Raw genomic sequence first — 46,176 nt, 5'->3', positions numbered from 1 at the left:
CGCTTTTGCTTGAGCTCATTTCAGCCGCTTCCCGAGTGTGTAGCAGTCGATCTGCCACCCCTGTTTCTGTAGTTTGCGCACCAGCCCCTTGCGGCGGGTGCACGTCGTGATGCGGTCGGCGCCGGCCGCCTGGTGCTCGACGTGCGGCAGCACGGCGGCCACCAGATCAACGCCGCGCAGGCCGCCGGCCGCCGCGACGATATGCAACTCGGCGCCGTTCGGGTGGTCGATCATCCGCAGGGCATAGCGCCCCACCACCTCGCCGCGCAGCACCACCTCGAACAGCTTGGCGCCGCGCATGCCCGCCTCCATGGAGCCCAGGCCGGCGCTGGTGTCGCGATCCGGCGTGTACGCGGCGGCGTAGGCCGCGCGGGCCTCCTCGTCCAGCACGCCCGGGCGCACTTGGGCCAGCATCAGCCGCGCTTCTTCAGCAGCACCACGGCCGCCAGGGCGGCCAGGGCGATAATCACCCAGGTGGTGCCCGTCATTTGGTTGCCTGCGAAGTTGACGGACCAGTCGCCGCTGCTGATGCCCGCGCTGCCGCCGCCGGCACTGCCGCCGGTCGCCGTGGCGCTGGACGACATTTGCATGGGTGGGAGGGACGGCATCATTTGGATTTCACCACGTAGAAGACGCCCGCGCCGATCAGCAGCCAGAACAGCAGGCGACTATCGGTCGCGCGCGCCTGGGCCGCCTGGGTCTGCACCGCGCGGATCGGCGCGGTGGCGACACCGGACATCTTTTGTTGATCGCGGACCATGGCGTAATTCATGGCCTTGTCGATGGTGCCGGCGAACCAGTTCGACAGCGCTGGGCTCACGTACTCGCCGCTGCCGGCGCCGGTCGGCGTGTACGTCGTCATCGGCGCCGCGCCCTGGCTGTTGTCGGCGTAGACGCCGCCGTAGGTTTCCGGCTCCCAGCCGGCCGCCGTAAAGAGTTCGCCCCATTCGTCCATGGTGCCCTCCTTAGGCCAGGCGCTTCATATCGTCCACGTAGTCGATATAGCACTTGAGCGTGTCGGCGGCGCTGGTGGTCAGGCGCAGCAGGCACTCGTTGACGCCGGCCGTGTTCAGCATGTTCATCATGTTGCCGTCCATAATGAAGTCCAGCACGACAATGCCGGCCTGCGGCACGAGCCGGTTGCGCTTCTGCGCGAATTCGATCGATGCTTTCTTGGCGCGGATACGCGGCGTGGCGTTGGTGCGCAACTCCACGGCGGTCACGTTGGGGGCGTGCAGCCAGATCCGCTTGATCAAGCCGCCATTGATCGCCACAGGCAGCATGATGTCGTTTTCGCCGACGTTGGGCAGCGGGACGTTGAAGTCCTTGCGGCGCAAGATGAACGGGTTTGGGGTCGGCTCGCGGTACTCCGCTTCGGCCTTCATGACGCTGCCGCCAGGCGCAGCCGCCTTGATCTCGATTTCGAAGACCAGGGACGCCAGCAGGTTGCGCGGCACGGCCGACAGGTATTGGGCAGCGGCGCCGCCGCGCGTGTTCGGCTCGGTGAAGTCGATGGTCAGCACGGAGTCATCCACGAACAGGCCGTGATAGGCATCGCGCACGCCAATCAACGAGCCGTCGTCCACGAAGAAGGTCACGCCGTTGGCCTTGCCTTCGATACGGCCGATGTGGGCCTTGGTCAGGCCGCCCGACAGATTCAGGTGAATTTTGTCGAAGGTGGCGAAGTAGGACAGCTTCAGCACCGCCGTGGCGCCTGGCACGACGTTTTGCAGGTCGATCTGTTGATCGTAATTGGAACTCATGTTCTCTTCCTTGGTGTGGATTTCGGGCGGCGCCGCTGCTTCGCATGTTGCAGCGTGCGGCTTGTCGGCCTGGCCGGCGCGGTCAGACGCTTACGCGCCTGGCAGGTAGGCGCCGACGACGGGAATCTTGTATTTCGACTGCACGAGTCCCACGACGGCGTAGGCGGCCAGCGCGATCAGTGCGGTATGGATCATGGCTTTGTTCATGATGGGGTCCTGTAATTGGGAGGGGTCTGTTTGTTCAACAGCCCCGATCCTGCCCGCGTGGCGGCGGCGAGGAAAGGGGCTGTAACCGTACCCGTTACCGTTACAGGGATTTGTTGATGCCGCGACGTACAGAAAGGTCGGGATTTTTGTGGAAAAAGTGGAAATTGGGCAGTTCGCGCAGTTGATCCATTCCCTTTTTCGCCACGGTTTTGCCGGTGTCGCCCGTCGCATACGCCGTTTGCAGCCGCAGCACGTCGGCCATCACCTTCGCGTCGTTGTCGTAGTTGACGCGGTAGCAGCGCACCTCGGTGCAGTTGCCCATGAAGTCCTTGTCGATGTTCGCCGGCCGCTGGGCCACGCCGATGATGGTCAGCCCCCGGTGCCGGCCTGCCGTGGACAGCTTGCGCCAGGCCGGAGGGGACCACGACGGCATGGTGACGCCCGACAGTTCCTCCACCAGCAGCTTGGTCGCTGGCTCCATTTCCCAGGCGATGCGGCAGAAGCGGTCGAACTGCAGCTTTACCGCCGCCGCGTCGCCGGTCGGCACGTACACGATGGCCTTGGTCCCGGCCTGGACCTGGGCCACCAGTTCGGAGATTTTGCCGCGCACCACCACGCCGCCCGAGAAGCCGGCGTAGTCGTCCGTCTCCTCCAGCGGGGACCACACCAGCAGGCGCGGGAACTTCTTCAGCAGTTCGCCCTTGATGTAGCTGCTCTTGCCGGTGCCGCTGGCGCCGATCACCGCCACGATGTCGGCCTTGTTGCGGGTGCCGGCCGTCTTAGGCGGGGACACTGAAGCCCCCGGGCGCCTGGTCCATCGGTCCCCGCGGCTGACTCGCCTCCGCCGGCTCGCGCGCGGGCTCGGCCTGCACCGGCCGCTCGCGCTCGACCTTGTCGCGGCGCGCCTTGATCGCGAAGTAGGTCGGCAAGACCAGCGGCACGGAGGCCGCCACCAAGGCCAGTTCCGGCCCGATGACGGTGGCCGCGTCCCAGCCGTATTTCTCGGCCACCATCGCCATGGCGCCGCCCCACTGGTAGCACGCCTTCGGGTTGTAGGCCTCGCGCAGTTCCGGCATGGCGATGGACAGCAGGCCGCCCAGCATCAGCGGCAGTTGCGCCCAGGCCTCGGCGGGGTCGATGCGCTCCAGCTCCGGGTGCAGATTGGCGTGGTCGGCCTTGGCCTGGGCCTGCTCCTCGAATCCGGCCTCCAGCGCGATGCGGTCCAGCGCACTCAGTTCTTCGGGCTGTCCGCCCTGGTTGTCGTTCTCGTTTTCCATGGTGGTCCTATTTCGCTAAAAGTGGTTGGAACCAGCCCGGCTTCGGGGCTGGCTTCGGGGGTGGCGTGGGCGCGGCGGTCGGTGCCGGTGGTGCTGGCCGCGCGGCCGGGGCCGCCGGCGGGGCTTCGGTCGGTAAGGGAACCGGCGGCGCTGTCGCTGCCGGTTCCCTTACCGTTACCGTTACAGGCCGCATCCGGTCGCGCAGCTTCTTGTCGCGGAACGCGTTGCGGGTGAAGACCTGGGCATTGCAGTCCACGCAATGGATGTAGGCTTGGTCGTTCTTGTCTTCCTTTACCTCGGCGTCGCCGAAGCCGCAGACAGGACATTCCACATGGCCGATTGCTGTTTTTTTCATGGTGTCGTCGTCCCGGGCGGCCGGCGCGGCGCCGCCCTGCTGGTTACTTTTTGCCGGCGGCGGCCTTGCGGCGGCCCGCTGGGGCCTTTTTCTTGGCCGGGATGGCCGCAGGCTTATCCGTGGCCTCGTTCGCGTCGTGGTGGCCCGCGTCGTCAGCCGGCGCGGCCCTCTCGATCACACCGATCACGTGGCAGGTTTGCGCCGTGCACTTGCCGCCGTCAGCGCCTTTCAGGTATTCCGCCATCATTTCCGGCGGCACGTAGGGGTTGCGGTTCATTTCAGGGCTCCTTTCAAGGTTTCCCAGTTCAGCTGCGCCGCCAGCTTCCGAAGGAACTCCTTCGCGGGCCCTGGCAGATATAGCCCGTACTGCTTCACGAGCGCGATGGCTTCGCGCTCAAGTTCGGTTGGTTCCATTGCTTTTCTTTCAATGAATTTTGGAGTTCGGGCACATTCCAGGGGCCGTGGAACTCCGGGTTATAGAGCCTGTCTAACGACTCCAGGACACTGATAGATTCGTTAAATCGCTTGCTCAGGTTCTCAAAATCGCCGCGCGTACAGTTATTGACACGAGTCCAAGCGGGGGCTGCGCCCCCTTTCGACTGGCCGCCGCCCCGGACGATGATTTCCCACTGGTGGCGCGCCGACTTCACCACCCAATTCAACAGGCGCGTGCCGAAGACGATGCCGTCGCGGTATTCCTGCTCCACCACCGTCACCAGCCCCACCGGCTTGGCGGGCAGCGGCTCGCCGTAGCGCCCCGTGCCGCCCTGGTCCTCCTTCAGCACCTTGATGCGGTAGTCGCGGCCGACGAAGACGCCGCCCTGCGCCTTGGTGTACAGGTCCCAGGCCACGGACTGCCCCTCCGGCCCGTCGCCCTCCATGGCGGCCACCTTGTTGCAGGCGCGGTGCGCCAGCGCGACGTGCGCGGGCGCATCGGCCGGCAACTCCTTCACGCGGCGCGCCTCGCGCCACGGCGTGACCGGGGCGCCGCCGATCTGCTGGAACTGGCGGATGCGCCAGGTCGCGGCCCAGGCCTCCACGCGCCGGCATGTCTCCAGCGCGGGATTGCCATACAGGTCCTCGCCCACGCGGTAGCCGTCGATGTTCTTGCTGATGTACTTCGCCAGGTAGGCGGCGGCGCTGCCCTTGCTCCAGTCGATCCGCTTGCTGTTGACGCGGTGCTGCTGGGCGCCCGGCTCGTTCGGCGAGTCGGCCAGCGCGTAGCGGCGCACCACGCGATGCAAGTGCGCGCGCGCCGATCCGCCCTTGAATACTGGATCGAAGAACAGGATCATGTGCCAGTGCGGCGTGCCGTCGTGGTTCGGCTCGGCGATGCGGAAGCCGTATCGCTGCAGCCCATCGCGATCCAGCTTGGAACGCAGAAGCCCCCACATCTTGGACAGGTAGCGCTGCGCCTCGTCGGGCTTGGTGCCGTCGTAGCGCGGGTTCTCCACCACCCGGCCGCCGGCCACCGTGCGCCACTTGTGCATGCGGCTCGGGCAGGTGATCGTCAGGAACAGGCCTTCGTGCCCGAACTCGCGGGCAATGCGCTCAAACCCGGCCAGGCGCGTCATCAACTCGCCGCGCTTGATGGCCGGATTGCTGACGCTGACGGCCACTAGCTGGGTCAGCGTCATTTCCTGGCCGATCTCGTTTCGGGCCTTCGTGGCGTCCAGCATGGCGGCGTTGCGGCGGTTCTGCTGCACGCGGCACGCCACGGACTCGTTGCTGACGTACACGTCGCGCGTGCGGTTCACGTAGCCAATGCTGATGGCCGCCGCCTCCACGGCGTTCGCCTGCGCGCGGCGCAGCCGGCGGCGCCACCACATGGGGCATGTCATGCGCGCGATGGCCGCGCTGTCCGTCATCCTCTTGTTGCGGATCGGGGGCTTCACGAAGCTGGCGCGACACGCGCCCTCCATGGCCGCGCGCAGCGTCTCCACCTGATGGAACGCGCTCGCCAGGTCGGTGCAGTTGCGGGCGCACTCGTCGGCCCGCGCGCAGATATCGGCGTCACTGGCGTCCAGCGGCAAGGACGTGGTGCGCAGGCTGTCCAGCGTTTCGGCCAGCCAGTAGGCGGCGCCGCGCGTGGCCTCGCCCTCGGCGCCCAGGTCGGCGGCGTTGTAGGCGTTGCGGCGCTTCTCCCAGCCCCGGAACAGGCGCCCCTGCCAGCGGCGCGGGAGCGGCGCGACTTTCGCAGCGGCCCATTCCGGGTTTGCCGGGTGCTGGTCGCGCGCGAGCATTACCTGGCGGCCTCGCAGGATTCGGCGATGCTCGAGCGCGGTCGACCATCGCCATTTTTGCCGGCGGCGGCCGCCTCCAAGGCCTGCATCGCCGAAAGCAGTGCGGCGCGCTCGAGCGCCGGTAGCTGCTGCAATCGCTGGACCCAGCGATGCACCTTGCGCTTGATGCGCTCGCGCTCGCGGAAGTTGGATCCGGCATAGCCATAATCGGCGAGGGCCGCCGGCGCCTCGTAGTTCATCCACACGGATTCGGTGCGCACGCCGCCGCGCGTCATGGCCTGGAAGTCGACGCGGCGCCAGCCTGCGGCCCGGGCCGCCTCGTCGTAGATGGCGTTGCGATACCCGGACAGCATGAAGCGCACGCCGCGATTGGACATCGCCACAAGTGCCGATATCAGATCCCGGTGATCCTCATCGGACATTTCGTGCGCGTAGATGGCCTTCTTCGTGCGCGTGCTGAGGACATACGGCGGGTCCAGATAGACGAACTCATCACCCACCCACGGATATGACGAGAGCCACGGTACCGCATCGACATTTAAGGTGGTGGTGCCGGCATGCTCGTCACGACCGGCGATGGCCTCAAACAGCGTCCGCGCCTGATCAAAGTCGCGCTCGACCAGAATTGACGATGCTGCAGGAGCCTTGCGGAAGTAGATGTTGGCGCCGCCGGCAAACGCCTCAATGTAGACGCGGTGCGGCGGAATCAGGTTGATGATGGTCTGGTAGACGCCCGCGCCACCCTTGCCGCCCGGGTACTTCACAGCGTCACCAGCGTGGCGAGCCAGGCGCGCATGTCGCTGACGGCGGATCGCAGCATCACCTTGTCACGCTCGGTCAGGTCGCGGTTCGCCGCGGTGACGACTTCCGGCGGCAGGCCGGCGGCGCGCACCAGCATGCGGCGATAGAGTTCGGGCAGCGCTGACCAACTCGCGGCGGGCGCGGCGGCGCGGCGCTCGGCCTCGCGGCGCTCCACGCACACGGAGGCGCGCAGCGCGGCCAGGGCGCGCAGGCCGGCCTCGGTCTTGGGGGCCGGCGCCGGCAGTTCGGCCGGCGCGTGGGATGGGTGGTAGACATCCGGCACGATGTACCGGGCCTCGGTGGGGCAGAAGTCGCCCAGGTCGCGGTCGGCGTCAATCATACCGCCGCCGCGATGGTTGGTACGCGCGGCATCCGCGTCAACTTGTCGGCCGCGACGTAGGCAACCAAGCCCAGAAAGCAGATGGCCGCCAACTGAGGATGGGACAGCACGGCGGCCATGGCTTCAACGGCCTCACGCTCTTCCTTGGTCATTTTCGCCGGTTGCGGCGCACTTTTGGAGAGGTCGATCATGCGGCCGCCCGGTCAAGAGCTTCCATAATCACGCCCCAGCGCTTGCTCAGCGCCGATAGCGCATCGGCCCCCTCGCCAAAGCCCACAGACGCAAACTCGCAACTCACGTCATCAAGGGAATCCACCTTTTGACGGACCAGGCACGCCAGGTTGCGCACGTCGCCCCGGTCCAGGCCCTGGACTGAAAAGGTGTCGCTCATGCGGGCCACCTTGCCGAGGGCGGCTTGCAGGTCGGCCAAGCTGCGGCGCAGGCCATTCGCGACGGCTACGTCTTCAGCAGCCTCCGCCTTATGTATCGCGTGCCTCAGACCGCACTCCTCGGACGTGATCGCGGCCAGCACAGCCAGGTGTTCGGCCCTCGTGAGGGCCGTCGCATTGGACGTGGCGCTCATTCTGTCACCTTGAGGAGCGCGGATTGCACGTCGGCCAGCAGCAAGGCGATGGGGCCGGCCGGGATTTCATCGGGCTTATCGAGCATCCGGCTAAGTCGCGTACGGCGATCCTCCAGCGCGAACTGCACGGCCAAGAACTCGCCGCGTGTAAGCGTGAGTATTTTGTAATCTTGTGTAACAGACATGGTGGCCTCCTCAGGCTTGTTTTCGGTCCTCAGGCGAAGGGTCGGGCGGACCGGACAGCGCCGGAATGCCTGAGGAGGGACGGAGATTTCCGCCCGACAAGCGGAGAATACGCTCAGTCCTGAACGTACGTCAAGACCAAAACGCGTTTGGACCTGAACGCTTGCACATGTTCAGCCCTTGAACTATTCTTCGGCCATACCGTCTTAACTGACGGCTTGCCCTGAGGAGAGCAAATGAACACCCTGGAATATTTGGACGCCGTTAAGGCGGCACGCGGCATTGCGTCTGATTACGCCCTTGCCAAGGCGCTGAACGTGCGCCACTCGACCATAAGCAGCTATCGCGCCGGCCGCAGCCGCATTGACGATGATGTGGCCCTGACCATCGCGCAAATCCTGAAATTGAACCCGCTGGAAGTGATTGCGGCGGCGAACGCTGAACGAGCAAAAACGCCTGAAATGCGCGCTCGGTGGATGGATGTTTTTGAGGGTTTTCGGGCGCTGTTGCTGCACGCTAAATCGGGCCGGGGCCACTCCCCCGCCTGGTAGCAACAGTCAAAAATTTAGCCTGATGACAAAAATAATTTATATTATGTCAAATCATATTCGTATGAACGCCCCTGCGGCGGACAGCATTGGCATGGCTGAAATGGATGTTTGGGGAAACTGCGCCGCGACCGGCAGCAAGCTAACAGATCGAGTACTTCACGCTTTGAGATGCCCTGCATCGGCATCGCCCGCCAAGCGAGCCATCAAACGCGCCCTGGATGCGGCAAAGGCAGCTCCATGAGGTTGCAAAGGAGTTGGCCGCAAGCCCCTTCTACTTCGGGCAGTAGCGGCATGCTTAAACGGCTGCTTGGTCCGACTGCACTGCAACCGGCAACAGGCCAGTATCTCGCGCTTCGGGACGCCCTCAAGCCACCGCCATCCGCGACTTCATTGCGGCTTCTTGGCCTTTGCGGGCTTGTGCGCAGTCTTCGCAATGGCCCTTAGCGTCGGCGGGCTGGCGAACAGCCAAGGTACGCATGAGCTCGACAGCTTGGGCCTCATCGCGATGGTCTGGCAGACAAGTCCCCCGGCTGGTTTTGTTTTCTTGGATAGGCGCCGCAGTTACTTCCAAAGCAATTACTGGAGGTTGCGGTGGACGTTATCTTTGCTTGCGTGACAGGTTCTCCATTGTAGATTCGGTAAAATCGCCATAATGATTGCATCTGTACTGTAGATTAAATATAGTCGACATTATATTCTGTAATATCGATTTAAATAAAAATAACAGTTGTTTCTCAATATGCCCCAAGAGGTTGGCGGGCATCGCCCGCTAATCCGCCTTGAAGGTGCGGCCGGTGGCCGCCCAATAAATCCCGCCATACAAGTGATGCAGGAAAACCGGATCGCCATAAGTGGCCGGCAGGTGGCCGAGCGCGGTATAGAACGAGCGCCCGTGATCGTAATGCTGGTACCAGCTGACCGGGTGAAAGCTGCCCATGCCCTTGCTTGACTGGTCGCCCGGCTTGTAGGTGCTTTCATCGACCGTCAGCAGGTATTTCAACTGGTCCGAGCGCGGCGGCCCGAACTGATACCATTCTTCAGTCGCGAGCGAGCGCGGCGCGAAGCGTTCCATGCCGGGGAAATTGCGCTCCTCCACCTTTAAGACCGCCGTCTGCACGGCCGGATGCCTTTCGAACATCCGGCCCACCAGCCTGGTGTACCACGGCCACCCATGCTCGGTATCGGCCGCGCTGTGCACACCGACAAAACCGCCGCCCGCCTGGATATAGCGCTCGAACACCGCTTGCTGGCGATCGTCCAGCACATCGCCCGTGGTCAGCAGAAAAATGACTGCCTGGTATTTGGCCAGTTCCTGGTCGTTAAAGACGCGGCCCGCATCTTCCGTCCAGAACACCTTGAAGTCGTGCAGCCGGCCCAGCTCCTGCACCGCTGTGACGCCGGCATGGATCGATTCGTGGTGCCAGCCGGCGGTCTTGGAAAACAGCAGCACATTGAACTGCTCGGCGTGGGCGCTGGGTATGGCTGCCATGCTGAAACAGGCGAGTATAGCGGCGAGGGATGATTTCATCGGTGTGATTGGCAAGACGAGGGGTTTAACTGATCGACCAGAGACGCACGACGCCGCTCAATCCATGCGCCTGCCCCGCTTTCACCGGGCACAGCACGCTAACGCGGAACTTGTCGAGCCCGGGCGGGAAGGCCATCTGCAGCGGCCCGGGGGCGTCGGTGGTCTTTTCGCCGATTTTCCTGCCGTCGATGAAGACCTGGCACGGGCCGGTCACCTCGACAAATTCCAGCCTGCCGCCGTGCTTGCGCACGCGCGAAAATAACCAGCCCTCGGCGGCGTACAGCACGTAGCCGGTCTGCTCGGCCGGCTTGGCTTTGGTGCCGGGGGTGATCCAGCCCCACGAATTCATGTCGGTGCCGCCGGCGCGCAGGTTGGGGTCGATCGGGGCCGGGTCAACCGGCGACGAGCGCCAGCCGCCGATGCTCTGCACCGGCTGGGAGGTGGCCTGGTAGGCCCACGGCTGGGCTTTGCGCACGTCGACATGGAGCACGCCGGTTTTGAGGCCCGGCGCGCTGGCGCTCAGTTTGAGGGTGCCGGCCGTGCCTTCGCGGGTCTGCACGATCACCTGGGCTAGGCCGTTGAACAACGCGCGGGTGTCGCCTTTCTCGCTGGTGATGTCGTTCGGATCGCCATTGCCCAGGCCGATGATGTCGCCGCCGTCGGCCTTGAACACGATCTGGTGCTGCGCCAGCGGCACATGGCGGCCCTTGGCGTCGAGCGCTTCGACCTTGAAGGGCTGGGCGTCGAGGCCGTCGCCGAGCATGAAGCCGCGGTCGGGGGTAAGCTTGAGCGCGACCGGTTCGCCGGTGGTCTCGATCTCGAAACGCTTGGCGACCTTGCCGCCGCGATAGCCCACCGCCGACAGCTTGCCGGGCGCATACGGCACCTGCCAGCGGTTCATCTCGTAAATGTCGCCCTTCTGGCGCCCGTACGAGCGCCCATTCAGGAACACTTCGACTTCATCCATATTGTGCAGCGCCATCACCATTATAGGCTGCCCTTCCCTGCCGGCCCAGTTCCAGTGCGGCGCCAACTGCAACACCGGTTCTTTGCGCCACTGTGCCTGGTGCAGCCAGAAGGCGTTCTTTTCGAAGCCGCACAAGTCCATGATGCCGAAGAATGAGGAATTGGACGGCCATTCGTACGGCGACGGTTCGCCGTGATAGTCGAAGCCGGTCCACACGAAGGCGCCGGCCACGTAGGGCTTCTCGGCTATGGCTTTCCAGCCGACCCGGTGGGTGGTGCCCCAGGAGGCGGCATCGTCGTCGTAGCTGGCGAAAATGTGCTTCTCGGGAACGGTCAGGTAGGCGCCGCGCGTCTGGTAGCCACAGACGTCTTCGGACGAGGTCATCGGCACATTCGGGAATTTCTGGTGGAACGCCTCATAGGAGGGGTACTGGTAGTTGAAGCCGGCCACGTCGACCGCCTGGGCCGCGTTGACGGGCTCGAACTGGCCGAAGTTCATGGCCGCGGTGGTCGGGCGCGAGGTGTCTAGCGCGCGCACGGCGGCGGTCATGCGGCGCACCATTTCATAACCCTGCTCGGTGCCCTGGGACGGTTCCTCGTTGAACACCGACCACAGGATGATGGACGGGTGGTTGCGGTGGCAGCGCACCAGCCAGATCAACTCTTCCATGTGTTCCGGCGCGGGGTTGAACATACGGTTCTCGTCCATCACCAGGAAGCCGAGCTCGTCGCACAGTTCGTAGAAGCGCTTGTCCTGGGCGTTGTGCGCGCAGCGGATAGCGTTGACGCCCAGTTCCTTGAGCCGGCGCAGGCGGTAGTCGAGCACGCCGTACGGCACGGCCACGCCGACGCCGGCGTGGTCCTGGTGGATGCACACGCCTTGCAGCTTGACATGCTGGTCATTGAGGAAAAAGCCGCGCTCGGGGTCGAAGCGCTGGGTGCGGAAACCGCAGCGGGTGGTGACTTCGTCGAGCAGCTTGCCGTCCTGCAGCACGCGGGTGCGCACACTGTACAGATTGCGTTCCTCCAGGCTCCACAGGTTTGGAGAGTCCACGCGCATGCTGCCGTTGACGACCTGGCGCGCCAGCACGCCGACCTCGGCCGGGGCGCTGAACCGGGCCACGGTCTTGCCGGCGGCATCGATCAGGACGCTCTCGACCTGGACCTGCTGGGCACGCTTGCGGATGTTGTACAGCGTTACTTCGAGCGGAATGCTCCACCGGCCGTCGGCGAAGACCGGGTGGGCGAAGACGCCGTCGGTGACGATGTGCACCTGCTCGCGCTTGACCAGCCAGGTGTTGCGGTAAATGCCGGCGCCTTCGTACCACCAGCCTTGCATGGCGACGGCGTCGGCGCGAATGACCAGGGAATTGAGCGCTTCGCCGTAGGTGGCGAACGGGGTCAGGTCGATGTAGACGGAGTTGTAGCCGCTCCAGACGTGCCCCACCTGCGAACCGTTGAACCACACCGTGGCCAGGGTCGAGATACCGTCGAGCTGCAGTTCGATGTGCTTGCCGTGGTCGGCCTCGTCGAGCCGGATCAGGCTGCGGTACCAGCCGATGCCGCGCTTGCGGTAGCCCTGCGACACGTTGGCGCTCTCCTCGGGCAACTGGAAGCTGGCGAAGTCGTGCGGCAACGTGACGCTACCCCATTCGGAATCGTCGAAGTCGGGGGCGGCCGCGCCACCGGCCATGCCGGCCTTGGCGTTGGCGTACGTGGAGCCGTGGCCGCGGACGGTCGGCATGGGAATGTCGCCTTCATGGAAACGCCAGCCCTTGTTGAGCGACACCACGGCGCGCCCGGGTGTGGAAGCAGACCGGGATTGGACTGTGGCCGCGTACGCGGCCGATTGGCCGAAGACCGAGGTGGTGGCAAGCGCGCCGGCGCTTTTGAGAAAGTCGCGTCTGTTAAGCATGGTTATCCAGGAAAATGAATGCGGCTTCCGGTTTCAAGCCGATTGTGGGGCGAACGGCAACTTGATAGGCCGGGTGCGCATACAGCTCTCCTTGTGCGTGGAAAAGTACCGCCGCCGGATACGCGGCCAATGGCACGCAATGCTACCTGCTCGCGTCATTGGCGCCATTACGAAATTCAACAGTTCAGCTTGCGAAATCGTTCAGGCGAAAAAAGGCGGTGCGCCCCCTGCCGGGATGCGCACCGCGCGGAACCGGCGCGTCAGTAGCTGAAGAAGAGATTACTGGCCCAGATTCACGATCGTCACGCGCCGGTTCTCGGGGGCGATCGGATCCGCCTTGTTCATCAATTCGGTGTCGCCTTTTCCGACCGCCTGCAGGCGCTGGTCTTCGACGCGCTCGTTCCGCACCAGGTAGTTGCGCACCGATTCGGCGCGCAACTGGGACAATCTCAGGTTCGCCGCCGGGCTTCCACGCGGATCGGCATGGCCCTGGATGGCGAAGCGGAACGCGCCCAGCTTGTCCGAACGCAGCGCCTCCCCCACCACGTTCAGCATGTGCTTCGCGCGCGCGGTCAAGGAGGCGGAGTTGGTCTCGAAAGTGATCAGCAGCGATGCGCTGGGCCGCGTCGCCCCTGCCCCCGCCCCCGACGGCGGCGCGTCCTCGGCGTCGACACGGATGCTGCGTGTGAGCACCGGCGCTTCCGCGGGCGACGCCGGCGTGAGGGCCTCGATCAGCGCCCCTTCCGTGAGGTCCTGCTCGTTCAGGACCTTGGCGGTCGTCTGCGCCGTGGCGGGAAGCGCCAGGGCCAGGGCGGCCAGCGCGGCCGCGTACCATATGGTTTTCATGGGTCACCTCGCGTAAGCATGTTTGACCGCGATGCCGGGCGAAAGTTCTCAGTTCCGGCCGGGTTGCGCGCCGTGATCCAGGCGATCAAGCTGGGCCTCGTAGGCGCGCACGAATTCCTTGCCGAACAGCGCATGGAAGTCGTCCTCGGCCTCCCGGGTCAGTTCCTTGTAGAGCTCGCCGAACAGGTCCCACAGCCGGGCCTTGCGGTTCATGGGCAGCAGCGCGTCGAGCACGCCGTTCGCGCTCAGGCGGCGTTCGAGCTGGGCCGGATCGAAGCGGTGCAGCAGGCCGTCGAGCGCGGTGCGCATGCCGGCCATGACGCCGAACTGGTGGGCGCGCAGGTCGGCGCAGGCGTCCTCGATCGCCGCCACTGGGTCCATGAAGCCCTGCCCGCGCGGCGCCAACAGATGGCTCAGGGCCGCTTCCACGCTGGGCGAGAACTTCAGCGGGTTGTTTTCGCGCGGGACGATCATCGTGACGGCCGCCTGCACCTCGCGCTTGATCAGCGCGCGCGCCAGCAGCAAGTCCAGCGTGCCCTGGGTGGAGGCGCGCAGCAACTGGCCGAGGGTGTGCATCATCGCGGGTGTGAGTGGCGTGCGGAGGTCCAGGTCGGGCACGCCGGCTCCCGCCAGGAAGGCGCGCAGCAGGTCCGCGTCCGGCGGAACGGCCGGCATGGGCGTCCGGTCCGCCGGCGGCGGTTCGCTGGCCGGGGATGGCGGCGGTGGCGCGAAGGCGGCGTGGATTTCCAGCGTGTCGTCGCGTTGCGGGCCGGGAACGGGGCGCGGCGCGGGATGGACGCCCATCGCCACCAGCGGATCGAGACTGGCCCCCTGCCCGTCCCCCATGCCGGCCGGTTCGCCGAGCGGGTGGCCGCCGCCGAAGGGATCGGCGGCCTTGGCGGGGTCGAGGCAGAACAGGTGGTCGATGCTTTGGGAGGACGGTGGCGCCGGGGCGCCTTCGTCGGCGGGCAGTCTGGATGGCGGCGGCTGGCGCGCCGGGGCGGCGCCGGTGAACGGGTCGGTGTCCGCCGGCCCGAAGATGCCGAGCGGATCGTCGAAGGCGGCGGGACGGGGGGCGTCAGCCTTGGCCGGATTGTCCGCCAGCACTTCCAGGACGTAGGAGCCGATCTCAAGGCGGTCGCCGCCGGCCAGGCGGGCGTCGCAGCCCTTGCCCAGCGGCAGGCCGTTCAGGATCAGCGGGGAGGATGTGCCGAGGTCGCGGATCACATAGCCGCCGTCGCGATACGCGATCGTCGCGTGGGTGCGGGAGATGTGCCGCTCCGGGTCCGGCAGCACCAGCGCGTTGCCGTCGGCGCGCCCGATCGTGCCGCCCGCCTGGTCGAAATCGGCCCGTAGCGTTTGCGCCGGCGGCGCCCCGTTTACGGAAATGGCCTGGATGGTGATCATGTGTCCTCCCCGGCCGCGCGGCGCGGCCTAGTAGCTTGGACCGCGCCCGGCCCGAAAAGGGTCACTGGGGGTGTAAAAAAAGACTGTTCACCGCAGCCAAAGCCACGCGCTGATCGCCGCGAACATGCAGCCCACCAGGAGCCAGGTGGCGCTCGGCGGGGCGATGCGGCCCTTGTCGCGGCGTATCCGCCACATCGCGGCGAGCAGGAAGGCGGCCGCCGCGACGGCGAGTATGGTCCGGGCGTGCACGCGCTCACCCCATCTGCCGTAGCCAGCGCCGCTGGCGCCAGGCGGGCGCGCCGGTGGGGAACAAGGGCGTGCCGGGCGCCAGCAGGCACAGGTGTTCGGCGGCGTCCGCGCGCTGCCGCTGGCAACCGTCGCGCAGCACTTTCGCGCAAAGCCCGATGGTGACGGGCTCCCCCATGAAGTGGCGCGCGCCGGGCGGGTAGCGCTGGCGGCCGGCCTCCCACCACGCGTGAAGCTTGGAGGGATCGGGCCAGGGCAATCCCTCGTCCTCGTCCATGGCGACGTTGTCGTCGGCGGGATCGTCGCCGGGGCCGGGTGTGGCGTCCCCGGGCCGGGGACGGTCGAAGCGCAGGTGGCTGAGGCCCAGGTCCAGGCCGGTGATCAAGGAGAAGGCCTCGCCGGCGGCGCGGTCCAGTTTTGGGTCATGCATTTGGCTCAGCAGCCATCGGACGTACGAGGGATCGCCAACCAGTCCGGCGCCGGCGATGAGCAGCCGCCGCTGCGCCGCCTGCTGCGCCAGCGTCTGCAGCAGGCGGTGCGCTTGCGCGGGCTCGACCGCTTTCAGCGCGAGGCGCAGCGCCCGCGCCTGCCATGGGCCGGCGCGCGTGGCGTGGCCGGCCAGCGCGCCCAAGGCCGGGCCCCGGTCGCCGCACAGCACGGCCGACCACGCGGCCCAGAAATGGGGGGCGGGACCGCCCTCCCCGGCCAATTCGGCAAGGCAGGCGGGCAGCAGGTCGCGCCGCCCGCATTCCCCGACGGCGCGCAGGGCGCGCGTGCGCAAGCCGGGATCGGCGTCGGCCAGTGCCGCGCCGAGCGCGGGCCCGGGGTCCACCCGGTGCATGACGCAGGCGCGGATCCCGACCGTGCGCTGGAAGGCGTTCGTGGCGGCCAGCATCAGGTTGATCGTGCCTTGCAGGTATTGCGCGGAGACCCAGCCGAAGGCGGCGATGAATCCGGGCAGCGTGGCCGGGCGGGCCTGGACCAGCAGTTCCAGCTTGTCCAGTCCGGGCCGGTCGCGCTCTTCCAGCGCGCGCACGGTGGCGAGGAACAGTTCGCCCGGGCCGGGATCGCGCAGCGCGGCCGCGCAGACCGTCGCGCCGAAGTCGCCGGCCTCGGCCATGCCGTCGAGGTGGGCGCGCAGGCGTTCGTCATGCCGGTCCAGGCCGTGCAGCTTCACGCCCGGCGCGGCTATCAGGGTGCGGCGGTTTTGCCACAGCGAGGCCGTTTCCTGCGCGTGTATATGCACGATGGAGGCGATGACGGCGTCGCGGTCCGGGTCCATGCTCACCCGATCTCGACCGAGACGATGGCTTGTGCGCGGACGTGGAAGGCGCAAAGCAGATTCAACAGGCCGTCGATGGCGGCTTCCGGATCGGCGCGCAGTTTGAACACCGCCCATTCGATGGTGGTGTCGTAGGTGTCGATGGCGCCGTCCGGTTCGATGTAACTGTCCGCCGGGTCGATGGGCGCCAGGCCGTAGCCGCCGCGCAGGATGGCCTCGACCCAGACCGCCAGCGAGCGGTTCAGCAGCGCCTCGTTGGCCGGCGACAGTGGCGCGGCCAGCGAGATCAGCAAACTGTAGCCGCCGCCCTCGGGCTCGAGGTCGTCGAGGGCGAACGGCAACGGCGCGTAGGCGCGGGGATAGCTGGATTCGGGCAGCGTGGACTGCGCCAGCGGAATCGGCGACGGATCGCCCGGGTGCAGCACGGCGACGCCGCGCACTGGGACGCTGTGGTGCGCGGCCAGCAGCAGGTGGCACAGCACCAGCCATGCCTCCTCGGCCAGGAGGCACGGGTGGACGTCGAAGCGGAAGTCGCTGTCGTCGTTCAGCGGCGTGGGCACGGGCGTGAACTTGGTCTCCCAGGGGGCGGCGCCGGCCCCGCCCAAGGCGCCGGTGGCGGCCAGTTGCGCGAACAGTTCCATCGTGCGCATCACCACGCCCGCCCGGTCCGGCGCCGCCGTCTGGATGTGGATCGCCACCGGCTGGCCGGACGGGCCGGCACCGGGGGAATGGGTGCCGCTGAACGGCAACCGGTAGGCGGTGGCGATCATGGCGGGCCCTTAGCGGCGCTGTCAATCCAGGAAACGGCGCTCCCAACGCCGCAGCAGGTCCTCGTCGAAGTCGGCGAAATAGGACAGCAAGTCGATTTCGCCGAATTTGGTCACCGGCTCGAGCAGCCGCGCCACTGCGCGCAGCAGCGGGGTGTCCTGCCGCCGGTTGGTGTCGCCCAGTTCCGGTATGGCGCCCGCCCGGATGACGACGACGCCCTCTTCGTCGCGCACATCGATCGGCGGCGGCAGCGCGGCGCGGATCGCGGCGATGCCGCGCAGGCGCCGCGTCAATTCGGGGCCAAGCAATGTTATCCACCGCGCGCCGCGCGTGAGGCCGCCAATATCCAGGCGGGACATCCGATTGATTTCGACGTCATAACCGGGATGGCGCAGCGCAATTCCTTTCGCCGACGCGTATCCGAAATCCAGGTCGGTGGCGCTGGTCACCAGCGCCGGAGCGCAATAGCCGTAGTCGGGCTGCAACAAGCGCGCCATGGCGAGGACCAGCTCGAATGTGCGTTCGGTCTGGCCATTCTCGGCCATGGCGGGCGGGAACGTCATCTGCACCCAGGTGCGCGCCTCTGGAAACCTCTCGTCCCTGGGGCCCCCCGCCACCGTGAAACTGTACCGTGGCGCCGCGTCGGCCGCGTCGTTGACCAGGATGGCGGTGCGCTTGCGCTTGCCGACGCCCGGCGGCTTGAGGGAGTCGCGCATGCGCTTCATGAGGGCGGGCGTGAGCTCGCGCCATTCCTCGGCGGTCGCGCTGACGACGGCCCATGCCAGGGTATCCGCCGGGATCGCCTCCACAAAGAGGTCCAGCGCCGCGATGAGCCCATCGCTTAGTTCGTCCAGCGCCCTGCCGGAGAAAAAGGCGAGTGTGAGACCGTCGCGCAACAGGACCAGGCCGGTGCTTCGATCCACTTTCTCGATATGGCCACTCATCGCGCTCGCTCCCTAGCAAGTGTCCCGCGTCTTGGCGCCGACACAATGCGCCTCTTTGCGCTCGGCAGGCCAGCGCCTGTATTTTCCGCGCGCGCCTATCACTTTGATCTTACGCCCAGGAAAGCGGTCCTTATACTTTTGCAGTTGGGTGTCCGACATGTACGGACGCCTGTCGCAGTTGAACTTGAAGTCGAGGATGTGCGTCACCCTCCCCTTGGAATTGGTAATCTGGACATCAAGGCGGCTGGCGTCGTGGCCGCGTTTCGCGGGGTAGAATTTCTCCGCTTGGACATTCTCCCATTTGCCCTTCGCCTTCCTCCGGTTGATGGCGTCCTCGCAGCATTTGTGCTTGTGGGTGCCGCGCTTGGTACAGTTCGCACCCTTATTCCTCGACTTGCAGTCGACGGCCTTGTTGCAGCAATTCGCGATCTTCTGCAAGGGCTTCGGCGCGACACCGACCGGCACCTGCAGATTGCCCGCCAGGTCCACGGTGTTTTCGTGGTTCTGGAATTTCTTGTCGGTGAGCCGGCAGGCGTTCTTGCCCTCCATTTTGACGTCGAAGGAATACAGGATCCAGGTCGATTCCTTCATGAACGTGCCGGACTTGACGCCGCCGGCGACGCCCGGATTGTCGCCGTTCGACAGCGCGTACTCCGAGCCCTTCACGGCGATCATCATGCCGCCGTCGGCCTTGACGGTGCTGGTGCCCTTGTCCAGCGTGGCGGATTGCGAGATGTTGGGATACGGTATCGGCACGGGGCCGCCCGGCGACGGGGTCTTGCACACGTCCGGAAGGGTCGCGATCGAGACGCCGTTGCTGCCCTTGTGGACCAGCGAATTGACGACGCCGTTCACTTTGATGGTGACTGGCATGGTCAGGCCCTTCCATCCGTGGCCAGCAGCGTGGCGCCGCGCTCGCCGCCGTCCGAGCTGGCCCAGGCGCAGGCGACATGGCCCCGGGCGTAGGCCTTGGCGCCGGCCACCGCCGCCAGCATCAGGTGCAGGGGCGCGCTGGCGGCCGCGACGTCGCCCCAGCAATCGGCCGGCGCCGTGAAGTCCGACGCGGATTCGACCCATGACCCGGCGCGCAGCGCGGCGAAGCCGTACTCGTCCGCCCGGTGCGGCTCGCCGTTCAAGTCGCAGTACACGTCGCTGACGCGGACGCCGCCGGGAAGATGGCGCAAGGCGTCCCGCAGGGCCCACGCCAGTCCCTCGCCGGTGTTGACCGCGCGCGCGGCCACGGTCCTGGTTTCGAACGCCGTCCCCACGCCCAGCAGGCGCGCGGCGGACCGCGAACGCGGCGAGCGGGGGACCGTTGCGCCGGCCACCAGCAAAGCCGCCGCGCCCTCCCCCGGGATGATTCCCCAGGCGTTGTTCAGCTCGCCGGCGCCGTGCAGCCGGTCGTTTTCCTCCAGCCATTCCAGCGTTTCGGGCGCGAGATAGGAGTCGACGCCCGCCACCACGCAGGCGTCGAGCTTGCCGCTGTCCAGCTCGCGCATGGCGGCGGCCAGCGCCAAGTGGCCGGCCGCATGGTCATGGGGAAACGCGGCCATGGCGGCGAACGCCTGCCCTTGATGCGCGCGCAGGGCCGCGAGCAGCGACGCCGGCGCATCGTCGGCCAGGCCGGGCCTGGGAGCGGGCAAGGCCAGCGACAGGCCGATCCGCAACGCGCCGCGCCGCGCCTTGTCGATCGCCTCCAGCGCCTGGGCGATCGCCGGCCACAGCAACGCCGCCAGCCGGTCCGCGCCCGCCAGGCCGATGTCCAGCCACGGCGCGGCGGCCACGCGCATGGGTTCGCCCTGGGTGTCGAGCATATAGGGGTGCTCGATGAAGCCGCTCACGCCGGCCCGCACGGCCGCCGCGCTGGACCAGGCGTTGCGCCCGACGGGGGTGCTGGCGCCGAGCCCGATGACGAACCAGGGGCCGGCGCTCATTGTTCGTCTCCCCCATCCCACTCATCCTCCGCCGCCGTTGCAGGGAGCGGACGGTCCGGGTTCAGGCTGGTCTTCAGCGTGACGATCGTGCGGTCCAGCTTTTGCACCTTGAAATGGCAGGGCAAGGCGGAATGCCACACCAGCGACACCCGCGGGAAGTCCGGCTCGAGGATCACGCCGTGCAGCTGGCGCTGCCGATGGAACTCGTGGCTGCCGTCGTAGAAACGCGTTTCGAAGCCCAGGCGCAGCCTCGGCAGCCGGAAACGCAGGCTGCCCCCGGGCGACAGGTTGACCAGGGCGGCGGCCTCGCCGCCGGTCAGGAAACCAGGCGCTTGCTGGTCGAGCGGAGCGTACTGGAAGAAGCGCTCGTCGAAGTCCTCCGGCGGCAAGGGATAGCGCTCCCGCAGCCAGCGTTCGTCGCAAGTGCCGGCGTGGGCGGCGCGCGGCTGCCAGTGGCTGGCGAGCGGACCGAAGCCGGCCGGTGGCGGACGGTCGCTCCAGGAGCCGATCAAATGGTCGGGCGCCTCCACGTTGGGCAGCGCCGTCCCGTCCAGGTGGTCCTTGCGCACCGCGTAGCCGCGGCCGACCGGGTTGCGCCAGTCCCAGTCCCGCCCGGGATCGGGGGAAAGCCGGTCGACGCCGCCGAACGCGCGCTCGTACACCAGCGGCATTTTCGTGAAGGACGCGGGAGCGCCCGGCCCCAGCGCGCCCCAGGCGCGGTCGCCGAACACGCGCAGGCGCTTGCTGACGCCGCCCACCCGGAAACCGACGTCGAGCGCCGTCACGGGCCGCCCTTCGGGCGCCCAGGCGTGGCCGAGCACGACGATGTCGGTGCGGCGCTTGGCGGGCACCAGGTCCGCCTCGTAGCGGATGCTGCTGGCGCCGGGTTCGCCGAGGTATTCCGGCGCGCGCAGCACTGGCGGCTGTTCCGCCGCCACGGAGGTCGAGCCGTCGGCATGGATGTCGAAGGTGGCCTTGACCGCCACCAGCCACACTTCCGCGCCGTCGCGGTCGCGCGCCCAGCCGCGCTCGGCGGCGAACGGCGTCTCGTTGTCGACCTCCCACATGGCCCCTCCTAGTTGATGTCGACGGCGGCGCCCTTGATCTTGTTGTAGCCGGACGAGCGGCTCAGGATGTAGCTGCCCCTGATCAGGACCTTGCCCGCGCGGGTGAGCGTGAGGCTGGCGTCGCCGCAGCGCAGCACGATTTCCCGCTCGGCGCTGATGAGCAGCCTGTCGTCGTCGACCTGGACCTGGACCTGGAGCGGCGGCCAGGCGTCGGCGTCGGCCGTTACGCCGGTTTCCCCGGCGTCCCGCCGCAGCACGCCGAGGATGATGGGCCGGGCCGGCGCGCCGCCCTCGAACACCACCACCACCTCCATGCCGATCTGCTCCCGCCGCAGCGGGACGGCGGACCGCGCGGCCACGATCTGCCCCGGCAGTCCGGGCACGCCGCAGACCACCGGATCGTCCTCGAGGCTGAAACCCACGAAGCGCACGACCGCCGCGCCCGCCTCCCGGGCCTGGGGCGGCGCCGGCGCGTCCTGGCCGCGCCGCCCGTCTATCACCAATTGTTCCATGCTTCCTCCCGCCGCCGGCGTCAGTTGATGCCGACCTTGCTGCCCTTGACCACCACGTCGCCGCCCGCCTTCACGCTGACGCCCCCCGAGCCGTTGATGGAAATGTCCTTGCCCTTGATCTGGATGGTGCCGTCCTTTTTCATGGTGATGCTCGCGGCGCCGGTCGTGATGGTGACCGAGTCGCCCGCGTCGATGACGAGCTTTTTACCCACGCGCAGCGCGTCGTCCTCGCCCACCGAGGCGCTGCGGCCCTTCGCCACGGAGCTGGACTGCGCCCCGCCGATGTCCTCGCTCATGTCGGCGCCCACGCTGACGCTCTGGGCGTCGCCGACGTTGACGGTCTGCGACGCGCCCACCGTCACCAGTTGCAGCGCGCCGATCGTCACCTCCTGCGCCGCGCCGACCGTGATGGTCTCGTTCACGCCCACGCTGTGGGTGCGCTGCAGCGCCACGGTGGCGGTCTCGCTGGCGCCCACGGTGACGCCGCGGTTGCCCCCAATGGCGATGGTTTCGTTCGCCCCCACCGTCTCCGAGCGGTTGGCGCCGATGGCGATCGTCTCGTTGGCGCCCACCCGTTCGGAACGGTGCGCGGCGATGGTGATGGTCTCGTTGTTGCCCACGGTCTCGCTGCGGTCGCGCCCCACGCCGGTGGCCTCGTCGCGGCCGATGGTCTTGCCGCGGTCGCGGCCCACGGCGTGCGCCTCGTCTTGTTCGACCGAGATGTCCTGGTTGCGTTCCGCGTGCAGGTAGACCTGCTCGGCGCCCGTCTTGTCCTCGAAGCGCAGCTCGTTGGCGTTGGCGCCGCCGCCGCCCTTGGACGAACGGCTCAGCATGCCGGTGCGCGTCATGTTGGCGGGCAGCGTCCAGGGCGGCATCTGGTCGGCGTTGTAGACGCGGCCGGTGACGATGGGCTGGTCCGGGTCGCCCTCGATGAAGTCGACGATCACCTCCTGGCCGATGCGCGGGGTGGCGATCATGCCCCAGTTCTTGCCGGCCCAGGGGTGCGACACGCGGATCCAGCAGGAGCTGTTTTCGTTCTTTTGGCCGTAGCGGTCCCAGTGGAACTGCACCTTCACGCGGCCATAGCGGTCGGTGTGGATTTCGTCGCCGGCCGGGCCGACCACCACGGCGGTCTGCGGTCCCCGCACCAGCGGCGCCGGGGTGAGGCGCGGCGGCCGGAATTGCTGGCCGGCGCCGAGCGCGGTGAATTCGCAGGCGCAGTCGGTGCCGGGCGGCTCGTCGCCGTCGCCGCCTTCCTGGCCGCTTTCGTAGCCATTCTGGACCAGCCGGTAGTCCACGGCGGTCAACAGGTATTCGCGGTTCTGGTCCCCGCGCGGCTGGCCGGTGAGCCGGAACAGCGCGCCGGCGGCCAGCCCGCGCGCGTTGCTGGCGCCTTGCGCGGTGTCGAAGCCGGCCTGCATCTCGTCCAGCCTGGTGTCGGCGTATTGCTCGCCGTCGGCGCTGTCCAGGTGCGGGCCCGGGTAGTCGTAGACCTCGTAGTCGTCCAGCGCGTGGCCGCGCGCCTGGGCGGCGCGCGCCGCCAGGCTGGCGCCGGGCCGTTCGAAGTCGTAGGCGGTGGTGGCGTAGCGGCCCGGCTGGATCTCGCAGGCGCGCAGCCAGCGGTTGATGTATTCCTGTCCGGGCCGCGCGGCGCGCGCCACGTCGATGAAGGGCAGGCTCTCGTAGCCCGGCGCGCCGCGGTGGGCGCCTGCGCCGTCGGCCAGCACCATGGTGTGGCGGCCATCGGCGTGCGTGAAGTAGTAATACATGCCCTCCTGTTCCATCAGCCGGCTGACGAAGTCGAAGTCGGTTTCGCGGTATTGCACGCAGTAGCCGCGCCGGCGGTAGCGGCCGCTCAGCTCGTCCTTGATGTCGGCGACGCTGTGCTCGCCGCACACGCGCTTGACGATGTCCGGCGCGCTCAGGTCCTGGAAGATGCGGCAGTCGGCGGTGCGGGTCAGGAACCACAGCCAGGGCCGCACCGTGGCCTGGTAGGCCTGGTAGCGGCCGTGCGTCCCCGCCTGGCGGAAGGCCGTGACGTAGCCGTTGAAGTGGCGCACCCGCCGTTCCGCCAGTTCCAGCTTGACGGTGACGTTGGCGCCGAGGATGGCGGTGGGGGCGATGTCCCCGCGCTCGCTGAGCAGGTCGATCTCGAATTCGCTGAGCCGGCCCAGTTCCTCGCGCGCGCGCATGCGGTGGAACAGCAGCGCCTCGTCGCCCAGCGGAGTCGTGATTTCGATCATCCTGCGCATACCGCAACCCTCTATGGTGAGGCCGTACTCCGATAAATCATAGGCCCCGATCGGCCGATTCGATTGATCTTTCGCAAACGCCGGGCGCCCCGCCGGGAGGGACGGACGGGCCATGGCGGGCGGGGTCGAGGATCAGGTCGGCCGCCGGCGCGCGCTCGCGGTAGGCACCCAGCCAGCAGCTCCAGCCCAGCCGCGCGCGCCGCTCGCCGGGCCGCGGCGGCGGCACCTCCTCGGGCTTGAGCAGCAGCCGCAGGTCCCAGTCCAGCTCGAAGCCGAGGTAGAGGCGCACCCAGGCCGCCAGTTCGGCCAGCGCCGGGCCGCCGGGCAGGAAGCGCTGGTAATCGGCCAGGGTCAGCGGGCCGATGTGGATGCGGAACTTGTGCTGGCGGTCCCACACGCGCCCGCCCAGCAGCGCGCCTTGGCCCAGCGCGGCGCGGGGCTGCGCGCCGCCAAGGCGGCTGCGTTCGCCCGGCGGCAGCGTCATCCAGTGGCCGACATGCTCCTCGATGCGGACCGGCAGGCGGAAGTAGCCGCCCAGCAGCGCCTCCAGTCCGTCGCGGTTGCGCACCTGGCGCGCCAGCAGGCCGGCGTAGAACAGCTTGGCGTCGTCGGCGACCTTGTCGCGCTCGCGCAGGGCCTCCTCGCCCAGGCCGAACAGGGAGCCGACGTACACCGCGAAACGGTCCTCGCGCGGTCGGTCGCGGCTGACGGTGGGCCTGGCCTGCGCCCAGGCGCGGTAGAACAAGGCCAGGAAGCGGTGGTTGATCAGGTCCAGGAAGCGCAGCAGCGCCGTGTCGCCCGCCCGCAGCGCGCGCTCGCGCGCGAACTCGGCCAAGTGCAGCGGCATCGGGCCGTTGGGTCCCAGCAACCCGAAAAAGCGCACCTGCAGCAGCGGCGGTCCGCCGCCGGGCGGCGGCAGCAAGGCGCTCAGCGTGGCCGGCGCGAAGGTCAGCGCCGGGTCCTGCCCCAGGCGGATCGGCTCGTCGGCCGGGCGCGGCGCCTGGCCGATGCGCGGCAATTCCGGAAACAGGCACTCGACGCGGCGCAGCGCGTGGAAGAAGTCGTGCCGGTATGGCCGCTCCGCCAGCGCGCGGAAGAAGCTCACAGGATCGGGCGGTGTCCGCATCGCGGCCCCCAGCGCATGATCTCGCCGCGCCCGCTGGCGCGCAGCACGGTCTCGGTGAAACCGTTGAGCGAGGCGTGGCGCGCGAAGAAGCGCTCGAGCACGCTGCCGAACAGGAAGGCGCTGCCGCCCTGAAAGCCGAGCTCGTCGACCTCCAGTTCGATGCGCACGCCGCGGCCGTAGCATAGCGGGCCGGGCGGCGGCAGGCGCCGCACCGAGGGCGTGGCGCGCACCGACAGCACGGCGTCGATCTGCCGGGCGAGCGCGGGCGCGTCGCCGGCCGCGTACAAGCCCAGGATCTGGCGCAGCGCCGCCGCGCCCTGGCGCGCGTCGGTGTCGAGCAGGGACAGGTGGTTGAGCGAAAGCTGGCTGATGAAGCGCCAGGCGCGCGCGCCCTCCGCCAGTGGCGAGCGCGGCGGCGACGGCCCCTTGACGCAGCGGATCGCGGCCAGCGGCGCGGCGGCGTCGAGCGTGAAGTCGGTCGGCCCCGCGCCCAGCGGCATCGACAGCGGCAAGTCGCGGTTGGTGCACACCGTCCGCACCGACAGCTGGCGCAGCTCGTCCCGGTATGGCGCCTCCTCCGGGTCGACCAGCGACAGGAACACCTCGCTGCCGAGATAGGCGGACCGCGGACCGTCGCGCGACGGGGACGGCAGGCGCGGCTCTCGCTCGACGCTGAAGTAGGCGGTGTGGCCGGCCGGCCCCGCGTGATACGCCGCGTACAGCGGCAGGAATTGCTGCTCGCCGTCGCCGCCATGCCCGTCCACCCCGCTCACCTCGGCCACCTCGTAGTCCATCGGCCGCGTGCGGTCCGGCACCACGTGGAGGGCCGCGCCGTCGTCGGCCAGGTGGATGCGGTCGGCCCGCTTGGGGAACAGGTTGACCGCCGGCGCGCAGAACAGCGCGAAGTTGGCGGCGTCCACCACGCCCTCGAGCGCCGGATCGCCGCGCGCGAACGGCAGCACCAGTTCCAGTTCGGCGCCGTCCATGCGGCGCAGCGCCGGTGCCAGGCCCAGCAGATCGAAAAACAGGAAGCGCTGCGGCAGGGCCGCGTATTCCTGCAGCAGGCGGCAGCCCTGGAACAGGCGCGGCGTGACCGGCAGCAGCGCCTGCTCGTCGGCGTAGCCGACCGGGACGACGTGGTCCGCGCCCAGCCAGGCGTGCCAGGACCGGGGCCGCGCCGCCGATGCCAGGGCCTGGCCGAGTCCAATGCCCAGGCCGGCGCCAACGATCAGCTCGTGCAGCTTGTAGGCGATCTCGTCGCTGCCGGACAGGTAGAATCGCAGCCGGTCCAGGTCCAGGTCGCGCCAGGCCAGGCCGGCGCCGCAGCGCAGCCGCAGCCGCACGCCGCCGCGCGCGCGCCGGGCCTCCGGCGGCAGGTCCGGCGCGTGGGAAAAGTACTCGGCCGCCACCAGTTCCAGCGGCCACAGGGTGACGTCGTGCGCGGTGCGGAACTCGCAGGCCGTGCCGTCGGGCCTTGCCGGGTGGCCGCGCAGCGCGCTGCCGCGGGCGATGGTCGCGCCGCGCGCCAGGTTGGGCTCGTCCGGCTGCGGGTGGAAGCGGGCCACCAGCATGCTGGGCGTGGGCGCCAGCATGTTGGGGTACAGGATTTCCAGCAGGCGCCGGGTGAAGCGGGGGAACTCGGCGTCCAGCTTGAGCTGCACGCGCGCGGCCAGGAAGCCGGCGCCCTCGAGCAGGCGCTCGACGTAGGGGTCGGCCACCTCGATGCCGTCGATGCCGAGCCGGCCCGCGATCTTGGGGAACTGGCGCGCGAACTCGGCGCCCATCTCGTGCAGGTGCTGCAGTTCCTGGTTGTAGTAGCGCAGCAGGCGCGGGTCCATGGCGGCGTCACCCTTCCTTGCCCAGGTCGCGGATCTCGACGCTGCCGGTCTCGAGGTCGACATCGGTGCGCAGCAGCAGCGCGATCGGCGCCGGCTGCGCCCACAACTGGCCGCTGATGCGGATGCTGACGATGTTGTGCCGCTCCAGCAGCGACCCGGCCGCCAGCGCCTCCACCCGCAGCGTGGCCGGTGCGACGCGCGGTTCGAAGTCGACGATGGCCTGGTGGATGGCCCGCTCCAGCGCGGCCGGATCGAGTCCGGAGGCGGTCTCGCCGGCCAGGGCCGGCAGGCCGAAATTGACGACCGAGCGGCGCGCGCGGGCGCAGGCGCCGAACTCGGCGTCGCCGCCCAGCCGGGTGGTGTTGAACAGCCAGGCCAGGTCGCGCAGCACCGCCTCGCGCAGCCGCTGGCGGGTGATCAGGCGCTCCGCGGGCGCCTCGCGCGGGTGGCCGGGCTCGGCGTCCACCAGGCGGTCCAGCAGCGCCGGCTGCAGCCGCCCTGCCGCGCCAGCCTGCGCGTTCGGCTCGGTTGCGGCCACGGCGCGCCCCCGCTAGCCCTTCTGGTTGGCGGCGATGTCCCAGGCCGCCTCGACCGCCGCGTCGCCACTGCCGTCCGCCTTCTGCGGCGTGTACTCGACCTTGAACCAGGAGAAGTTGAGGGTGATGTTCTCGGTCAGCCGCTCCTCGCCGCCGCTGCCGCCGGTGGCCACCTTGGACACCAGCACCTCCTTCATGGTGACCTTCAGGTATTCCAGCGGGTTGTCGCCCGCCTTGCGCACCGTCAGCAGCGCCTCCTTGAAGTGCTTGCCGCTGCAGGTGGCCATGATCAGGTTGGGCGAGGCCTTGTCGACCCACTTGGTGATCGACAGGTCTTGCACGCTGACCTTGCCGGCGCCGCCGCCGCCGCCGGTGTGGGTGGTGCCGGCGTTGGCGGCGCCGAAGCTCCAGGCCAGCACGTCGACCTCGTCCTTGTGCTTGCCGTCGCGGGACTCGCCCTTCACATCGTCTAATTTCAGAAACATATCGACTGCCATGACATTCTCCTGGTTGGCGGCTGGCGTGGCCGCGATTGTGCTATGCCGCCTTCGCCGAAGGCAGCTTCGATACCAGCCGCAGCGACACGGTCAGCCCCTCGAGCTGATAGTGCGGGCGCAGGTGGAAGGTCGCGTTGTAGTAGCCGGGGTTGCCCTCGACCTCCTCGACCTCCACCTCGGCCGCCGCCAGCGGCTTGCGCGCCTTGGTGTCCTCGGCCGAATGGGCCGGGTCGCCGTCGACATAGTTCATGATCCAGTGCTGCAGCCAGCCCTGCATGTCGGCGCGCTCCTTGAACGTGCCGATCTTGTCACGCACGATGCACTTCAGGTAGTGGGCGAAGCGGCAGCAGGCGAACAGGTACGGCAGGCGCGCCGCCAGTTTGGCGTTGGCGGTGGCGTCCGGGTCGTCGTACTCGAAGGGCTGTTGCAGCGATTGCGCGCCGATGAAGGCGGCGAAGTCCGAATTCTTGCGGTGCACCAGCGGCATGAAGCCGTTCTTGGCCAGTTCGGCCTCGCGCCGGTCGCTGATGGCGATCTCGGTCGGGCATTTCATGTCCACCCCGCCGTCGTCGGTGGGGAAGGTGTGGGTCGGCAGGCCCTCGACCGCGCCGCCGGCCTCGACGCCGCGGATGCGCGAGCACCAGCCGTACAGCTTGAACGAGCGGTTGATGTTGACGGCCATCGCGTAGGCGGCGTTGCACCAGGTGTAGCGGCTGTGGTCGGCCGCGCCGGTGTCCTCCTCGAAATCGAACTCGGCCACCGGCGCGGTGCGCGCGCCGTAGGGCAGGCGCGCCAGGTAGCGCGGCATGGCCAGGCCGATGTAGCGCGCGTCGTCCGATTCGCGCAGCGCGCGCCAGCCCGCGTACTCGGCGGTCGTGAAGATCTTGCTCAGGTCGCGCGGGTTGGCCAGCTCCTGCCAGCTCTCCATCTGCATCACGGCCGGCGCGGCGCCTGCGATGAAGGGGCTGTGGGCGGCGGCCGACACCTTGGCGACCTCGCCCAGCAGTTCAACGTCCGGCGGGCTGTGGTCGAAGCTGTAGTCGCCCACCAGGCAGCCGAAGGGCTCGCCGCCGAAGGCGCCGTATTCCTCCTCGTAGATGCGCTTGAACAGCGGGCTCTGGTCCCAGGTGGTGCCCTTGTAGCGTTTCAGCGTGGCGGCGAACTCGCCCTTGGAGATGTTCATGAAGCGGATCTTCAACATCTCGTCGGTCTCGGTGTTGTTGACCAGGTAGTGCAGGCCGCGCCAGGCGCCCTCGATGCGCTGGAAGTCGGGATGGTGCAGGATCAGGTTGACCTGGGCGGTCATTTGCTTGTCGAGCTCGCCGATGAAGGCCTCGATCGACTTGATCGCGTCGTCGCTGACCAGGGTGGTCTGTTCCAGGGCCTGCTCGGCCAGCGAGCGCACCGCCCGCGCGACGGCGGTCCTGGCCTCCTCGCTCCGCGGGCGGAATTCCTTTTGCAGCAGCCTGGAGAAGTCGTCGCCCTCCGTCGCCGCTGGCGCGGCCTGGGGAGCGGCTGGGTCCATGTCGGGCATGGCGGTCTCCTTTCATCGATGTGTGGTGTGCGGGGCTCAGGGCGCGGCGCCGCCCGGCTCCGTCGGCTCCGCGGGCGCCGTCGGCTCGGCCGGTTTGGGCTCGGCCGCCAAGGTCCGCAGCAGGGCCGGCTTCCTCAGCACCTCGTTGATGAGTTTCTCGGCGCCGGCTTTGCCGTCCATCCAGGTCAGCAGGTTGGACAGGTTGCGGCGCGTCTCCAGCAACTGTTTGAGGCCGTCGACCTTGCGCGCCACCGCCGCCGGCGAGAAGTCGTCCATGTTCTCGAACGTCAGTTCGACGGGGAGGTTGTCCTTGCCGGACAACAGGTTCGGCACGTGGAAGGCGACGCGCGGCTTGACGGCCTTCATGCGGCTGTCGAAATTGTCGACGTCGATGTCGAGGAATTTGCGCTCCTCGACCGGCGGCGGGGCGCTGGCCGGCTTGCCGGACAGGTCGGCCAGCACACCCATCACGAAGGGCAGCTGGATTTTCTTCTCGGCGCCGTACAGTTCGACCTCGTATTCGATCTGCACCCGCGGTGCGCGGTTGCGGGCGATGAACTTCTGACTGCTATCCTTGGCCATGACACGCTCCTATTCATTCTCGATGCCGACGATCGCCCGAACTTGCGCCAGGCTGTCCGGCGCCAGGTCTTGCAGGATTTCGACGAAGGACTTGCCGATCAGGCGCTGCGCGCGCCGGATCAGCAGGGGCGCCGGATTGCCCGGCTCGGCGCGCTCGTAGTACAGGCACACGGAGTCGAGGGCCTGCATGGCGTCGGCGCGGTTGCGGATGGGGCCGGACGGGACGGGGTCGCCGGGGGCTGCCGCCGGCGCGGCGTTGGCGGTGTTCGGGGCGGCTTCGGCGACTGCGCCGCCGCCGGCGCCTGGCATTCCAGCTGCGCCGGCCCGTCCGGTGTCGGCGCCTCCTGGCGCTCCAGCGTGCCCGGCGACTCGCCAGGCCTCCGCGGCGCGGTCAGCCGTCGCCGCGGGGGCCGCAGCCGAGGCTCCGGGCACTCCGGCCGGGGTGCCGGGCGCCGCAGCCGAGACTTCGGGCATTCCGGCCGGGGAGCCGGGTGCCGCAGTCGGGGCGCCGGGCATTCCGGCCGGGGTTCCGGGCGCGGCGGTCGAGGTTCCCGGCGCCGCGGTGGGCAGGGCCGCCGTCCAAGCGGCCGCCACCGGCTTGAGCACGTCGAACAACGGCGCCAGCTCGGGCGCGGCGATGTCGCCGGCGGCTTTTTCGCCCAGCAGCGTTTCCAGCGCCGCGAGCGACGCCAGGCAGGCCGCCGCGTCGTCCGGGGCGCCCTCCCGCGCGGCGGCGGCGATGGCGTCGTCGATGCGCGCCTGGCTGGGCACCGCTTCGCCGGGCGCCGGCTGCTGCCGGCCGGTCGCCAACAGGATGTCGCGCACCGTCACGCGGCCGTGCGGTCCAGCCGCCACCACCTGCGCGCCGCGCACGTCCGCCAGCAGGCCCGTGCGGTCGGCCAGCCTGGCCAGCACGTTCATGCGGGTGACGAGGTCGCGCGGATCGGCCGGATTGGGCACCGGATGCACCTGCTCCCAATAGCGCTCGATCAGCCCGCGCAGCAGCGCCAGGCCGTCGCGCAGGCCGGCCAGCTGGTCGAGCCGGACCAGGGCGCGCGTCAGCAGCAGCGCCACCCGCAGGTCCTTGCTGTGCTCCAGCAAGGCCTCGGCCTGCCAGCGCACCGAACTCCAGTCCGGCTGCTCGGCCGGCACGATGTGCGCGCCCATGCGCCGTTCCGGCTTGCCGGCGGCGTCCAGGGACAGCGCGATGAAGCGCCGGTCGTATTCGAGGTCGGGGCCGCACGGCGGCGGGTCCGTCGCGGGGCTCAGCAGGGATGCGATGTCGCTCATGGCCGGTTCCCTTCAGAAGTCGCCGCAGCCATGGCGCAGCACCAGCCCGATGCAGTTGCTCAGGTTGGGCTTGTCGCGCACGCGCGCCCAGTCGGCCGCCAGCGGATCGGCGGGGTCGGCCGCGCCCGCCGCCCGCGCCAGCGGCCCGGTGCCGGGGCACAGGCGCTGGAGCACGATGTTCCCGCCATACGGCGCGCTGCTGTCGAAGCTCACGTCGCGCGTGAAGCTCGGCGCGCTGAACGGGACCGGCACGACGCGCAGCGTGCCGGGCGCGGCCGCCACCCGGTAGCCGGCCGGCGACGCGAAGCCGCCGGTGACCGGGTAGGTCCGCGCGGGCGACGCGGCCGTGGCGGTCGTCGCGTAGGCGCCGCTCACCGCGGCGGCCGGTGTGTCGCCCTTGACCAGGCCGCTCACCGTGAAGTCGAACGGCGGATTCTCGCCGCCGACGAAGCGCGATTGCCGGGGCGCGACCAGGGCGATGTCCAGCAGCGGCTGCTGGCGGTAGACGAAAAGGTTGTCGCCGGCGGGCAACGCGGCCACGCACGCCGCCCCGTAGGCGCAGTTGTAGCGGTTCGGCCGCGGGCCGGACCCGGCCAGCGGGCCCGCCTGTTCGCCGATCCAGGTGTCGGCGTACACCCGCCAATGGCCGCCGGCCGGCAGCAGCGCGGCGTTCGCCGGGTTGCCGAACACGCGTCCGGCCACCAGGGCGATGTCGCCGTTCAGCGTGCGCGCGTCGGCGCGCAGGATCAGGTCGCGGCCGGCGCGCGCGGTGAGCTTGCCCCCCGCCACGACGGCCGGGGCGTCGATCGCGAACGCCCGGTTGGTGGCGGCGTCGAAGCCGGCGCCGCTCAGCGCGCCGAGTTCGAGGTCGCCGCTGTTGGCGTAGTCGACGGCGCCGGAACGCGCATCGCCACCCGCCGCGGCCCGCGTGAAGTGGACGCCGAGGCGCCCAACGGCGTTGCGCGTATGGGTCAGCTGGAAGCTGGACTCCGGCTGGGTGCCGTGCAGCAGCAGGGCGCCGGCGGCGACCGGGCCGCCCTGCCCGACCGCGCCGCCACTGGACAGCACCAGCGTGCGGCCGGGGTTGGCGATGCCGCCCGGCAGCGCGATGCCGGCGCTGCCGGCGCCGCCGTTTTGCAGCGTCACATCGTAGCTGCCGGGCAGCGTCCCGCCCGCGTGGACCGTGATGGGCCCGGTGTGGCCGGCGCCGCCGATGACGACGGTCGCGACGCGGGGGCCGATTGCCTGGTTCAGTTCGGTCTGATCGAGCGCGAAGCCTGTTCCGTCGCCGAACAGCGCGATGGGCGTGGCCGGCGCGGCGGTCAGCGCGCCGTCCGGCGAGACGCCCCCGGGCAGCAGGGCCAGCGCGCCGCCGCCGTCGATCGCGCCGCCCAGCTGGATCATGTCGCCACCGGCGCCAGCCGAGGCGGCGCTGACGGCCCGGATCGTGATGTCGCCCAGGCTGGTCGGGCCGCCGATCACGCTGGCCGGGTCCAGCCGCACGCCCGGCGTGGCCGCCCCCGTCTCGCCGCTGATGGAGACCGGCCCCGCGCCGTCCGCGCTGGCGATCACGGCGGGCGGCACCGGTTCGCCGTAAAAGCTCACGCCGATCAGCACCCCGGCCGGCGCGGTTTCGCCGGGCGGGCCGGCGCGGCCGCGGATGTCGATCGCGCCATTCCGGCTGTTGAGCACCCGCGACTCGCTCACCACGACGCCATAGGTGTCGCCGACGCCGGTCAGCTTGACCGGCCCGGCGGTGTTGGCGATGGTGGAGTCGTACAGCACGGTCACGCCCGCGTAGCCGCCGTGGCCGGTGATCTCGACGGGCGCGGACGAATCGCCCGTGCCGTTGACGCGGCCCAGCACGGCGGCGCCGTCGAACGCGACGCCGCTGCCGCCGCCGGCGCCCCGGATGGCGACGGGCCCCGCCTCCGACCACACCGCGTACGTGGCCGCGCCCTGCCCGGACGGCAGCCCGCCCAGCATCGCCACGCCGTCGCCGAACGCGCCGGCGGCGCCGTCGATGGTCACGCCGCCGCCGCCCGCCCTGATTCCGGAACCCTCGAGCCGGACGCCCGCGCCGTGGATGGCCACGCCGCCGTCGGCGGAGGTGGCGCCCTGGCCCCGTATCAGCACCGAGCCGCCGGCGCCGGCGCCGGCCGACGAGGCGGGCGTGGTGTCGATGGCGGCTCCGCTCAGGCGCACGCCCTCGGGGCGGCGCAACGAGTGGCCGGTGGCGCGGCCGGCCACCGGGTCGCCCTGGCCGTACAGGCGCAGGTCGCCGCCGTTGGTGGCGATGGACGCGCCGCTGTCCAGGAAGATGGCGCCGCCGTTCACGCCGTCCAGGTCGGCGTTCAGGTCCACGTGCAGCTTGCCGCCGGGCGCGCCGGCGCCGACGCGCACGCCGGCGGCCAGGACGATGTCGCGCGCGGCGTTGAGCGTCAGCCTGGCGTCGCCGCCGGCGCTCTTGAGGATGGAGGCGTTGACGGCGATGTCGCCCGCGCCCTCGCCGCCGGCGCCGGTGGTCACGCTCACGCTGGTGCCGGCGTTGAGGGCGTTGACGATGGACTGGCGCCAGATATGGGCCGACGCGCCGCCGCTGACATAGTCGGGGCTCGCCGAGACGCCGGCGTCCGCCCGCCTGTCGTCGATGGCGATGCTGTACGGGTCGAGCAGCCATTGCCCTGCCCTGCCGAGCGTGGCCGGGGCGCCGATGCGGGCGCCGTCCACGCTGAGGAACTTGCCGGAGGTTTCGATATTGCCGCCGTCGCCGCCGCCGGGGCCGCCGCCCGCGCTGACGGCGCCGAACACGCGGGTGGCGTCCCGGCTCCAGACCACCACCGTGCCGCCGTCGCCGCGGCCGGTGGCGTCGGCGCGCAGCGCGGTCGCGGGACCGGCGTATACGGCCTCGGCCTGGCGCGCTTGCGGCCCGGAGCCGCGCGCGTCGCCGCCCACCAGGATGACGCCGCCGCCCGCGTCGCCGCGGGCGTCGATCAGCGCGTCGCCGTCCAGGCCGACATGGTGGCCCAGCACGGTGGCGGCGCCGCCGCCCAGGCCCGCCGCGGCGCCGGACACGTCGAGCGTGCCGCGCACCAGGGTTTCGCCATGGGTCCCGCCGTCGAGCAGGATGCGGCCGTCGCGTTCCTGCAAGGAGCGCGCGCGCACCACGCCTTGCTGGTTGAGCACGGTCCCGGCCAGGGCTTGCGCCGCCCGCGCCGTCAGGATGGCCTGGCCGCCGTCGGCGATCAGCGCGCCGCCGTTGGCGACCAGCGCGGCGAGCGCGCCCCGGTCCACGCGCAACTTGGTCAGGCCGTCGCCGCCGAAGTCGAGCGCGATCTTGTCGCCGGCCGCCAGCGCCACCGTGCCCAGCCGCGCGGTGATGGTGCCGTCGTTGTTCACCTTGCCGCCCAGCAGCGCGACCGTGCCGCGCGGGGCCGCTTGCAGCCGGCCGGCGTTGGCGACCAGGCCCGCCGCGCCGCCGGCGCCGGAAAAGTGGTAGCGGCCGGCGCTGAAGTCGGCGTCGGCGAGGTCCAGCGTGGAGGCCACCAGGCCGCCCACGTCGACCCGCGCCGTGCGGCCGAATAGCACGCCGGCCGGGTTCACCAGGAACACGTGGCCGTTGGCCGTGAGGCTGCCGTGGATTTCGCTGGCCGCGCCGCCGGTGACGCGGTTAAGCATCACGCTTTGCGCGCCGGGCTGGCGGATGTCGACGCGCTCACCGCCGGCGATCGAGAATTGGCGCCAGTTGACGATGGCGCTGGCCGAGCCTTGCGTGAGCACCGTCGTCCGCGCGTCCGGGCGGGTGACGGCGACCTGCCCGGCGGCCACGTCGGCGCCGGCGGGGCCGGCCTGCGCCGCCCCGTGCCGGGCCATGGCCAGCGCGGCGGGCAGGCAGGCCAGCGCGCAAGCCAGCTTGCGGCGCGGTGGAGTGGAGGTGGCTGGGGTGCGCATGGTGCGGTGCTCCATTCAGAAGGCCTGGACGATTTGGGCGAACAGGCGCGGCGAGCGGCTGTCCCCGCCGGGCTCGCGCCGGCTGGCGCGCCAGGCCAGGCTGGCCTGCAGCGTCAGGCCGGGGCGCGGGTTCCAGTACAGGCTCGCGCCGAGGCCGCGCAGGGTGAGGCGGTTGGGGACGCCCGGTTGCGGGTCGCGGTGGATGGCGCGCACCCAGCCGATGTCGTGGAACAGGCTGGCCACGGCCTCGGGCCGGAAGTTCCAGCGGTACTCCACGTTCAGCACGTGCACCTCGTCGCCCAGCCCGGCGGACGAGGGGTAGGCCCGCACCGCGCGCGGACCGCCGGCGGCCAGCTGCTCCGCGCTGTCGAGGTTGCGGCTGGCCCACTGGCCCGCCAGCGCCACCAGCACGCTGGTGGCGGCCGACACCGGTTGCAATCGCGTGGCGTGGTACACCAGCCGCAGCGCGCGGCCGCTGGCGGGGGCGCCGTCGGCGGCCTGGTCCGAGGAGAGGTCGGACGCGAGGCCCGGCGCGGTGGCGCGCTTCAGGCGACCGATATACGCGCTCAGGCCCGCGCCGGTGTAGCCGCCCCCTGCGCCGTCGTCCCTGCCCTCGTACACCAGGCCGGCCCCGACGCTGCGGATGGTCTTGCCGCTGGTCTGCGCCACCACGCCGATATGGTCGTCCAGCTCCTTGCGCTCGGCGCTGAGCCTGGCGAACAGATTGCGCTGGCGCGAACGCAGCAAGGGATAAGCGAGCGAGAGTTCGAGCACCTCGGCGCGTCCGCTGGCGTCCAGCGGGGCCAGTTCGTGGCCCAGCGCGTAGTCGAGGCGCGCGTAGGCGACGCCGGCGCGCAGGCCGGCGGGGCCGATCGGCGCCTCGTAGCCCGCGCGGCCGAAGGTCAGTCCCTTGCCGGACGAGGTCAGCAGGCGCAGGTCGAGGTTGTCGCCGATGCCGAACGGGCTATTCACGCGCAACTGGCCACCCAGGCGGTGGGCGCCAGTGGCGCGCGTGCCGTGGTTGTCCGCGTCGACGCTGAAGTTCAGGCGCGGCGCGGGCCTGAGCTCGACCACCAGGTCGAAGCTGCCCGGCTCGTCGCCGGCCTCCAGCGACGATTGGGGGGCCAGACCCGGCAAGTCGCCCAGCAGCAGCATGGCCCGCTCCAGCGCGGCGCGGCGCAGCGCTTGGCCGGGCTCGAGGCCCGCGACGGTGCGCCGGACCGTGTCCTCCGGTACGGGAATCGCGCCGGCGGTCTCGATCCGCATACGGCCCAGCCTGCCCTCGACCACCGAGTAGTCGACCACCCCGTCCCGCACCTCCTGCTGCGGCAGAACGGCCTGGGCCAGCACGTAGCCGGCGGCCTGGTAATGCTCCGTGACGCGGCCGGCCAGCGCCTGCAACTCGGCGAAGCCGACCGGCCGCCCGATCCGGTCGGCCATCAGCGCTGCCAGCGTGGGCCCGTCGAACACGCTGTTGCCGCTGAAACGGACCTGGCGCAGGATGAAGACAGGGCCGGCGGGCGCCGGTTCCCCGGGGGCCGTGGGTTCGGCCCCGGGGCTGGATGCCGAGGCGGACGGCCCGGCGCATGGCGACATGGACGGGCAAGCGGATGGCCGGGCGGGTGGCGTTTGCGCCCACAGCGCCGGCGTGGCCAACACCAGCGCCGCCAGCCAGAGCGGATCGCGCCGCGCGGCGCGGTCCAAGGTCCCGCCGCCGCGCGCCCGGGGGCTGCGGCATGCCCGGCTTGCCCGGATGTGGTCTGCTGGTTGCACTGCGCTCTCCCGGTGGCTTGCTTGGATTCAGACGCGGATCCGCAGGCGCCAGTCGCCCACCAGGTCGAAGGGCGCCCAGAAAAACGGATCGGCGAATCGCGGCTGGCGCAATACGGCGATCTGCGCCGCCTGCAACGCCAGCGCGGCCTCCGTGCCGGCCGCCATCTCGCTGTACAGGGCCGTCATCAGCGGCTCCGTCGATTGGTCCGCCACCGGCCACAGCGACACGAACAGCGTGCCCGCGCCGGCGCTCAGGAAGGCGCGTGTGAAGCCGAGGATCTCGTCGCCGCGGGCAATGCGGCCCAGCCCGCTCTCGCAGGCGCTCAGCGTCACCAGCGCTACCCGGTCGAGATCGACCTGGTAGACCTCGCGCGCGCTCAGGAAGCCGCTGCCGGTGCCCGGGCTCTGTTCCGGCTCCGGCTCCGGCGCCAGCAGGATGCGCGACTGCAGCGGATCGATCACGTCGACCTGGGCGTGCGCCGCCACATGCAGCACGCCGGCTCCGGCGGCGCTGGCGCGGAACTGGCGCGGCGAGGCCGCCTCCCGCACGAACACCCGCTTGTCGCTGAACAGGCCGGCGATCCGCTCGACCTCGCGCTGCGCGGCCGGCAGCGCGTATTTGGCGTCGGTGCCGGGATTGCCGAAGGCGGCCAGGCTGACATGGCCGGGTTCGCCGCGCCGCGCCAGCTGCAGCGCCACCCCGGCCGACGGCGCGTAGGCCAGCGCGTGCGATTCGATCAGGTAGCCGGCCCCGTCGCGCAGGGCCTGGAACGGCAGGTAATGCAAGGCGCCATGCGGCACCAGCAGCAGGCGCTCGCCCGGCCGCAGGCCCAGCGGTTCGAGCAGCAGCGCGTGCAGGGCCCGGGCGGGCGCCGCCACGGTCTTGCTGCGCGTGAGGATGGCGTCGCGGAACGCCCCCACCCGCTCGCCCAGGGCCGCCTGCCCCACGGCCAGCGTGTGGCCCTTGACGCCGGAGCGGCGCACCACCCATGCCAGCAACCGGTCGTCCAGGGTGTGGAATTCGACCAGGGCCTCGCCGTCGCGCAGCGTGGCGCGCAGTCCGGCCAGGTCCGGCGCCGCCTCGCGCAGGGGCGCCGTGGCGCCCGGCCGGCTCAGCGCCGCGCGCTCGCGCACCACGTCGAGCAGCGCCCGGGAGCGGCTCGCCTCGCTCAGATTCCAGGCCCCGGCCGTGTCGCCGGCCTCCATCGACAGGCCGATGGCCTGGTCGAAGATGCGCTGCACGTCGCCGAACAGGCCGGTCTTGAACTCCTCGCTGCGGAAGCGCGCGCGGATCGCCTCGGACGCGCGCGCCGCCGCCACGTACGCGGCGCGCGCGCCGGCCCGGTCGCGCAGCGCGAGCAGCGCGGCGGCGCGCCCTTCCAGCGCCCACAGCCGGTGATAGGCGGCGTCGGCGCCGTCCGCCTGGGCGGCGGCGCCGTCGAACAGCCGGATCGCGGCGGGCGCGTCGCCCTCGGCCAGCGCGAGCTTGCCCAGTCCGCGCAGATAGGCCTGGCGCAAGACGGTGGAATCGAATGACGCCGCACCGGACGGCGCCAGACGCCCGAACAAGGCGCGCGCCTGCGCCAACTGGCCATCGGCCACGTAGGCGTTCGCCAGCGAGATGTCGACCAGCGGCCGGAAGCGGGCGCTGGCGGCCTCCCGCGCGCGCTGGTAGCCGGCGACGGCCTCGGCCAGCCGCCCGCGCCGCACGGCCACGTCGGCCAGGGTTTTGTGCGCGGGGCCGGCGACGGCCGGGTTGGTCCGCCCCGCACCGGCCAGCGCCTCGCCGGCGTATTGCGCGGCGCGCTCGAGGTCGCCGGCGTAGCTGTAGGCGATGGCCAGGTCGCGCTTGGCCGACGCGGCCAGGACCTGGTCGCCGCCCTGCCCGCTCAGCACCAGCGCCTTGCTGGCCGCCTCGATGGCGAGCCGGAATTCGCCCCGTTCGGCCAGCGCCACCGATTGCGCGCAATACATGGCGCCGGCGAGCTTGACGCGGTCCTTCTGGTACAGCAGTTGTCCCTCGGCGCTGAGCGCCTTGATGGTCTCCGCGTCGCGCAGGCGGGCCTGGGCGCGTTCGAAGGCGCTATCCGCGCCGTTCGCCTGCGCGGCCACCACGCCCGGCGCCAGGGCAGGCAACGCCAGCAACGCCAGCAAGCTCGCCGCGATGGCGCGCCGGACGGCGGCGGCGGCCCGCATCGGCCGCGTCAGCCCAGGCTGCATGCTTACACGCCAGCGCGGCATAGCTCTCTCCCGGATTCCATCGAGCCCGGCGTTACGCAGCCGGCTTGAATTGCGGGCCAAGTTTGCGGCAACCGACATGTGCCGGTTTGATTTAGATCAATCGCGCGCGGGTGTCCGGCTGGGGCCCTGGCCCCGCCCGCAGCGGCCGGGCGCGCATACTCCGCTCCAGCGTTGACGGCGACGATGACCCCATCGGCGCGCGGCGCGCCGCGCCGTGAACCAGGAAAGCCGCGCATGACGAACCAGCACAAGGTCATCTGGTCCGAGGGCATGTTCCTCGAACCCCAGCATTTCCAGCAGCAGGACCGTTACCTCGAGCATCTGATCGAGGCGCGGGTGGGCCCGGCCGCGCCGCACGGCTGGGGCTTCGCGCGGCTCGCGCTGGACGAGCCGGCGCTGGCGCTGGGCAAGGTCGCGCTGGCCTCGGCCACCGGCATCTTCCCGGACGGCACCCCTTTCGATTTTCCCGCCACCCAGCCGGGGCCGCCGCCGCTGGACGTGCCGCCCGACACGGCCGACCAGCTGGTGCTGCTGGCGCTGCCCTTGCGCCGCGCCGGCGTGCGGGAGGCCGAGCCGGAGGACGCCGCCGAACCCGGGCTGGCGCGCTACGCGGTGGAGCGGATCGAGGTGGACGACAGCGGCGCGGACCGCTCGGCGCTGGTCGAGGTCGGCCGCCCGCGGCTGAGGCTGTTGCTGGAGAATGAAGCCAGCGACGCCTATGTCTGCCTCGGCGCGCTGCGCCTGCGCGAGCGGCGCGCCGACCGCCAGGTGGTACCCGACCCGCGCTACATTCCGCCCACGCTGCGGGTCGGCGGCAACGCGCTGCTGGCCGGCTACGCGCGCGAGATCGCCGGACTGCTGCACCTGCGCGGCGAGGAGTTGGCCGGGCTGGTCGGCCAGCCGGGTCGCGGCGGGGTCGCCGAGGTGGCCGATTTCCTGCTGCTGCATACGGTCAACCGCCACGAGCCGGCCTTCCTGGCTTATAGCCGCGCGACGCTGCTGCACCCGGCGCGCCTGTTCGCCGCCTGCCTGGAGCTGGCGGGGGAACTGTCGACTTTCAGCCGCGAGGGGCGGCGTGCTCCCGCGTATCCGGACTATCTGCACGACAACCCGGAGCGCTCGTTCACGCCGCTGATGGACGACCTGCGCCGCTCCTTTGGCATGGTGCTGCGGCGCGGCGCCGTGCGCATCGAGTTGCAGGACCGCCAGGCAGGCGTGCGGGTGGCGCAGCCCACCGACCGCGCCCTGCTCAAGAGCGCCAGCCTGGTGCTGGCGGTGGGGGCCCAGGCGCCGCCCGAGCTGCTGCGCGCGCGCTTTCCGGCCCAGGCCAAGGCCGGGCCGCTGGAGCGGATCGGCGACCTGATCAACCTGGCCCTGCCCGGCATTCCGCTGCGGCCGATGCCGGTGGCGCCGCGGCAGGTGCCGTTCCACGCCGGCTACAACTATTTCGAGCTCGAGCGCGGCGGCGAGCTGTGGGGCCAACTCGAGCACTCGGCCGGCCTGGCGCTGCACATCGCCGGGGACTTCCCCGGCCTCGAGCTCGAATTGTGGGCCATCAAGGGGGCGCCATGAGCGGCGACGATCCCTTCGCCCTGCCCGACAACGAGCGCACCGTCATCATGCCGGCGCCGGGCGGCCGCCGCCCCCCGGCCGCCGCGCCGCCGGCCGGGGACGGCGCGCTCCAGGCGCCGTCCGACGCGGGCGGCCTGAACCCGCTGGTGGCCGCCGCCAATCCCTTGCTCGACCTCGTTCCACAACTGCGCGCGACGCTGCACCATCCCGATCCGGCGCGCCTGCGCGAGGCGCTGGCCGAGGCGGTGCGGGCCTTCGAGACGCGGGCGCGGGAGGGCGGCGCGCGTGCCGAGCACATCGTCGGTGCCCGCTACGCCTTGTGCAGCCTGCTCGACGAGGCGGCGGCGGGAACGCCGTGGGGCGGCGCCGGCACCTGGGCCAGCCAAAGCCTGCTGGTGCTGTTCCACAACGAGGCCTGGGGCGGCGAGAAGTTCTTCCTGCTGCTGTCGACCCTGGCGCGCGACCCGCGCGCCAACCTCGACCTGCTGGAGCTGATGTATGTCTGCCTCGCGCTCGGCTTCAAGGGGCGCTACCAGGTGCAGGACAATGGCATGGCCGCGCTCGACGCGCTGCGCGAACGGCTCGCCGGCATGCTGCGCCGGCAGCGGGGGGAGTACGAGCGGGCGCTGTCGCCGCACTGGCAAGGGGCCGGCGCGGCGCGCCGCACGCTGTCCACCGCGCTGCCGTTGTGGATAGCCCTGGCCGTCCTCAGCCTGCTGGCGGCGCTCGCCTACCTCGCCTTCTCGCTGGCCCTGAACCGGCACTCGGACCCGGTGTACGCGCGCATCGCGGCGCTCGGCCGTCCGGAGTTCGCCGCCGCCGGGCCCGCGGCGAATCCGGCCGCGGGTCCGGCCTCGAATCCGGCGGCGGCGCCTCTATCCGCCGAAACCCGCCTGGCGCCGCTGCTGGCGCCGGACGTCGCGGCAGGAACGCTGTCCGTGCGCGACGAGGCCGGCCGCAGCGTGGTGACGCTGCGCGGCGACGGCCTGTTCACGCCCGGCGGCGCCCGTGTGGCGGACGGGTACGGCGCCGCCCTGCAGCACGTGGGGCGGGCGCTGCGCGCGGTGCCCGGGCCGGTGCGGGTGCTGGGCCACACGGACGCGCAACCGATACGCTCGGCGCGCTTCCCTTCCAACTGGCATTTGTCGCAGGCGCGCGCCGAGGCGGTGGCGGCGCTGCTCGCCGCGCAGGCCCCGCCGCCGCAACGCTACAGCGCCGAGGGCCTCGCCGACACCGAGCCGCTGGGACCGAACACCACCGCCCAGGACCGCGCGCGCAATCGCCGGGTGGACATCGTCCTGACCCCGAAGGCGGCGGAGGCGCGATGAGCAAGCTGCTCGCGCCGCTGGGGCTGGTCGCGGCCGGCCTGCTGGTGTGGCTGGTGGGGCCGCTGGTGGCCGTCGCCGACTACCGCCCGCTCGAATCGGCGCGCGCGCGCCTGGCGGCGATCGGGCTGGTGGCCGCGCTGTGCGTGGGAAGGATGGCCTGGGGACTGTTCAAGGCGCGGCGCGCGAACGCGCGGATGATGGCGGGCCTGCTGGAACAGCCCGAGCCGCCCGGGCCCGCGACACCGGCGCCCGGCACCGAGGAGGTCGCCCTGCTGCGGCGGCGTTTCGAACAGGCGCTGGCGGTGCTCAAGCGGGCCCGCGTGGGCGGCGCCGGCGGAACGCTGGCCAGGATGGCGCGGCCCTGGGTGTACGAGCTGCCGTGGTATGTCTTCATCGGCGCGCCGGGCAGCGGCAAGACCACCGCGCTGCTCAACGCCGGGCTGCGCTTCCCGCTGGCCGAACGGTTCGGCCAGGGACCGCTGGCCGGCGTCGGCGGCACCCGCAACTGCGACTGGTGGTTCACCGACGAGGCCGTGCTGCTGGACACCGCTGGCCGCTACGCCACCCAGGACAGCGAGCCGCCGGCCGACAGCGCCGCCTGGAACGGCTTCCTGCAACTGCTGGTCCAGTTCCGGCCGCGCCGTCCCGTCAACGGCGTGCTGCTGACCCTGAGCGCGACCGAGCTGCTGGAACCGGACCCCGGCCGGCGCGCCGCCCACTGCGCGGCGCTGCGCCTGCGCATCGAGGAGCTGCACCGGCGGCTCGCCATCCGCTTCCCCGTGTATGTGCTGGTGACCAAGACCGACCTGCTGGCCGGCTTCGCGGAGTTCTTCAGCGAGTTCGGCCAGGACGAGCGCGAGCAGGTCTGGGGCGCCACGCTGGCGCTCGACACCAGCGCGCCGCCGCGGGCCGCCTTCCAGGAAGAGCTGGAGGCGCTCGGGCGGCGCATCGACGCCGGCCTGCTGGACCGGCTGCAGCGCGAACGCGATCCGCAAAACCGCGCCCGCCTGTATGTCTTCCCGCAGCAGTTCGCCGTGCTGCGGCACGCGCTGGACGGGTTCCTCGAGGCCCTGTTCGCCCCGTCGGCCTTCACCGAGGCGGCGCAGGTGCGCGGCGTGTACTTCACCAGCGCCACGCAGGAAGGCAGTCCGATCGACCGGGTCATGGCCGCCTTGGGGCGGGCGTTGCAGCTGGAGCGCCAGGTGCTGCCGCCGCAGCGTCCCGCCGGCAAGAGCTTCTTCCTGACCCGGCTGCTCAGGGACGTGGTGTTCCGGGAAGCGGGTCTGGCCTGCGTCAACCCGCGCCGCGAGCGCCGCCGCCAGCTGGGCCAGGCCGCCGCGCTCGCCGCCGCGCTGCTGCTGGCGTGCGGCGCGATCGGCGCCTGGAGCGTGAGCTATCTGCGCAACCGCGCCTATGTGGAAGAGGTGGACGAGCGGCGCGCGATGCTGGCCGCGCGGCTGCAGCCTGACCCGGGATCGCCGGCATCGCGGACGCTGCCGGCATTGCTGCCGCTGCTGGACGCGGCGCGCGGCCTGGCGGACATGCCGGGCCACGACACTCCCCCGCTGTCGATGGGCTTCGGGCTGTACCAGGGCGACAAGCTCGGCGCGGCGGCGCGCGACGCCTATTCCAGGTTGTTGCGCGAGTTGCTGTTGCCACGCCTGGCGCTGCGCCTGGAACAGCAATTGCGCGGCGAGGTGCGCGGAACGGCCGGCGACCCCGAATCGCTGTACGCGCTGCTGAAGGCCTACCTGATGCTGCACGACCCGCGTCATTTCGACGGCGCCGCGTTGAAGTCCTTCATCGCCGCCGGCCTGGAGGACGACCTGGCGCGCGAGCTGGAGGGAGAATCGGGGGAAGAGCCGGGTGCCGAGCGGCGCGGCGCGCTCGACCAGCATCTGGACGCGCTGCTGGCGCGCGGCGACATGGCCGCCACCGCGCACCAGCCCGATCCGCGCCTGGTCGCCGAGGCGCGCGCGGCGGTCGCCGCCACGCCGCTGGCCGAACGCATCTACCGCCGGCTTGCGCGCGATGGCCTGGGCGCAGGCCTGCCCGAATTCACCATCGCGCGCGCGGGCGGCCCCTCGGCCGCGCTGGTGTTCACGCGCGCCAGCGGCAAACCGCTGTCGGCCGGCGTGCCGGGGCTGTACAGCCATGACGGCTACCACACCGCCTTCGCCGCCGCGTCCGAGCGCGCGACCGCGCAACTGGCCGGCGAGGAGGCCTGGGTGCTGGGCAACGCCGGCGGTCCGGACGCGGCCGACCCGGCCGACCCGGCCACGCGAGCGCGCCTGCTGGAGCAGGTGCGCCGGCTGTATTTGCAGGATTACGCGCGGGTCTGGGAAGGCTACATCGGCGACATCCGGCTGGTACGGGCGGGCAGCCTGCGGCAAAGCGTGGAACTGGCGCGCATCCTGTCCGGGCCGGAAACGCCGCTGCCGCCGCTGCTGCGCGCGATCGTCAGGGAGGTGACGCTGCGGCCGGCGGAAGCCGCCGGCAAGACGGCGCTCGAGCAAGCCGGCGAAACGGCGGACAGCGCGCGCCGGCGGCTGCGCCAGCTGTTCGGCCGGCCGTCTCCACCGGTCGCGGCGGCGGCACCCGACCGGCCGGAGGACATCGTCGACCGGCGCTTCGAGGACCTGCGGCGGATGGTGCGGGCCGATCCCCCGGGGACGCCGCCGCCCGTCGACGCCGCCATCGGCCTGGTCAAGGAGCTGTACACGCTGCTGACCGCGACCGAGGCCGCCCTCCGCGGCGGCACGACGCCGCCGCCCAGCGAGGTGCCGGTGAAGATCCGGGCCGAGGCCGGCCACCTGCCGGAGCCGGTGCGCTCGCTGCTGCTGAACCTGGCCGGCGCCGGCGCCACCCAGACCATGGGTCTGACCCGCGCCCAGCTCGGGCGCGAACTCCGCTCGGCCGTTTTCGAGTTTTGCCGCCAGGCCATCGCGGGGCGCTATCCCTTCACCCGGAACAGCCAGCGCGACGTCACCCCGGAGGACTTCCGGCGCCTGTTCGCGGCAGGCGGCGTGCTCGACGACTTCTTCCAGAAGCGCCTGGCGCCCTACGTCGACACCAGCGCCCGGCCCTGGCGCTTGCGCGACCTGGGCGAGGCCGGCCTGGGCGCCGGGGACTCTCCGGCGCTGGTCCAGTTCCAGCGCGCGCAGGCGATCCGGGCCGCCTTCTTCCCGGGGACGTCGCAGGACGCGGCCCTGCGGCTGGAATTCAAGCCGCTGGCGATGGACGCCGCCATCAGCCAGTTTCTGCTCGATGTCGACGGCCAGCCGGTCAAGTTCAGCCAGGGGCAGGCGCCGGCGCCGGTGCCGGTCCAGTGGCCGGGGCCGCGCGGCGGCGGCCAGGTGCGGGTCCAGCTGACCCCGCCGGGGGCGCAGGCCGCCGGGCTGCTCTACGAGGGGCCGTGGGCGCTGTTCCGCATGTTCGACCAGCTCCGTATCGATGGCGGCGCCCAGGCCGAGAAGTTCGTCGCCACCTTCGACATCGACGGCCGCAAGGCGCGTCTCGAGGTGCGCGCGGCCAGTGTGCGCAACCCTTTCCGGCTGCGCGAACTGGAGCAGTTCGAATGTCCGGGCCAGCTGTGATCGCTCCGGGCAACGGCGCGGTGCCGGAGCCGCCGTCGGACGCCGGCAACGCCCTGCCGCCCGGCACCCGGCTGGGCGAATTCGAACTCGCCGGGGTGATCGGGGCCGGCGGCTTCGGCATCGTCTACCGCGCCTACGACCACTCGCTGCAACGCCACGTCGCCATCAAGGAATACATGCCTGCCAGCCTGGCGGCGCGGCCGGGGCGCTCGCGCGTGGAAGTCAAGTCCGCGCGCCACGCCGAGACTTTCCATGCCGGCATGCGCAGTTTCATCAACGAGGCGCGGTTGCTGGCACGCTTCGACCATCCCGCGCTGCTCAAGGTCTACCGCTTTTGGGAAG

At 70.6% G+C, this 46,176-nt stretch carries 43 protein-coding genes (1 of these 43 cut by a window edge); 6 read left to right on the top strand and 37 right to left on the bottom strand.

The features are described 5' to 3' along the window. Positions 1 to 15 precede the first annotated feature (15 nt). The 14 genes from BM436_RS19470 to BM436_RS19415 all read right to left on the bottom strand — a co-directional run bounded on the left by BM436_RS19470 (position 16) and on the right by BM436_RS19415 (position 7,754). A complete protein-coding gene (locus BM436_RS19470; RefSeq protein ID WP_093557185.1) occupies positions 16 to 414 on the bottom strand; it encodes a hypothetical protein in 399 nt (132 codons plus the stop codon). Continuing rightward, positions 414 to 611, bottom strand: a complete 198-nt coding sequence (locus tag BM436_RS36295; RefSeq protein ID WP_143133230.1) for a hypothetical protein — start codon at positions 609 to 611, stop codon at positions 414 to 416. The genes BM436_RS19470 and BM436_RS36295 overlap by 1 nt, the downstream gene beginning before the upstream one ends. Beyond that, entirely contained in the window at positions 608 to 955 is a 348-nt protein-coding gene (locus BM436_RS19465; RefSeq protein ID WP_093557184.1) for a hypothetical protein, read from the bottom strand. Before BM436_RS19465 ends, BM436_RS36295 begins: the two co-directional genes overlap by 4 nt. A gap of 10 nt (positions 956 to 965) precedes the next feature. Beyond that, on the bottom strand, positions 966 to 1,763 hold the full coding sequence (locus BM436_RS19460) for a major capsid protein P2 (protein WP_093557183.1): 798 nt from the start codon (positions 1,761 to 1,763) through the stop codon (positions 966 to 968). Positions 1,764 to 2,070: 307 nt separating this feature from the next. After that, entirely contained in the window at positions 2,071 to 2,763 is a 693-nt protein-coding gene (locus BM436_RS19455; RefSeq protein WP_093557182.1) for a type IV secretory system conjugative DNA transfer family protein, read from the bottom strand. Beyond that, positions 2,750 to 3,247 carry a hypothetical protein gene (locus BM436_RS19450; RefSeq protein ID WP_093557181.1) on the bottom strand — a complete coding sequence of 166 codons (498 nt, stop codon included), beginning with the start codon at positions 3,245 to 3,247 and terminating at the stop codon, positions 2,750 to 2,752. The genes BM436_RS19455 and BM436_RS19450 overlap by 14 nt, the downstream gene beginning before the upstream one ends. Positions 3,248 to 3,254: 7 nt before the next feature. After that, on the bottom strand, positions 3,255 to 3,602 hold the full coding sequence (locus tag BM436_RS36290) for a hypothetical protein (protein WP_143133229.1): 348 nt from the start codon (positions 3,600 to 3,602) through the stop codon (positions 3,255 to 3,257). 43 nt (positions 3,603 to 3,645) lie between these two features. Beyond that, complete coding sequence (locus BM436_RS19445; RefSeq protein ID WP_093557180.1) at positions 3,646 to 3,879, bottom strand: hypothetical protein; 234 nt, start codon at positions 3,877 to 3,879, stop codon at positions 3,646 to 3,648. 94 nt (positions 3,880 to 3,973) lie between these two features. Then, entirely contained in the window at positions 3,974 to 5,845 is a 1,872-nt protein-coding gene (locus tag BM436_RS19440) for a replication endonuclease (protein WP_093557179.1), read from the bottom strand. Further along, complete coding sequence (locus BM436_RS19435; protein WP_093557178.1) at positions 5,845 to 6,609, bottom strand: DNA adenine methylase; 765 nt, start codon at positions 6,607 to 6,609, stop codon at positions 5,845 to 5,847. Before BM436_RS19435 ends, BM436_RS19440 begins: the two co-directional genes overlap by 1 nt. Then, positions 6,606 to 6,986 (bottom strand): hypothetical protein, encoded by a 381-nt coding sequence (locus BM436_RS37130; protein WP_093557177.1) that lies wholly within the window; start codon positions 6,984 to 6,986, stop codon positions 6,606 to 6,608. The genes BM436_RS19435 and BM436_RS37130 overlap by 4 nt, the downstream gene beginning before the upstream one ends. Beyond that, positions 6,983 to 7,177, bottom strand: coding sequence for a hypothetical protein (locus tag BM436_RS19425; RefSeq protein ID WP_093557176.1), 195 nt, complete (start codon positions 7,175 to 7,177; stop codon positions 6,983 to 6,985). The genes BM436_RS37130 and BM436_RS19425 overlap by 4 nt, the downstream gene beginning before the upstream one ends. Beyond that, the gene (locus BM436_RS19420) at positions 7,174 to 7,569 is read right to left on the bottom strand and encodes a hypothetical protein (RefSeq protein WP_093557175.1); all 396 of its coding nucleotides are present in this window, start codon (positions 7,567 to 7,569) and stop codon (positions 7,174 to 7,176) included. The genes BM436_RS19425 and BM436_RS19420 overlap by 4 nt, the downstream gene beginning before the upstream one ends. Then, the gene (locus BM436_RS19415) at positions 7,566 to 7,754 is read right to left on the bottom strand and encodes a hypothetical protein (RefSeq protein WP_093557174.1); all 189 of its coding nucleotides are present in this window, start codon (positions 7,752 to 7,754) and stop codon (positions 7,566 to 7,568) included. The genes BM436_RS19420 and BM436_RS19415 overlap by 4 nt, the downstream gene beginning before the upstream one ends. Before the next feature lie 234 nt (positions 7,755 to 7,988). Here BM436_RS19415 and BM436_RS19410 point away from each other — a divergent pair, with 234 nt between their 5' ends. Next, positions 7,989 to 8,303 carry a helix-turn-helix domain-containing protein gene (locus BM436_RS19410; protein WP_093557173.1) on the top strand — a complete coding sequence of 105 codons (315 nt, stop codon included), beginning with the start codon at positions 7,989 to 7,991 and terminating at the stop codon, positions 8,301 to 8,303. Positions 8,304 to 9,072: 769 nt separating this feature from the next. Here BM436_RS19410 and BM436_RS19400 read toward each other — a convergent pair. After that, positions 9,073 to 9,792: a ThuA domain-containing protein gene (locus BM436_RS19400; protein WP_218164887.1), complete on the bottom strand. Its 720-nt coding sequence runs from the start codon at positions 9,790 to 9,792 to the stop codon at positions 9,073 to 9,075. 64 nt (positions 9,793 to 9,856) lie between these two features. Then, complete coding sequence (gene galA, locus BM436_RS19395; protein WP_229490496.1) at positions 9,857 to 12,541, bottom strand: beta-galactosidase GalA; 2,685 nt, start codon at positions 12,539 to 12,541, stop codon at positions 9,857 to 9,859. Between the two features lie 34 nt (positions 12,542 to 12,575). Here galA and BM436_RS37960 point away from each other — a divergent pair, with 34 nt between their 5' ends. Further along, positions 12,576 to 12,983 carry a hypothetical protein gene (locus tag BM436_RS37960; protein ID WP_229490494.1) on the top strand — a complete coding sequence of 136 codons (408 nt, stop codon included), beginning with the start codon at positions 12,576 to 12,578 and terminating at the stop codon, positions 12,981 to 12,983. A gap of 8 nt (positions 12,984 to 12,991) precedes the next feature. Here the strand turns inward: BM436_RS37960 and BM436_RS19390 are convergent, their stop codons facing one another. The 21 genes from BM436_RS19390 to BM436_RS19295 form a co-directional block, all read right to left on the bottom strand. Further along, the gene (locus BM436_RS19390) at positions 12,992 to 13,558 is read right to left on the bottom strand and encodes an OmpA family protein (RefSeq protein WP_093557169.1); all 567 of its coding nucleotides are present in this window, start codon (positions 13,556 to 13,558) and stop codon (positions 12,992 to 12,994) included. A gap of 48 nt (positions 13,559 to 13,606) precedes the next feature. Next, positions 13,607 to 14,965, bottom strand: coding sequence for a type VI secretion system-associated FHA domain protein TagH (gene tagH, locus BM436_RS19385; RefSeq protein ID WP_093557168.1), 1,359 nt, complete (start codon positions 14,963 to 14,965; stop codon positions 13,607 to 13,609). 87 nt (positions 14,966 to 15,052) lie between these two features. Next, entirely contained in the window at positions 15,053 to 15,214 is a 162-nt protein-coding gene (locus BM436_RS37125; protein WP_177307344.1) for a hypothetical protein, read from the bottom strand. Between the two features lie 4 nt (positions 15,215 to 15,218). Further along, a complete protein-coding gene (locus tag BM436_RS19380; protein ID WP_229490507.1) occupies positions 15,219 to 16,493 on the bottom strand; it encodes a TIGR02270 family protein in 1,275 nt (424 codons plus the stop codon). A gap of 2 nt (positions 16,494 to 16,495) precedes the next feature. Then, positions 16,496 to 17,263 (bottom strand): hypothetical protein, encoded by a 768-nt coding sequence (locus BM436_RS19375; protein ID WP_093557167.1) that lies wholly within the window; start codon positions 17,261 to 17,263, stop codon positions 16,496 to 16,498. Positions 17,264 to 17,284: 21 nt separating this feature from the next. After that, positions 17,285 to 18,205, bottom strand: coding sequence for a type VI immunity family protein (locus BM436_RS19370; protein ID WP_093557166.1), 921 nt, complete (start codon positions 18,203 to 18,205; stop codon positions 17,285 to 17,287). Positions 18,206 to 18,217: 12 nt separating this feature from the next. After that, positions 18,218 to 19,078: a DUF4150 domain-containing protein gene (locus BM436_RS38515; protein ID WP_093557165.1), complete on the bottom strand. Its 861-nt coding sequence runs from the start codon at positions 19,076 to 19,078 to the stop codon at positions 18,218 to 18,220. A 2-nt stretch (positions 19,079 to 19,080) separates the two neighbouring features. Next, the gene (locus tag BM436_RS19360; protein ID WP_093557164.1) at positions 19,081 to 20,139 is read right to left on the bottom strand and encodes a beta-ketoacyl synthase N-terminal-like domain-containing protein; all 1,059 of its coding nucleotides are present in this window, start codon (positions 20,137 to 20,139) and stop codon (positions 19,081 to 19,083) included. Continuing rightward, positions 20,136 to 21,206, bottom strand: coding sequence for a DUF2169 family type VI secretion system accessory protein (locus tag BM436_RS19355; protein ID WP_093557163.1), 1,071 nt, complete (start codon positions 21,204 to 21,206; stop codon positions 20,136 to 20,138). Before BM436_RS19355 ends, BM436_RS19360 begins: the two co-directional genes overlap by 4 nt. Positions 21,207 to 21,214: 8 nt before the next feature. Further along, positions 21,215 to 21,718: a DUF6484 domain-containing protein gene (locus BM436_RS19350; RefSeq protein ID WP_143133227.1), complete on the bottom strand. Its 504-nt coding sequence runs from the start codon at positions 21,716 to 21,718 to the stop codon at positions 21,215 to 21,217. A gap of 20 nt (positions 21,719 to 21,738) precedes the next feature. Beyond that, positions 21,739 to 23,970 carry a type VI secretion system Vgr family protein gene (locus BM436_RS19345; protein WP_093557161.1) on the bottom strand — a complete coding sequence of 744 codons (2,232 nt, stop codon included), beginning with the start codon at positions 23,968 to 23,970 and terminating at the stop codon, positions 21,739 to 21,741. Between the two features lie 37 nt (positions 23,971 to 24,007). After that, positions 24,008 to 25,096 (bottom strand): type VI secretion system baseplate subunit TssG, encoded by a 1,089-nt coding sequence (gene tssG, locus BM436_RS19340; protein ID WP_093557160.1) that lies wholly within the window; start codon positions 25,094 to 25,096, stop codon positions 24,008 to 24,010. Continuing rightward, positions 25,072 to 26,934 (bottom strand): type VI secretion system baseplate subunit TssF, encoded by a 1,863-nt coding sequence (gene tssF, locus BM436_RS19335; RefSeq protein WP_093557159.1) that lies wholly within the window; start codon positions 26,932 to 26,934, stop codon positions 25,072 to 25,074. The genes tssG and tssF overlap by 25 nt, the downstream gene beginning before the upstream one ends. Positions 26,935 to 26,941: 7 nt before the next feature. Continuing rightward, positions 26,942 to 27,472: a type VI secretion system baseplate subunit TssE gene (gene tssE / locus BM436_RS19330; protein WP_218164885.1), complete on the bottom strand. Its 531-nt coding sequence runs from the start codon at positions 27,470 to 27,472 to the stop codon at positions 26,942 to 26,944. Positions 27,473 to 27,484: 12 nt separating this feature from the next. Beyond that, complete coding sequence (locus BM436_RS19325) at positions 27,485 to 27,967, bottom strand: Hcp family type VI secretion system effector (RefSeq protein ID WP_093557158.1); 483 nt, start codon at positions 27,965 to 27,967, stop codon at positions 27,485 to 27,487. Positions 27,968 to 28,007: 40 nt separating this feature from the next. Next, positions 28,008 to 29,492, bottom strand: coding sequence for a type VI secretion system contractile sheath large subunit (tssC, locus tag BM436_RS19320; RefSeq protein ID WP_229490505.1), 1,485 nt, complete (start codon positions 29,490 to 29,492; stop codon positions 28,008 to 28,010). A gap of 45 nt (positions 29,493 to 29,537) precedes the next feature. Further along, positions 29,538 to 30,083, bottom strand: a complete 546-nt coding sequence (gene tssB, locus BM436_RS19315) for a type VI secretion system contractile sheath small subunit (protein WP_093557156.1) — start codon at positions 30,081 to 30,083, stop codon at positions 29,538 to 29,540. A 9-nt stretch (positions 30,084 to 30,092) separates the two neighbouring features. Continuing rightward, positions 30,093 to 31,373 carry a type VI secretion system protein TssA gene (locus BM436_RS19310; RefSeq protein ID WP_093557155.1) on the bottom strand — a complete coding sequence of 427 codons (1,281 nt, stop codon included), beginning with the start codon at positions 31,371 to 31,373 and terminating at the stop codon, positions 30,093 to 30,095. Between the two features lie 12 nt (positions 31,374 to 31,385). Further along, the gene (locus BM436_RS19305) at positions 31,386 to 35,324 is read right to left on the bottom strand and encodes a two-partner secretion domain-containing protein (protein WP_177307342.1); all 3,939 of its coding nucleotides are present in this window, start codon (positions 35,322 to 35,324) and stop codon (positions 31,386 to 31,388) included. Between the two features lie 15 nt (positions 35,325 to 35,339). Beyond that, entirely contained in the window at positions 35,340 to 37,097 is a 1,758-nt protein-coding gene (locus BM436_RS19300; RefSeq protein WP_143133226.1) for a ShlB/FhaC/HecB family hemolysin secretion/activation protein, read from the bottom strand. 27 nt (positions 37,098 to 37,124) lie between these two features. Continuing rightward, entirely contained in the window at positions 37,125 to 39,317 is a 2,193-nt protein-coding gene (locus tag BM436_RS19295) for a CHAT domain-containing protein (RefSeq protein WP_093557152.1), read from the bottom strand. A gap of 255 nt (positions 39,318 to 39,572) precedes the next feature. Here BM436_RS19295 and tssK point away from each other — a divergent pair, with 255 nt between their 5' ends. The 4 genes in view from tssK to BM436_RS19275 are tightly spaced (each overlapping or abutting the next) and all read left to right on the top strand, a layout consistent with a single transcriptional unit that may run on beyond the window. After that, positions 39,573 to 40,910, top strand: coding sequence for a type VI secretion system baseplate subunit TssK (gene tssK / locus BM436_RS19290; protein ID WP_093557151.1), 1,338 nt, complete (start codon positions 39,573 to 39,575; stop codon positions 40,908 to 40,910). Continuing rightward, positions 40,907 to 42,238 (top strand): DotU family type VI secretion system protein, encoded by a 1,332-nt coding sequence (locus BM436_RS19285; RefSeq protein WP_093557150.1) that lies wholly within the window; start codon positions 40,907 to 40,909, stop codon positions 42,236 to 42,238. Before tssK ends, BM436_RS19285 begins: the two co-directional genes overlap by 4 nt. Then, a complete protein-coding gene (gene tssM / locus BM436_RS19280) occupies positions 42,235 to 45,834 on the top strand; it encodes a type VI secretion system membrane subunit TssM (RefSeq protein WP_093557149.1) in 3,600 nt (1,199 codons plus the stop codon). Before BM436_RS19285 ends, tssM begins: the two co-directional genes overlap by 4 nt. Continuing rightward, a protein-coding gene (locus BM436_RS19275) for a serine/threonine-protein kinase (protein WP_093557148.1) crosses the window boundary here: on the top strand, positions 45,816 to 46,176 show its start. 1,481 nt of this gene lie beyond the right edge of the window; only the first 361 of its 1,842 coding nucleotides appear in the window; the start codon lies at positions 45,816 to 45,818; its stop codon lies off the right edge, out of view. The genes tssM and BM436_RS19275 overlap by 19 nt, the downstream gene beginning before the upstream one ends.

It is taken from the genome of Pseudoduganella namucuonensis, from assembly GCF_900116645.1.
Classification (GTDB): Bacteria; Pseudomonadota; Gammaproteobacteria; order Burkholderiales; family Burkholderiaceae_D; genus Rugamonas; species Rugamonas namucuonensis.
The sequence above is the reverse complement of the archived record's forward strand: the minus strand, read 5'-3'. Positions and strand labels throughout refer to the sequence as shown.

Excerpts from the sequence above, each read along its gene's own strand:
- galA (WP_229490496.1), bottom strand. The coding sequence starts at position 12,541 with ATGCCGACCGTCCGCGGCCACGGCTCCACGTACGCCAACGCCAAGGCC.
- BM436_RS36295 (WP_143133230.1), bottom strand. The coding sequence starts at position 611 with ATGATGCCGTCCCTCCCACCCATGCAAATGTCGTCCAGCGCCACGGCG.
- BM436_RS19345 (WP_093557161.1), bottom strand. The coding sequence starts at position 23,970 with ATGCGCAGGATGATCGAAATCACGACTCCGCTGGGCGACGAGGCGCTG.
- BM436_RS19390 (WP_093557169.1), bottom strand. The coding sequence starts at position 13,558 with ATGAAAACCATATGGTACGCGGCCGCGCTGGCCGCCCTGGCCCTGGCG.
- BM436_RS19295 (WP_093557152.1), bottom strand. The coding sequence starts at position 39,317 with ATGCAGCCTGGGCTGACGCGGCCGATGCGGGCCGCCGCCGCCGTCCGG.
- BM436_RS19285 (WP_093557150.1), top strand. The coding sequence starts at position 40,907 with ATGAGCGGCGACGATCCCTTCGCCCTGCCCGACAACGAGCGCACCGTC.
- BM436_RS19420 (WP_093557175.1), bottom strand. The coding sequence starts at position 7,569 with ATGAGCGCCACGTCCAATGCGACGGCCCTCACGAGGGCCGAACACCTG.
- BM436_RS38515 (WP_093557165.1), bottom strand. The coding sequence starts at position 19,078 with ATGCCAGTCACCATCAAAGTGAACGGCGTCGTCAATTCGCTGGTCCAC.
- BM436_RS19310 (WP_093557155.1), bottom strand. The coding sequence starts at position 31,373 with ATGAGCGACATCGCATCCCTGCTGAGCCCCGCGACGGACCCGCCGCCG.
- tssG (WP_093557160.1), bottom strand. The coding sequence starts at position 25,096 with ATGCGGACACCGCCCGATCCTGTGAGCTTCTTCCGCGCGCTGGCGGAG.
- BM436_RS19410 (WP_093557173.1), top strand. The coding sequence starts at position 7,989 with ATGAACACCCTGGAATATTTGGACGCCGTTAAGGCGGCACGCGGCATT.
- BM436_RS19370 (WP_093557166.1), bottom strand. The coding sequence starts at position 18,205 with ATGAGTGGCCATATCGAGAAAGTGGATCGAAGCACCGGCCTGGTCCTG.
- BM436_RS19465 (WP_093557184.1), bottom strand. The coding sequence starts at position 955 with ATGGACGAATGGGGCGAACTCTTTACGGCGGCCGGCTGGGAGCCGGAA.
- BM436_RS19400 (WP_218164887.1), bottom strand. The coding sequence starts at position 9,792 with ATGGCAGCCATACCCAGCGCCCACGCCGAGCAGTTCAATGTGCTGCTG.
- BM436_RS19425 (WP_093557176.1), bottom strand. The coding sequence starts at position 7,177 with ATGATCGACCTCTCCAAAAGTGCGCCGCAACCGGCGAAAATGACCAAG.
- BM436_RS19355 (WP_093557163.1), bottom strand. The coding sequence starts at position 21,206 with ATGTGGGAGGTCGACAACGAGACGCCGTTCGCCGCCGAGCGCGGCTGG.
- BM436_RS19470 (WP_093557185.1), bottom strand. The coding sequence starts at position 414 with ATGCTGGCCCAAGTGCGCCCGGGCGTGCTGGACGAGGAGGCCCGCGCG.
- BM436_RS19450 (WP_093557181.1), bottom strand. The coding sequence starts at position 3,247 with ATGGAAAACGAGAACGACAACCAGGGCGGACAGCCCGAAGAACTGAGT.
- BM436_RS19380 (WP_229490507.1), bottom strand. The coding sequence starts at position 16,493 with ATGGACCCGGACCGCGACGCCGTCATCGCCTCCATCGTGCATATACAC.
- BM436_RS19440 (WP_093557179.1), bottom strand. The coding sequence starts at position 5,845 with ATGCTCGCGCGCGACCAGCACCCGGCAAACCCGGAATGGGCCGCTGCG.
- BM436_RS19350 (WP_143133227.1), bottom strand. The coding sequence starts at position 21,718 with ATGGAACAATTGGTGATAGACGGGCGGCGCGGCCAGGACGCGCCGGCG.
- tssC (WP_229490505.1), bottom strand. The coding sequence starts at position 29,492 with ATGGACCCAGCCGCTCCCCAGGCCGCGCCAGCGGCGACGGAGGGCGAC.
- BM436_RS19445 (WP_093557180.1), bottom strand. The coding sequence starts at position 3,879 with ATGAACCGCAACCCCTACGTGCCGCCGGAAATGATGGCGGAATACCTG.
- BM436_RS19460 (WP_093557183.1), bottom strand. The coding sequence starts at position 1,763 with ATGAGTTCCAATTACGATCAACAGATCGACCTGCAAAACGTCGTGCCA.
- tssK (WP_093557151.1), top strand. The coding sequence starts at position 39,573 with ATGACGAACCAGCACAAGGTCATCTGGTCCGAGGGCATGTTCCTCGAA.
- tssF (WP_093557159.1), bottom strand. The coding sequence starts at position 26,934 with ATGGACCCGCGCCTGCTGCGCTACTACAACCAGGAACTGCAGCACCTG.
- BM436_RS19415 (WP_093557174.1), bottom strand. The coding sequence starts at position 7,754 with ATGTCTGTTACACAAGATTACAAAATACTCACGCTTACACGCGGCGAG.
- tssM (WP_093557149.1), top strand. The coding sequence starts at position 42,235 with ATGAGCAAGCTGCTCGCGCCGCTGGGGCTGGTCGCGGCCGGCCTGCTG.
- BM436_RS19360 (WP_093557164.1), bottom strand. The coding sequence starts at position 20,139 with ATGAGCGCCGGCCCCTGGTTCGTCATCGGGCTCGGCGCCAGCACCCCC.
- BM436_RS19375 (WP_093557167.1), bottom strand. The coding sequence starts at position 17,263 with ATGATCGCCACCGCCTACCGGTTGCCGTTCAGCGGCACCCATTCCCCC.
- BM436_RS19305 (WP_177307342.1), bottom strand. The coding sequence starts at position 35,324 with ATGCGCACCCCAGCCACCTCCACTCCACCGCGCCGCAAGCTGGCTTGC.
- BM436_RS19325 (WP_093557158.1), bottom strand. The coding sequence starts at position 27,967 with ATGGCAGTCGATATGTTTCTGAAATTAGACGATGTGAAGGGCGAGTCC.
- BM436_RS36290 (WP_143133229.1), bottom strand. The coding sequence starts at position 3,602 with ATGAAAAAAACAGCAATCGGCCATGTGGAATGTCCTGTCTGCGGCTTC.
- tagH (WP_093557168.1), bottom strand. The coding sequence starts at position 14,965 with ATGATCACCATCCAGGCCATTTCCGTAAACGGGGCGCCGCCGGCGCAA.
- tssB (WP_093557156.1), bottom strand. The coding sequence starts at position 30,083 with ATGGCCAAGGATAGCAGTCAGAAGTTCATCGCCCGCAACCGCGCACCG.
- BM436_RS37130 (WP_093557177.1), bottom strand. The coding sequence starts at position 6,986 with ATGATTGACGCCGACCGCGACCTGGGCGACTTCTGCCCCACCGAGGCC.